The organism is Flavonifractor sp. DFI.6.63 (assembly GCF_024462255.1).
Taxonomy (GTDB): domain Bacteria; phylum Bacillota; class Clostridia; order Oscillospirales; family Oscillospiraceae; genus Lawsonibacter_A; species Lawsonibacter_A hominis.
The window spans coordinates 1-54121 of the sequence record NZ_JANGBE010000024.1 but is presented as its reverse complement, the minus strand read 5'-3'; the positions used below and the strand labels follow the sequence as shown (position 1 = coordinate 54121).

At 63.6% G+C, this 54121-nt stretch carries 41 protein-coding genes, 7 tRNA genes, 2 rRNA genes and 1 other annotated feature; of the genes, 11 read left to right on the top strand and 39 right to left on the bottom strand.

What is annotated here, in order from left to right; all coding sequences use genetic code 11:
* Nucleotides 1–52 precede the first annotated feature (52 nt).
* The 10 genes from NE547_RS12600 to pyrB all read right to left on the bottom strand — a co-directional run bounded on the left by NE547_RS12600 (nt 53) and on the right by pyrB (nt 17977).
* The gene (locus tag NE547_RS12600; protein WP_256176089.1) at nt 53–12253 is read right to left on the bottom strand and encodes an S-layer homology domain-containing protein; all 12201 of its coding nucleotides are present in this window, start codon (nt 12251–12253) and stop codon (nt 53–55) included.
* A gap of 124 nt (nt 12254–12377) precedes the next feature.
* Nucleotides 12378–12824 carry a hypothetical protein gene (locus NE547_RS12595; RefSeq protein WP_186907738.1) on the bottom strand — a complete coding sequence of 149 codons (447 nt, stop codon included), beginning with the start codon at nt 12822–12824 and terminating at the stop codon, nt 12378–12380.
* A complete protein-coding gene (locus NE547_RS12590; RefSeq protein WP_186907739.1) occupies nt 12817–13110 on the bottom strand; it encodes a hypothetical protein in 294 nt (97 codons plus the stop codon). The genes NE547_RS12595 and NE547_RS12590 overlap by 8 nt, the downstream gene beginning before the upstream one ends.
* A gap of 120 nt (nt 13111–13230) precedes the next feature.
* Nucleotides 13231–15687, bottom strand: a complete 2457-nt coding sequence (locus NE547_RS12585) for a LuxR C-terminal-related transcriptional regulator (protein WP_256176088.1) — start codon at nt 15685–15687, stop codon at nt 13231–13233.
* A gap of 607 nt (nt 15688–16294) precedes the next feature.
* A tRNA-Lys gene (locus tag NE547_RS12580) sits at nt 16295–16370 on the bottom strand.
* A 3-nt stretch (nt 16371–16373) separates the two neighbouring features.
* A tRNA-Gln gene (locus NE547_RS12575) sits at nt 16374–16448 on the bottom strand.
* A 64-nt stretch (nt 16449–16512) separates the two neighbouring features.
* Nucleotides 16513–16588: transfer RNA gene (locus NE547_RS12570), tRNA-His, on the bottom strand.
* 86 nt (nt 16589–16674) lie between these two features.
* Nucleotides 16675–16751 (bottom strand) — tRNA-Arg (locus tag NE547_RS12565).
* A 3-nt stretch (nt 16752–16754) separates the two neighbouring features.
* Nucleotides 16755–16828, bottom strand: a tRNA-Gly gene (locus NE547_RS12560).
* A 90-nt stretch (nt 16829–16918) separates the two neighbouring features.
* A complete protein-coding gene (pyrB, locus tag NE547_RS12555; protein WP_256176087.1) occupies nt 16919–17977 on the bottom strand; it encodes an aspartate carbamoyltransferase in 1059 nt (352 codons plus the stop codon).
* A gap of 217 nt (nt 17978–18194) precedes the next feature.
* Here pyrB and NE547_RS12550 point away from each other — a divergent pair, with 217 nt between their 5' ends.
* A complete protein-coding gene (locus NE547_RS12550) occupies nt 18195–18737 on the top strand; it encodes a putative ABC transporter permease (protein WP_256176086.1) in 543 nt (180 codons plus the stop codon).
* A gap of 270 nt (nt 18738–19007) precedes the next feature.
* Here the strand turns inward: NE547_RS12550 and NE547_RS12545 are convergent, their stop codons facing one another.
* Entirely contained in the window at nt 19008–19220 is a 213-nt protein-coding gene (locus tag NE547_RS12545; protein ID WP_186907745.1) for a hypothetical protein, read from the bottom strand.
* A 284-nt stretch (nt 19221–19504) separates the two neighbouring features.
* Between NE547_RS12545 and NE547_RS12540 the strand changes: the two genes are divergently transcribed.
* From NE547_RS12540 to NE547_RS12530, 3 genes are all read left to right on the top strand, one after another.
* Nucleotides 19505–20041 (top strand): gamma carbonic anhydrase family protein, encoded by a 537-nt coding sequence (locus NE547_RS12540; RefSeq protein WP_256176085.1) that lies wholly within the window; start codon nt 19505–19507, stop codon nt 20039–20041.
* Nucleotides 20038–20880, top strand: a complete 843-nt coding sequence (locus tag NE547_RS12535; protein WP_256176084.1) for a hypothetical protein — start codon at nt 20038–20040, stop codon at nt 20878–20880. Before NE547_RS12540 ends, NE547_RS12535 begins: the two co-directional genes overlap by 4 nt.
* A 66-nt stretch (nt 20881–20946) precedes the next feature.
* Nucleotides 20947–21138 (top strand): DUF1540 domain-containing protein, encoded by a 192-nt coding sequence (locus NE547_RS12530; protein WP_186907748.1) that lies wholly within the window; start codon nt 20947–20949, stop codon nt 21136–21138.
* A 70-nt stretch (nt 21139–21208) separates the two neighbouring features.
* On the opposite strand, the gene rnfB is transcribed toward NE547_RS12530, so the two are convergent.
* Genes rnfB through rsxC form a run of 6 tightly spaced genes read right to left on the bottom strand, consistent with a single transcriptional unit; the run spans nt 21209 to nt 26341 of the window.
* Nucleotides 21209–22120: an RnfABCDGE type electron transport complex subunit B gene (rnfB, locus tag NE547_RS12525; RefSeq protein WP_256176083.1), complete on the bottom strand. Its 912-nt coding sequence runs from the start codon at nt 22118–22120 to the stop codon at nt 21209–21211.
* A gap of 15 nt (nt 22121–22135) precedes the next feature.
* The gene (rsxA, locus tag NE547_RS12520) at nt 22136–22726 is read right to left on the bottom strand and encodes an electron transport complex subunit RsxA (protein WP_256176082.1); all 591 of its coding nucleotides are present in this window, start codon (nt 22724–22726) and stop codon (nt 22136–22138) included.
* Nucleotides 22726–23373, bottom strand: a complete 648-nt coding sequence (gene rsxE / locus NE547_RS12515; protein WP_256176081.1) for an electron transport complex subunit RsxE — start codon at nt 23371–23373, stop codon at nt 22726–22728. Before rsxE ends, rsxA begins: the two co-directional genes overlap by 1 nt.
* Nucleotides 23374–23387: 14 nt before the next feature.
* A complete protein-coding gene (locus NE547_RS12510; protein WP_256176080.1) occupies nt 23388–23936 on the bottom strand; it encodes an FMN-binding protein in 549 nt (182 codons plus the stop codon).
* 3 nt (nt 23937–23939) lie between these two features.
* Nucleotides 23940–24998 (bottom strand): RnfABCDGE type electron transport complex subunit D, encoded by a 1059-nt coding sequence (locus NE547_RS12505; protein ID WP_256176079.1) that lies wholly within the window; start codon nt 24996–24998, stop codon nt 23940–23942.
* The gene (rsxC, locus tag NE547_RS12500; RefSeq protein ID WP_186907754.1) at nt 24995–26341 is read right to left on the bottom strand and encodes an electron transport complex subunit RsxC; all 1347 of its coding nucleotides are present in this window, start codon (nt 26339–26341) and stop codon (nt 24995–24997) included. The genes NE547_RS12505 and rsxC overlap by 4 nt, the downstream gene beginning before the upstream one ends.
* Nucleotides 26342–26654: 313 nt before the next feature.
* Nucleotides 26655–26896, top strand: a binding site (T-box leader).
* A gap of 55 nt (nt 26897–26951) precedes the next feature.
* On the opposite strand from rsxC, the gene ilvB reads away from it, so the two are divergent.
* From ilvB to ilvC, 3 genes are all read left to right on the top strand, one after another.
* Nucleotides 26952–28661: a biosynthetic-type acetolactate synthase large subunit gene (gene ilvB, locus NE547_RS12495; RefSeq protein ID WP_256176078.1), complete on the top strand. Its 1710-nt coding sequence runs from the start codon at nt 26952–26954 to the stop codon at nt 28659–28661.
* A 12-nt stretch (nt 28662–28673) separates the two neighbouring features.
* Nucleotides 28674–29234, top strand: coding sequence for an acetolactate synthase small subunit (ilvN, locus tag NE547_RS12490; RefSeq protein WP_186907756.1), 561 nt, complete (start codon nt 28674–28676; stop codon nt 29232–29234).
* An 86-nt stretch (nt 29235–29320) separates the two neighbouring features.
* A complete protein-coding gene (gene ilvC / locus NE547_RS12485) occupies nt 29321–30340 on the top strand; it encodes a ketol-acid reductoisomerase (RefSeq protein WP_186907757.1) in 1020 nt (339 codons plus the stop codon).
* A gap of 132 nt (nt 30341–30472) precedes the next feature.
* On the opposite strand, the gene NE547_RS18425 is transcribed toward ilvC, so the two are convergent.
* Both NE547_RS18425 and NE547_RS12470 read right to left on the bottom strand, forming a co-directional pair.
* Nucleotides 30473–31237 carry a helix-turn-helix domain-containing protein gene (locus NE547_RS18425; protein ID WP_305148517.1) on the bottom strand — a complete coding sequence of 255 codons (765 nt, stop codon included), beginning with the start codon at nt 31235–31237 and terminating at the stop codon, nt 30473–30475.
* Between the two features lie 96 nt (nt 31238–31333).
* The gene (locus tag NE547_RS12470; protein ID WP_186907759.1) at nt 31334–32023 is read right to left on the bottom strand and encodes a FadR/GntR family transcriptional regulator; all 690 of its coding nucleotides are present in this window, start codon (nt 32021–32023) and stop codon (nt 31334–31336) included.
* 105 nt (nt 32024–32128) lie between these two features.
* Here NE547_RS12470 and ilvD point away from each other — a divergent pair, with 105 nt between their 5' ends.
* The gene (gene ilvD / locus NE547_RS12465) at nt 32129–33790 is read left to right on the top strand and encodes a dihydroxy-acid dehydratase (protein WP_186907760.1); all 1662 of its coding nucleotides are present in this window, start codon (nt 32129–32131) and stop codon (nt 33788–33790) included.
* A gap of 322 nt (nt 33791–34112) precedes the next feature.
* On the opposite strand, the gene NE547_RS12460 is transcribed toward ilvD, so the two are convergent.
* From NE547_RS12460 to NE547_RS12425, 8 genes are all read right to left on the bottom strand, one after another.
* Nucleotides 34113–35000 (bottom strand): hypothetical protein, encoded by an 888-nt coding sequence (locus NE547_RS12460; RefSeq protein ID WP_186907761.1) that lies wholly within the window; start codon nt 34998–35000, stop codon nt 34113–34115.
* A gap of 158 nt (nt 35001–35158) precedes the next feature.
* Nucleotides 35159–36034, bottom strand: a complete 876-nt coding sequence (locus NE547_RS12455) for a DUF975 family protein (RefSeq protein ID WP_256176077.1) — start codon at nt 36032–36034, stop codon at nt 35159–35161.
* A 107-nt stretch (nt 36035–36141) separates the two neighbouring features.
* Nucleotides 36142–37947 carry a HAMP domain-containing sensor histidine kinase gene (locus NE547_RS12450; RefSeq protein ID WP_256176076.1) on the bottom strand — a complete coding sequence of 602 codons (1806 nt, stop codon included), beginning with the start codon at nt 37945–37947 and terminating at the stop codon, nt 36142–36144.
* On the bottom strand, nt 37944–38624 hold the full coding sequence (locus tag NE547_RS12445) for a response regulator transcription factor (protein WP_256176075.1): 681 nt from the start codon (nt 38622–38624) through the stop codon (nt 37944–37946). The genes NE547_RS12450 and NE547_RS12445 overlap by 4 nt, the downstream gene beginning before the upstream one ends.
* A gap of 106 nt (nt 38625–38730) precedes the next feature.
* Nucleotides 38731–39798, bottom strand: a complete 1068-nt coding sequence (locus tag NE547_RS12440) for a TPM domain-containing protein (protein ID WP_256176074.1) — start codon at nt 39796–39798, stop codon at nt 38731–38733.
* 9 nt (nt 39799–39807) lie between these two features.
* The gene (locus NE547_RS12435; protein ID WP_256176073.1) at nt 39808–40371 is read right to left on the bottom strand and encodes a hypothetical protein; all 564 of its coding nucleotides are present in this window, start codon (nt 40369–40371) and stop codon (nt 39808–39810) included.
* A 93-nt stretch (nt 40372–40464) separates the two neighbouring features.
* Nucleotides 40465–41667 carry a toxic anion resistance protein gene (locus NE547_RS12430; protein WP_256176072.1) on the bottom strand — a complete coding sequence of 401 codons (1203 nt, stop codon included), beginning with the start codon at nt 41665–41667 and terminating at the stop codon, nt 40465–40467.
* A 44-nt stretch (nt 41668–41711) separates the two neighbouring features.
* Nucleotides 41712–42371, bottom strand: a complete 660-nt coding sequence (locus NE547_RS12425) for a 5-bromo-4-chloroindolyl phosphate hydrolysis family protein (protein WP_256176071.1) — start codon at nt 42369–42371, stop codon at nt 41712–41714.
* A 144-nt stretch (nt 42372–42515) separates the two neighbouring features.
* Here NE547_RS12425 and ilvA point away from each other — a divergent pair, with 144 nt between their 5' ends.
* From ilvA to recR, 3 genes are all read left to right on the top strand, one after another.
* Entirely contained in the window at nt 42516–43736 is a 1221-nt protein-coding gene (ilvA, locus tag NE547_RS12420; protein ID WP_186907769.1) for a threonine ammonia-lyase, read from the top strand.
* Nucleotides 43737–44086: 350 nt separating this feature from the next.
* Nucleotides 44087–44734: a ribulose-phosphate 3-epimerase gene (gene rpe, locus NE547_RS12415; protein ID WP_186907770.1), complete on the top strand. Its 648-nt coding sequence runs from the start codon at nt 44087–44089 to the stop codon at nt 44732–44734.
* Nucleotides 44735–44736: 2 nt separating this feature from the next.
* Nucleotides 44737–45339, top strand: coding sequence for a recombination mediator RecR (gene recR, locus NE547_RS12410; protein WP_186907771.1), 603 nt, complete (start codon nt 44737–44739; stop codon nt 45337–45339).
* A 34-nt stretch (nt 45340–45373) separates the two neighbouring features.
* Here recR and NE547_RS12405 read toward each other — a convergent pair whose 3' ends face one another.
* The 12 genes from NE547_RS12405 to NE547_RS12345 all read right to left on the bottom strand — a co-directional run.
* A complete protein-coding gene (locus NE547_RS12405) occupies nt 45374–46372 on the bottom strand; it encodes an asparaginase (RefSeq protein ID WP_186907772.1) in 999 nt (332 codons plus the stop codon).
* 1 nt (nt 46373) lies between these two features.
* Nucleotides 46374–46970 (bottom strand): NAD(P)H-dependent oxidoreductase, encoded by a 597-nt coding sequence (locus NE547_RS12400; protein ID WP_256176070.1) that lies wholly within the window; start codon nt 46968–46970, stop codon nt 46374–46376.
* Between the two features lie 2 nt (nt 46971–46972).
* Nucleotides 46973–48070: a DUF2812 domain-containing protein gene (locus NE547_RS18420; protein WP_305148516.1), complete on the bottom strand. Its 1098-nt coding sequence runs from the start codon at nt 48068–48070 to the stop codon at nt 46973–46975.
* Nucleotides 48067–49239, bottom strand: a complete 1173-nt coding sequence (locus tag NE547_RS12385; RefSeq protein WP_256176069.1) for a DUF2812 domain-containing protein — start codon at nt 49237–49239, stop codon at nt 48067–48069. Before NE547_RS12385 ends, NE547_RS18420 begins: the two co-directional genes overlap by 4 nt.
* Nucleotides 49236–49556: a PadR family transcriptional regulator gene (locus tag NE547_RS12380; RefSeq protein WP_186907776.1), complete on the bottom strand. Its 321-nt coding sequence runs from the start codon at nt 49554–49556 to the stop codon at nt 49236–49238. The genes NE547_RS12385 and NE547_RS12380 overlap by 4 nt, the downstream gene beginning before the upstream one ends.
* Nucleotides 49557–50036: 480 nt before the next feature.
* Nucleotides 50037–50750, bottom strand: a complete 714-nt coding sequence (locus NE547_RS12375; protein ID WP_256176068.1) for a GNAT family N-acetyltransferase — start codon at nt 50748–50750, stop codon at nt 50037–50039.
* A gap of 80 nt (nt 50751–50830) precedes the next feature.
* Nucleotides 50831–52516 (bottom strand): ammonium transporter, encoded by a 1686-nt coding sequence (locus NE547_RS12370; RefSeq protein WP_186907778.1) that lies wholly within the window; start codon nt 52514–52516, stop codon nt 50831–50833.
* Between the two features lie 301 nt (nt 52517–52817).
* Nucleotides 52818–53498 carry a DNA/RNA nuclease SfsA gene (gene sfsA, locus NE547_RS12365; RefSeq protein WP_256176067.1) on the bottom strand — a complete coding sequence of 227 codons (681 nt, stop codon included), beginning with the start codon at nt 53496–53498 and terminating at the stop codon, nt 52818–52820.
* Nucleotides 53499–53552: 54 nt separating this feature from the next.
* Nucleotides 53553–53668, bottom strand: a 5S ribosomal RNA gene (gene rrf, locus NE547_RS12360).
* 85 nt (nt 53669–53753) lie between these two features.
* Nucleotides 53754–53829: transfer RNA gene (locus NE547_RS12355), tRNA-Lys, on the bottom strand.
* An 18-nt stretch (nt 53830–53847) separates the two neighbouring features.
* Nucleotides 53848–53922: transfer RNA gene (locus NE547_RS12350), tRNA-Glu, on the bottom strand.
* A 91-nt stretch (nt 53923–54013) separates the two neighbouring features.
* Nucleotides 54014–54121: ribosomal RNA gene (locus NE547_RS12345) — 23S ribosomal RNA — on the bottom strand; the annotation flags it as partial.

Genomic DNA, 54121 nt, shown 5'->3' with positions numbered 1-54121 from the left:
GGGGCGCGGTTTCCGATGAAAACCGCGCCCCACAGCGCTTCCTTGTATGGAGTCAGCTTTTCAGCAATGCCCGGATCAGCCGGGTGAAGAGCGCGGCTGCCTCGGCGCGGCCCGCGCTGCCCTTGGGATCGAACGCTCCGCCGACCTTGCCTTGTATCAGGCCGCCGGTCTGACAGGCGGCGACGGCTTCCTCCGCCCAGGGGCTGATGTGCGCGGCGTCGGTAAAGGCCGCCGCGTCGGCCGCCTTGGGCAGTTTCTGTCCCGCGGCATCCAGATAACGGGCCAGGATGGTACACATCTGCTCCCGGGTCACCTGGTCGTCCGGTCCGAAGCGACCGCTTCCGTAGCCGCTTACAATGCCGCTTTCGCTGGCCCACTGCACGTAAGGTCCATACCAGGCGTCAGGGTCCGCGTCGGGGAAGACCCGGTCGGTATAGTCCGCCGGGTCGATCCCGGCCAGACGGCCCAGCACCGTGACGAACATGGCCCTGCTCATGGCTGCGTTGGGGGCAAAGCGTCCGCCGCCCACGCCCCGGAACAACTCGTGCGCCACAGCAAAGGCAATGACCTCACGGCCCCAGTAATCCGGGGGCACGTCATAGAAGATCTCGCTGGCGTCCACCACCCGGTAGGAGCCGGGGAGCGAGGCGATGTAGGCAAACTCACTGTCGGTCAGGCTGCTCCAGATAAGGACCTGCTCCGTACCGTCGGCGCCGGTGACCACGATCACGCAGCCGGTCAGGTCCCGGAAGGAACCGTCATTGCGGACGATCCTCCTGGCAATGTCGTCTCCCTCCTGCAGTGTGCCCGCCGGGATGCGCACGTACAGCCCCTCATCCCGGAGGAGGATGTCATAGTTCTTGTTATCCTCCACCAGCTGCTTTTTCACCGAATCGGACAGCTTGGTTACACCCTCCGGGAAGGTCACGGTAACGGTCTTCTCCGTCTCGTCATAGGTCAGGTCGTCCCGCTTCACCTGTCCGGCGGAGGAGGCGCCGCTTCCGCCGTCGGGGATGTAAGCCTCCACGCTGACAAAGCCGGTGGCCGCGTTCTCCCACAGGGTCGGGTCGGCCTCATACGCCGCGTCGGCCAGCGCGTTCAACCGGTCCCGCTCGCTCTCGTAGGCCGCTGTGGCGGCGGCCAGCGCGTCCTCCGCAGCATTCTTCGCAGCCGCGGCGGATGCGGTGTGTACGCCGGTGAAATAGTCGCTCACCGCCCTGTCATAGGCCGCCTTTTTCGCATTCCTTTCGGCCTCTGCCGCGTTCAGCCATGCCTCCAATGCAGCCAGCACGGCCGTGTCGTTTCCGATCCGTTCTTTGTACGCCGCCTCGGTCTCCGGATTTCCCGCCTCAGTCTGCCAGACCTGCAGGGCGCTGGCAGCTTCGGCTACCGATTCGGCCGCCTTGCTCCGGATCGCTGCTGCGGACTGTCCGGCCTGCGCCGTATCCACCCGGGCCTTGGCGTCCGTCATCGCGTCGTACAGCGTGCCCAGGTCCTGCAGTTCGTTCACCGTCACGCCCGCCATCAGGCGCACACCCAGCTGATAGTCACCCGCAGCCAGTGCGTCCAGGGTAGTCCGGTTCAGCGCGGCGAGGGGCATGCGGATGCTCTGCCAGCCGGTGAGGGCCGCTACATCCGTCAGGTCCTTCTGGCTGCCGGTCTTGGGGATCAGTGCAAACTGGTACAGGCCAGCGCCGTCCCGTCCGCCGGAGGCGGTGACGTAGATCGCGCCGTTGCTCTGGCCGTAGGCGGCCCGTTTGACGGCTGCGGTATAGCGGATATAGGCGTTTCCGATGGTCACATCACTGTGCAGGATGTTGGAAGGGTCGTTCTTGTCCCGCAGATAGAGCACATACGCCCCGGGCTTGAGCCCTGTGAGCCGCTCCGTATCCGCCCTCCACTGGGCCTCCTCCGGCGGCGCGCCGTCCTTGGGGGCCTCTGCGCCGGTCAGAAGGACGAACTCATACGCGCCCTGATAACGGCCGGTCTCGGTCTTGGACCGGTCGGCATCATAGCGCCCGCCGGTGATCCTGGCGGCGTCCAGGGCATATTCGCCGTTGTCTGCCGCCTGGTTCCAGGGCTCCCGGATGATCTGCGCGCCCTCGCTGAGGGTAATGGGTACGGTCTTAGTAACGGTCAGGGACTTGGTGGCCACGTTCCCGGCGCCGTCCTCCGCCTCCAGCACATACTCGCCGGCAAAGGCCGCCTGGAAGGAACCCTTCAGCATGGTCTGATCCCTCCGGATGGTCTGGCTCTGTCCGTTGATGCGGATGTCCGTCAGCGGGGACGCGCTGTTCGCTCCCTTGGAGGACGACCAGCTCAGCTTGAGCGGGTCTGCCTCTTCCGCCTCCAGGGTCACGGTGGGGATATCGGAGTCCATCTGCTCCATCAGCACGAAGCGGGTGGCCCAAGTGCCGTCCCGGGCGGTGACGGTGGCCTGATAGATTCCATTGCGCTCTGTCTGGAAGAGGCTCTCTTGATCCGCAAGGGCCGTCAGCTCCTGCAGCTCCCAGCCGGAAGCGCCTTCCTCTGTCTTCACCTCATGGAACTTCACCCCGGCGGAGGCGATGGGCGTCTCCGCATCGTGGGGCGTGCCGGTCACTTCCAGCGCGGCCTTCTGGAGGTTTTTCACATACTGCCCGGCCGGCAGGCCGCTGTAGGTCTCGCCGCCGTCGGTGCTGATCTTCCACGCGGTGGTGAGCAAGGGCGCGTACGCGTTGGTGTTGCTGGAAACAGGATGTGCAAACCAGTCCACCGCGACGCTGCGGGCGGTGGTATTGCCCGCCTGATCCCGCGCCTGCACCACCAGGGTCTGGTTCTGCGTCACGGCTGCGTCAAACTGCCAGAAGCCCGCGCTGTTCTGTTTCAGCGCCGCCGGAACCGTGCCGTTCAGCGTCAGGGAGCTCAGCCCGGTGTCATCCAGCACATAGCAGGTAAGCGCCACGCTCCCGCTGCCGCTCTGGATGGACGCGGTGTCCGGGAAGCTGCGGCTCCAGTAGATCTGGGGCGCGTTGCCGTCGTCCGCCGGAGTGGGGACTGCGTTGCCGTAATAATACTCCACCAGCTTGTCGAACTGCACCGCCTCCGCGGTACGCTCCGGTACGGTGATGGTGACGGTATGGGTGTAGCCGGTCACATTGTCTCCGAAGGAGATGGATGCATAACCGGCTTTTCCGCCCTCAGCGGCGACGGTCTGTGCCGCAAAGCCGGGGAAAGTGCTCTCCACCTGTACGGTGCCCTTAACGTACAGGTCGATGGCGGAGGCCACGGTGCGGAAGGTAAGCCTGGAGCCGCCCTCGGCATAGGACAGGTCGCCCCGGGAGGGCGCGGTGTTGTCGGCGCCCCACGCGGGAACGTCATGTTTGCTGAAGGACCAGGTCTGTCCGTCCGGACCGGCGTTCTCGTCATAGATGCCGCCGTTCTTGTTGATAAAGGTAAAGAAATTGTTGTCCTTATAGATGTTGATGCCCGTCTCCTGCCCGCTCACGGTGTACGCGATGGCCTGGGTGGTATTGGTCTGGGCATCGTACAGATTGATGACCCCGGCGCCCCGGGAGGAGGGCACGATGACCACGGTCCTGTCCGCGGCATTATAGTAGAGGATCCCGAGGTGGTTCTGCTCTCCGGTCACGCTGGGCGGCGCCTCGGTGGCGGTGATGACCGGCGCGGCGCCCGTGGTGGACAAGGCCGTAACGGGCAGGCGCAGGGTATTGCCCATGGCCAGCGAGAGCTGGTCGGGCGCGGACAGATAGGTGGTATGCTCAAAGCTCTTGGTCTGCACGTTGTTCAGGGTATCGTACTCGTCATGCTCCGCCACGCGCACGCCCTGTGTCCAGGTCTCCAGACGGTCCGCGTCACGGAAGACCTCCACCTTCAGGTTCAGGCTGCCGGTCTGAGCCCCCTGGTAGCAGGAGGGCGGCACCAGCAGCGTTCCGGTGACGGTACGGCCGTAGCCGGAACGGATATCGCCCCCATCCGAAGCGTTGTACAGGTAGAGGATACCGTTCTTTTTCTCCGTGTCGGTGCTGGCGTCGAGAAGCGTGAGCCGCTCTTCCTGAGAGACGCGCAGCTCTGCCGCGGTGATGTCCAGCACGCCGTAGGCGGCCGCGCCGGTAGCGGCGTCGACGCCGTTCTCATACTGGAACTGGACATACACATCCTCCGCCGTCACGCTGCCCCGGTTGCCCACCTGGAAGTCCACCTCCAGGATGGTGTTGCCGTTTTCATCCACACCCTTACGGGTCAGGTTGAAGCGCTCAAAGCCCAGCTCCGGCTTCTCCTCCACCACCAGGGTCCCGGTGGGGTTCCCATCCGCGTCGGTATCCAGCGTGGTGGCCTGGAAGGCGCTTTCGGCATACGTCGCATCCTCGCTGACGGTGAGATAGAATACGCTTCCGGCCTGGAGGTCCCGGTCCAGCTCCACCGTTCCGCTCAGCGTCACGGTCTCGCCGGGCCGGATGTTCTCCGCTACCGTCCAGCTCCCCAGTTCCACCGCCCCGGTGCCGCCCGCGGGCTGGACCATGAGCTTCACCGTGATTTTGTTCGCCTGGCTGCCGCGGATCGCCGCGTCGCCGGTGTTGGTAAAGGAAAGGGTGGGGTATAGCTTGCTGCCCGCGGTGAACTGGTAGAAGGGGAAGCTCAGATGGTCCCCGCCGATCCCCTGCCCGCCGATGCCGTAGCTCAGCGCATAGATGCCCACGCTGGCGTCCGCCCCGCTTTTGGGCATGAGGATGGTCTCGCCGCCGGACTGCCGCTCCTCCAGAGGCAGCATGCTGCCCTGGGCCAGCACCAGCAGGGTATCCTTGCACTCGCCTTCGCTCGTCACCTGTACGCCCACAGCGGCCTGGAGGTTGGCGAAGGTGAACTGGGCGGGATCGTCCTTGGGCGCATACGCGTTCTCATACCCCTCCAGCTTGCCCAGGTAGGCCGCCTGGGTCTCCTCCGCCGTCCAGTTATTGGCGATGCTGTCCTCATAGATCTGCATGCCCCGCATGGCCAGCATGGTGCCCGCGCTCCATGTGCCGGTCTCGGGGTCAAAGCGGCTGAGGTAGACCGCGTTGTTTACCGTGCCCGACACGGGGGATACGTAAACGGCGGCGATGCCGCCCGCGCTGTCCGCCCCGATGGTGACGGCGGTGCGCCCGCTGGAGGCCTGGCTCCTGGTCGTCCCGTCAGCCTGCACGAAGTCCTCCGCCTTGAAGAAGGGGTAGAGGGTGCCGGTTCCGCTGGTCAGGATGCTGTCCAGACTATCCGCCTTGATGATATAAGCGGCCCCGTTCATCTCGAAGAGCAGGAAATCTTCCGGGTCAATTCCGTCCGAAAGCAGGCTCAGCGTCTCGGGGTCCTGCAGCTTGCCGCCGATCTTGCCGTTGAGGAACTGGAGGTTTGCAAAGTAGGGGTTCTCATACGCGCCGGCCAGCGCGCCGTTCCGGTAGAAGCCGTCCTTGCTGTCGGTCTGGTCGTAGTCCACAATGGTGCGCAGCAGCCGGGCTTCGCCCCAGGCCCACGTATCCCCCGTCTTGGTCAGCGCCCGCAGATACAGGCGGCGGATATGGGCCAGGTCGCTGTCCTGCGCGCTGTCCAGGCCGGTGGTATAGGCCGCGTAGTAGGTATTCGCATCCTTTTTCAGCACGTCGATGTTTTCGATGACTTCGCCGCCGGCGCCGTCCGCGTCCTTGGCCAGCGCGGCGCCCACATCCACTCCGTTGATACTGGCATGGAGCTCACTGTACTTGCCGTTGATCTGCCATTGGGCCAGCGCGGTCTGAAGACCGTACGCCACCATGGCCTGCCGCGCCTCCGGATCCGTTACGCCGCTGTACATCCGGTACAGATGCGCCTGATAGCCGGCGGTCTTCTGCGCGATCTCATCCTCCGTGTAGTGATGGGCCCTGGCGTAGAACACCGCGTCCCCAGCGCCGTCCGGCAGGGAAACGCCGGCCCGGTGTTCCGTACCGGTACCGGAAAGGGTCTTATGTCCGGTAAAGCCCTGCTCCGTCTGCGTGGTGTCGAAGGCGGCCGTCCGGATCACGGTATTGGTCTGTGCCGCGGTGAACGCAAGGGCCCGGGCGTCCGTCTGTGCCTGTTGGCTTCCGGCAAAATAGTCATACCAGGCCTTGTATTGGTCGTATTCCGCCTGCTCGCTTTGCCACGCCTCATAAGCAGCCTGTTTGGCCGGGTATTCTGCGCTGGCCTTCGCGTAGTCCTCCCACGCTTTCCGGTTGGCCTCATACGCCGTCAGCGCCGCCTGGTAGGCGCGCTCCGCGGCAGGCAGATCCTCATAGCCCGGCGCAAGATAATGGGCGGGCGTTTCCTCGTCCGGGCAGGCCGTATAGCCCGCGTGCGTTTCAGGATCGTAGGCCGCTGCCGTTACATAATAGCTGGATGGCTGCGGCTGGGCCAGCGTCTGCGCGGGCGGCTGGGGCTGCTCCGGCGCCGGCACGTCGGCGGGGTCGTTTTCAGCGGCGGCCTTGCCGGCAAAGGAGGTGTAATTATACTTGTTCATATCCGCCGGGCAGGCGCTGGCAGGTACCGTTACGCTGCCGCCCGCGGCCCAGTCCGCCGCCTGATAGCTGACCCAGGCGGCGTGGATGGCGCTCCCCTCCGTCCATGCGGAGAAGCCCAGATCGCCCGCTTTGTCATTGTCCAGCTCGATGTAGGGGGTGTCCGACGTCTCATCCAGCGGATTGACCAGGGCATATTTTTCGTTCAAATTCGTTGTAGTTGCCTTGATCTTGGAGAGCACCAGCATCATGTTGTCCATCTCGCCGGCCGTTTCACGGCTGACGGTATAGACCAGATAGTTGGCGCCGTCCACACTGACCACTTTGTAATCATAGCCGGTGATGAGTCCGTCCACCAGCTTGAAGGCGTCGCCGGAGGAGCCGTAGCCGGACAGCTCGAAGGGGGCGTCCTGGTCGCTGGGCTGGTAGGCAAAAAGGGACACGTCCCCCGTATCCGGGGTATAGATCCGCTGGGTATCCGCCGTACTGCCCAGCAGGCCGATGGAGATGGGCGAGGAATAGACGTCTCCATTGCTGTCTTCCACACTGAGGGTACCCATCCGATCGCCAAAGGCGCCCCAGCCGGTAGACCAGCCCTCGCCATCCTCATAGGACACCGCGTAGCGGATCAGATCCATTTCATAGCTGAGCACGGTGAACACCGCCCGCACCGCCAGGCCGATGCCCAGCTCGAAGGATTTCACCTTGGCGGCGTTGTAGTGATAGCCGGTATAGACGCCGTCTTTATAGTCCCGCTCGTATTCGCCGAACAGGAAGGTGGCGCCCACGTTGAACTTGAGGAATATCTCCAGCTTGAAGCACACGATGCCCAGGCCTGCGCCCGCCTCCATCATGAAGGAGGGGGAAAGCTCCAGCCCGTTCCAGTAGGTGTTGTTTTCGGAATAATCCACCTTGGCCACGCGGGTGATGCTGGTCTCCTCGTCCACGGCCCGCAGCGTGACGGTCTTGCTCTCGCTCAGCTTCGCCCCGTCCTGCTTGGCCATGATGATCAGCACGGGAGCGCTGCCGTCGGATTCGATGATGCCTTTGCGGTCTTCATCCCCATAATCCAGGTAGAGCCGTCCGGAGAAGGTGATGTGGAAGGCCTTGATATCGGTCGTAAAGGCTACGGTCTGATCCTTTTCCAGCGTCTCCGCGTAGGTGTACGCGCTCCGATCCTCCGGATCGGCCAGCGTCACCTTGTCGCTCATCTCGTGGACCTCCCGGTCCACGGTCAGGCCGGTGGTCAGCTCGATGCCGCCGCCGAAGGTGAGGAAGATGTACACGATGGGGAAGAAGGACAGGCGGTATTGGAGGGTAAATTCCAGTTCCGCCGACACCGCCACCGTGAACTGGTTGAACTGATACGCGTTGCTCACCGGGTCGTATTTGAACAGAAACGCCAGCGCTACGGAGAAGCCCACGGAAAAGCCCTTGGAGGTAAACTCGGGGTCGGCCTTCTTGCCGTTCTGGTCTGCTACGGGATGAGAGGCCAGCCAGGAGTCGTCCAGTTCGCCCGCCCCGCTGTTGCCTCTGATAAAGTTCCACAGTTTGGCCATGTCCTCCCCGTTGGCCGCGTTGGCCTTGCCCGGCCCGAACCAGTTGCTCTCCTTCTCGGGCGGGTTGCCGGGGGTGGGCGTCGGCGTGGGCGGGTTGCCGGGGTTGGGGCTGGGCGTCGGATTGTTGCCGCCGTCGCCGGTCCCGCCGGTGCCCGCGTCGCCGTTGGAGTTATAGCCGCCCAGCGGGATCCCGATGGAGAAGCCGACCTCATAACCGTCCACGGTGACCGTCACATAGTCGGTTGCGCCGACCTCAAAGGCGGGCAGCTGAGTGCCCACGTCCATCTCGAACATGCCGCCGTCGCCGCCGTCCATCAGGGACATCGTGCCGGCGGTGCTTTTGCTGGCCGTGTCTACGCCCGCATCCGGGGCAACGGTCCCGTTCATGACCTTGAGGTAGTCGGAATTCTCGTACAGGCCGCCGCCATAGCGGTTGGTGCTCTCGGGCTCGGGCGCCGGGGCGCAGGCGGTGTCGGCGTCCAGCACCTGGATGTTCCCGCTGCCGTCCGCCTGATAGACCCGGCCGTTTGCCGCGGCGATCTCATCGGTGGTCTTATTCTGTACCTGTACGCTGAGGGCATACGTGTCGTTATAGACATAGGAGCCCAGGTAGCCGTTGATCTGGGCCAGTGCCTCCGCCTCGTCCGCATAGCTCCAGCCCCGCGCACTGCCGTCCGCCACGGTCCCGGCCAGGGGGATATTGCTGCCCGCCAAGCTGTGGGGGATGGTGATGGGGGAGGGATATGCAAAAGGATAGAGCAGGCTGCCCTTGAACTGGGGCTCCCAGGTAACGGTATCCCCCACGATGCGCAGGGGGTGGAAATCGCCGCCCAGGGGGAGGTCGATGACGCCGGTCCTGCCGGCCTCCCCGCCGTACATGGCGTGGTTATCCGCGGAGCGGGTATAGTCGCCTTCGCTGGGCGCGAAGCTCGCCACGTCCTCCACGGAATAGGCGCGGGTCAGGCCGCTGACGATGTAGCGGTAGCTTTTCTGCTCTTCCGTCATGCGCCCCAGCGCGGCGGAGCCGGTCACGTCGGTGACGAAGCTGGGCAGCACTTGGGCCCGTTCGTCCTCGCCGCCCTCCGGCACCTGGAGGTTCCGGGGCGTCATGGTGTAGAAGGCTTTCAGGAAGTGCTGGGCATACCCCGCGATCGCCCCGTCGCTGTCAAAGCAGGGCTGGGGCGCAAAGATGCTCTCGTCGTAGTCCACCCCATCCTCCAGGAACATTACCAGCTGATCGCTGACGCCGTCCACCGGCGTCAGCACGAAGGTGCCGGTGGCCTCGTTGTACCAGCCGTCGATCCGGCCGTTGCGGTTGGCGTCCAGATACAGCGCCGTGCGGTCGATGGCGGTGGTCATGACGCTGTCCACCTTGGCGTAATCGCCCTGATAGTAGCGGAACGTCAGGTTGGCGGAGGCCAGGTCCGCCTGCCTGAGCCAGATCTTGGCATTGCCGTCATAGACCACGCCGCCGAAGAGGATCTTATCCGTGGCGGGCAGATTGAAGCAGATCCACTGGAGGTTTTCCAGCGTATTGGACTTGAGGAGGGTGGAGTTCTCCGCCGCCTCCCGGGTCAAAAGCGCGTCCCCCGCCTTCACCTCCGTGATCGTGTCAAACCGGTCCGACTGGCGCTCGGATATGGGCGTACAGCCATAGGAAATATGGCTGTCCCGGTAGAAATTTTCAATGGTCTCGCCGATCTTGCTGTTGTCGATGTTTGCCTGGACGTTGCCCTGCTCGTCCAGACTGCGGGGCACGGAGGGAGCCACGTCCACCTGGATGGACTGCTTGCGGGTCATGACCAGGCAGAGGGTATAATCGGCCGCAAAATCCGCGGCGGTCATGCCGTCCCACACCAGAGTCATGGTATAGGCCGTCACCCGGTCGCCCGAGGTGACCGGGGCCGCCTTGACCTGCCGGAGGACCGCGCCCTTCGCATCCATCAGGAACAGCGCGTAGGAGAGGCTGCTGTCCTGCGCCGCAGGGAAATAGGCGGCGGAGTTGGGTACGTTCACCTGGATGGTGGTCCCCACATAGGGCCTGCCGCTGCTGGCGCCGCCGTCTGTGATGGTGATGGTGGGCTTGATGCCCTCATAGGCCCCGGCGGCCTCGCTGAGCACCGTGGCTCCGTTCGCGGAATCGGAATCGTTGGCGGTGTAGATGCGCAGCGAGAAGCGGCCCGTCAGCAGGCGGCGGGTCAGGGTGAGCCCATCGGTAGACGCCCTGCCGTAATCGCCGGCCAGATTCTGGCCGTTGACGCCGTACTGCCCGAACTGGAGGTATTTGGCGTCTCCGCCGTCTGCGTCTGTCGCAAACGCGTAGGACGCGTATTTCCAGGGCGTCCAGTACAGCGTCCCGCCGCCCCAAAGGCTGTTTCCGCCCTCCAGATGGGCGTCGGAACCGGTCTCGTAGCGCTTTCCGGCGGAACCGGCGATCCGGAAATAGGGATTGGAGCAGGTGGGGTTGCCATAGTCCTCATGCATTCTGGCGGTAAAATTCACCCGGCCGCTGAGATTGGTAAACATTTCGTTGAGATAGGCGTTGGTATACATGTTGTGGGGGCCGTGATCCCGGCCGTACATTTTCTTTTCCAGATAGCCCGTGTCGTACGAGCCGCTCCAGCTTCCGCCGCGGAACGAGAGCCGGTCGGCATAATCGTAGGTAAACAGGGAAACGTCCCCCGAGGCGGCGCTGCCGGAGACAATCTCCACGGCGCCCACGCTCTTCTCCTGCTGTTCGCCGGTCAGGTCCGGCCCGGCGGCGGGCGCGGCGATGGTGCCGCTCTCCGATACGCCGCCGCTGACGTCCACCACGCCCGCGTCGTAGAGCACGGTGGCCAGATTCTCCCCGGTGCCGGCGGCCGTATTGTACAGCGACACAACGGCGGTATCCGCCCCCAGGGTATACAGGTCCGCCCGGTCTCCCCCGCCCTTCAGATTGGACAGCTCCAGCTGAAAGTCCGCGGTATCCTCCCGGGATACGATCTTATCGTCGATCAGTTCCACCCGGATGGTCAGCTCGTCCACCCCGGCATAGAACGCCAGCGTACCGCTCCCTTCGACGTAGTCCGTCCCCGCCTTGGCGGTGCCGTCGGCAGTGGCCCAGTCCACGCTCAGCACGTTCTGGGTGCCGCCGGTGCGGCGGACGGTGACCTCGGCAACGCCCGCGGACTTGTCCGCCCGCACCTGGGTGAGCGCAAAGCCGACTTCCGCGGCCTCGGGCGTCTCGTCGTCCACCGCATGGAGGATCAGGGTGCTGGCCGCGTCCAGAATGGCCCCGCCCTCACAGCCGGCCAGGCGGAAGGTGGCAAACTCGTCGGCCTCCGCCTCGTCGTCCTGCTCGATGGTCACGCGGAGCTCCTTGACCCACTCGTCCTCCGCGAAGGTGACCGCGAAGGCATAGCCGCTGTAGGGATCCGCCTCGTCCATGGCCAGAGGCAGGTAGGAAGGTTCGCTCCACAGGGGCACATCCTCCGGCCTTTCTTCCAGGGTCTCCTGCGCCGGACGGACGTATTCCCGCCCCAGCAGAGAGTCGGAGCAGTAAGTCACGCCGCCCAGCGTATAGACGCAGCGGAAATCATACCCGTCCAGATCCGCCTCGGCTACCGTCAGCGCGGCCTCTGTGGCCTTGCCGATGGTCTTCCAGTCTCCGCCGCTGAGGATATACCACTGCCAGCGTTCGGCGCGCCCCTCCGAGAGCGTCAGTACCACGTCCCCGTTTTCGTCCGCCCGGCTCTGACGCACGGACACGGTCCCTTCCGGCTCCAGCGGGTCCGGAGCTTTGCCCACCGGCTGGTACCAGGCCGCGCTCTGGGTCTCCTCCACCCGGATGGTCACGTCTCCGCTGCTCAGCGCGTTGGCGTAGTTGGGCGATTGGTCCTCGTTGGCATAGACCACCGGCTCATATCTTACCAGCACCGTGGCCCGGCCGGTCGTACCGCCCAGGCGGTAGAGGGTGATGGTGCCCTCGCCGCCCTCGGACAGGGTCAATTCGGCCGCGTCCAGGGCAAAGGCGCCGTAGGGATAGACCTCATCCCAGTCGTCCTCCGGCTCCAGCGCGCCGTTGGCCGTCTGGATGACCGGCTTGCTCCCGGCCGGCGTGTAGTAGGCCATCGCCTGGGCGGGCAGCAGGCCCAACAGCAGGCAAGCTGCCAGCACCAGGCTGATGATGCGCTTCCAGTTCACTTTCATGGGTGCAGATACCTCCTCAGTTTAAGCGTCCTCTTCATGTCCAGTTGAAATTTTGGAGCTGAGCCAGCGTCCGGGCGTTTGCAAACGCCCTCCATTCGTGCTTTCCCAGGGGTCGAAACTGCGTCTAATCCACAGACGCCACGTTATAGTAAAGATAAGCGTCCCGATAGGTGTAGCCGTTTTCCCAATAGCGGAATTCCCGCGGCTGCTCCCGGCGCACCTCCAGGCCGCCCGCCGCCACCAGCCGCGTTTTCCCGTCGCTCATCCGGTGCAGGTAGAGCCGGGCGCCGGTTTGGATCAGGCCCTCCCAGACCGTCTGCCCGCTCTCCCGGCGGCAGCGTTCCAAACAGCCGGACAAGACCGGGCCGGAGAGCGCCTCCGGCGGCGCTTCCCATACGGACAGGATCTTCAACCCCGCGTGCCGGGGGTAGAGCTGGGTATACTGTACGTCCCAGAAGGTGACGGTGGGATATACGCCGGCGCGGCTTTTCAGGCGCATGCACAGGATCTCCTCCACGCAAAGGTCTTCCACCAGCGCCTGGATCCGGCCGCTGTAGCGGTATTCACCCATCCGCCTCACTTCCCCCGGTATAGCGGGGCGGCGGGATCATCGCCAGGTCCATGACCTCTGACGCCGTGATCTCCAGCGCCTTGCCGAACCGCAGCTTCTGCCCGTCGGTGGTCACGGACCGGAAGACCTCCGGCTCCGCCAGGGGGCAAAAGCGGATCGTACCCAAGCGCCCCGCCATGTCCAGCTCCAGGATACTGCCGCTGCCCAGCTCCAAGCGCAGCCGGTATCCCTCCAGCGGCATTACCCGCAGGATGGTAGGGATCCTCACTTCCCTGTATTCGGCCATAGGCCGTCCTCCTTTCTCCGTTTCTGCATACAAAAAGGCACTCTACAAGTACCATTGTAGAGTGCCTTTGGGCGGATGTATGTAGTCCGTTTGGCTATTATCGCCGGAAATCAGTCACATTTAAAGTTCCAGCAGCACAAGCTGCGTTTTGGATGAAACCCCCGTTTTCTCATAGATCCGGCTGAGCAGGTTTTTGACCGTGGGGACCGAAATGTACAGCGCGGCGGCGATGGCCTTATGGCTGGTGGTGCCGCTTTTGATCAACTCGTAGATCTCCCGCTCCCGGGGCGTAAGGGCCGGCTTTTCCGCCCGGAGCCGGGCGAGCGAACCGTCCAGCCGTTCCGCCAGCGCTGCGATACGCTCCAGCTCCGCCCGGCGCTCCGGCAGGACCAGGGCGGAAAGCAGATCCCGGATGCCGGCATAGTTCTCCGCAAAGGGCAGGTACACCTGATCCGGCAAGGCCATGTCCAGCGCCTCGTGCAGGGCGGATACGGCCTCGCTCCGCTGGCCCAGGGCGCAAAGCGCCTGGGCCATATAGAGCTTGGCGTAGAGCTGACCGAAGAGGTTGGGGAAGATGGAGGAAAGGGCCTGCATGTGCTGGCAGGCCCCCAGCAACCTGCGCCAATCCCGCCGCAGCAGCAGGCATCGCCCATAGATGATATAGGCGAAGGGCTGTGTCATCACCACCAGGCGCTGCTCCGTGATGTCCCCCTCCCACAGCCAGGGCGCCACGGCCTTGTCATTGCCCAGCAGCGCGTTCAGCCACCCCAGGCACAAATCCTGGGTATAGCGGCACAGGTCCTCGGTATTGAGCCGGGATCGGTCCTGAATGGCTCCCACCGCATCCCGGAATATGGCACGGTCCCCCCGCAGCAGAGCGATCTGGGCCAGCAGGAACCGCGCGCACAGATAAACACTGTTTTGATGGCGGGTTTCCGCGGTAAAAAGCGCCCGGTGGCACAGGATCTCCGCCTCCCCGTCCTCCCCCCGGAGGAACCGGGCCTCGGCGTGCATCACATGCTCCGCGCCAACGCCGTGGCCCCGGGTCAATTCGTAGTAGATGGGCATACATTCATCCATCTGCGCCAGCTCCTCCGCCAGCTTGCCGCTCTCCCGCCAGTACATATAAAAAATGGAGGGAGAGCCGAAGGTCCAGGTGCTTTTCCGGTTGATCAGCGCGGCGGGCCCGTCCAGCAGCTCCAGCGCCCGGCGATGCCGCCGGCTCATGTCGCCGATGCGGTTGTACTCCAAAAAAGAGAGCAGCAGCTCCATTTCCCCCTGGAGCTCATTTTTTCGCTGCTGGGGCAGGTCGCTCTCCCGGATGATCTGGGCGATCTCCCCCTGCATGGCAATCAGCTGCGCGTTCTCATGCAGGAAAAACAGGGTGAAGGCCAGCGGCACCATGGACGCCGGATATTTTGCCTTGAGCGCGTAGGGCGTATGCTCCATCACGTCCAGGATCATGGGCCGGGTGGACTCGTCGATCACGTCCGCCAGCTCGTAGCTGGTCAAAGGCATGGCCAGCAGCCGTTCCCAGTCTCCGGAGTAATAGTAGAAGCGCAGGGTATTGGGCCGGTCTCCCGAGCGGCTGGCCAGATCGCCTCCGGCCAGATAGATGGCCTTCTGCCGCTCCTCCGGCAAAAGCTGGAACTGTTCCCGAAGAAATGCGGCAAAGACGGTGTGCAGATAGAAAGAGTGGGTCTCCTCGTCAAAGTGGACGAAGGCCGACTGACGCTCCAGCAGCGCCTCGGTCAGCGCCCCATCCATCCCGGAGAGCTCCGCGGCCTGTGCAAGGGTAAAGCGCGGAAGAATGGACACGGAGAGAAAGAGCTGCCGCTCCGCTTCCAAAAGCCCGTCCCACACCACCTGATGGATCAGCTGGGTCGCCCCTGCGGTGGAAAAGCTGCCGTTTTTCACGTAGGCCATGACCTGCATGTGCAGGGCCAGCACCCAGCCTCCCGCCGCCTGATGCGCGGCCAGAGTCTGTCCCGGCATCACGTCCAGCCCCGCCTGATGGAAATAGGCCGCCGTATCCTCCGCGCGGAACATAAAATCCTCCGCGTTCATACGGTAGATGCGGTGATTGGAGAGCATGGGGCTCACCGCCAGCTCCCGCGTTACGGCCACGATGTGCAGCTTCTCGCCACCGTGCTTGGACAACAGCCACAAAAACCGCTCCGGCTCCGGCAGTCCGGAGAGTTCGAAGCTGTCCAGCACCAGATAGGTCTCCCGCGGACACTCCAGGTTTTCCAACACCTCCGCCGTATCGGCGGCGGTATCGCTGTTCGGGATGCCGATGGCGGAAAGCTCTTCCGCGCAGCCCTGGTCCACCCGGGCGATCAGCCTGCAGATGCTGTTCCACGAGGCCGCCGCCTGCCGCACCAGAAAGGTATGCCGCAGCACCGGCGTAGTCTGAGACAAGTTCTGCTCCAAAAAATGATTCAGCGCAGTGGTCTTCCCAAACCCTGCCGGCGCGTGGGCAATGGTCAGCGGGTAGTCCTTCAGATAGCTCAGCTTCTCCTGGATCACAGCCGGGAAATAAAGGGCGGCCGGGTTGATCTTTCTTCCTCTTGGCATACGGATCCCTTCCTTCGCAGCAGGCATGTCCAGCCCGCCGCATATAGTATTATTACAGCAGTTTTTTCCGGCCCGGTCAAGCCCCAGTTTGAACCGGCGTCCAAGCAGGGCGACCCGCGGAAGCGGCAGCAACGTCAAGGCCACCCCTCTCAGGGGTGGCCTTGACGTTGCTGGTCACTTCAGGTATCAGAAGCGCCGCGCCCATTCGGAGTAAAGCGGGGAATGGCTGCGGCGAAGTGTACTTCCACCGTCAATAAAGATACCATCGGGGCGCAGGCGGCGCGCTCCCCGAAGCCCAACGCTTTAAGTGCCGGGGCATTGAGGAGCTAACAAGCCGCCCCACAGCGGCGGCGCCTTGGCCGCAGGGCAAAAGCCTTGGCGCAGGGCGAATTCACTTTGCCCGAACCGTTTCACCTGTCAATACCAGGGGCGGAGCCGCCTTCTGGCGGCCGCGCCGGGTGGCGCGGCGCAAGCGTTTTGCCGCAGGCAAAACCTTGGCGCAGGCGGAATCCACTTCCGCCGAGCCTATCAAATACCGAAGGGTGGAGCCGCCTCTGGGCGGCGGGACCCAAAACAAAAGGACATCCGTAAGGATGTCCTTTTGTTTTGGTGACCCGTCGGGGATTCGAACCCCGGACCCACTGCTTAAAAGGCAGTTGCTCTGCCGACTGAGCTAACGAGTCACATGGCTGGGATGGCAGGGCTCGAACCTGCGAATGCGGGAGTCAAAGTCCCGTGCCTTACCACTTGGCTACACCCCAACATAGCAGGTTCCAAAGCAAAGGGCCGGAGCGGACGCTCCGGCCCTTCCGCCTTGAGTTTGTATGGGGTGGATGACGGGACTCGAACCCGCGACACTCGGAACCACAATCCGATGCTCTACCAACTGAACTACATCCACCATGGATTTGCCACGCCAGGAGTTTGGGCGATCAGGAAACATACCAGCGGCATGTTTCCTGGTCAAAACACCGATTTCCTCATTTTTGGCACGCCTGAAGGGACTCGAACCCCTGACCCACTGCTTAGAAGGCAGTTGCTCTATCCACCTGAGCTACAGGCGCATATGGAGCGGGTGATGGGAATCGAACCCACGCGACCAGCTTGGAAGGCTGGGATTCTACCATTGAACTACACCCGCACGGGCGCCGATACTCAGAGAATGTCAGCCAAAGAATAATAGCACATCCGAGCCGGTTTGTCAACGCCCTTTTCCCTGATTTTGAAGGATTTACCGCAGCTGTGCGTCGCAGAAGGCGCAGCAGTCCACACCGCCGTTCTGTTTGACCAGGGGCGGAAGGTAGTGCTCGGTCTGGGTGATGCAGTTGGGGTTGGAACAGACCGGCCCCTTCCCGATCTCCACCGCGCCTGGGTCCATACGCTCCTGATTGGCCAGGTCTGTGAGCAGCGCCATCCGCGCGAACATGCCGTAGCGGGCCTGCTCGAAATAGACCGCCCTGGGATCGTCGTCCACGTCGATGGCGATCTCGTCCACCCGGGGCAGCGGATGCATGACCAGCAGGTTCTGCCGGGCCCGCTCCAGCTTGCGGCGGGTGAGCACATAAATCCCCCTGTTGCGCTCGTATTCCAGCGGGTCCACAAAGCGCTCCCGCTGAATGCGGGTCATATAGAGCACATCCAGCTGGGGAATGACGGTCTCCAATCCGGTGACTTCCACAAACCAGAGGCCACGCTCCTTCATAAACGCGCGGATATACTCGGGCACCGCCAGCTCGCGGGGGGCGATGAGGTAAAACTTCACGCCCTCAAACTTGGCCAGGGCCTTGATGAGGGAGTGCACCGTGCGCCCGTTCTTGAGATCGCCGCACAGCCCCACCGACAGGCCGTCCACGCTCCCCCGAAGGCGGGTGATGGTGGTCAGGTCGGCGGTGGTCTGGGTGGGGTGCATATGCCCGCCGTCCCCGGCGTTGATGACCGGTACGTTGGAGTACAGGGAGGCCGCTTTGGCGGCGCCCTCTTTCGGATTGCGCATGACCACCACGTCGGCATAGCCGGAGACCATCTTGATGGTGTCTTTCAGGGTCTCCCCCTTTGCGGTGGAGGTGGAGCGCGGGTCGGCAAAGCCGAACACCGTGCCGCCCACCCGGAGTATGGCGGCCTGGAAGGAGAAGTTGGTGCGGGTGGAGGGCTCATAAAACAGGCTGGCCATGACCCGCCCCCGGCAGGCGTCCATAAAATCGGCGGGGTGGTCCATAATCGCACTGCACCGCTGGTACAGCGCTTCCCACTCCGCCCGCGTCAGGTCTCCAAAATCGATCAGATGCCGCATTTCGATCCAAGTCCCCTTTTGAATTTTTTCTATCTTATCACATGCCACCCCGGACAGGCAATAGGGGATTTGACGATTTTCCGCCTCTTTCGGCGTCCCGCCTTGGCGCCCCTCCCCAGGACTGCCTTTTTTGCTAAAAAATGCACCGTATGATTTTTTTCGCCCCGTCCATGCTATCTCCAGTGGACCCAACTATCGTATGGACGGAGGCTCCGCCGTGATCCTGTGGTTCTGGTATTTTGTGATCTATAGTTTTCTGGGCTTTCTGACGGAGGTGGCCTTTGCCCGCCTCACCCGCAACCCCAAACGGGACCGGAAATGCCGCTATTTTCTCCCCCTGTGTCCGGTATACGGTCTGGGGGCCATCGCTATCCTGCTGCTGCCGGAGCCGGTACGGCAAAACCCGCTTCTGCTCTTTCCCTGTTCCGCACTGGTCTGCACGGCGGTGGAATATGGGACCGGCCTTTTCTATGAAACGTTTGCCCGGGTGTCTTTCTGGGACTACTCCCATCTGCCGCTGAACCTGGGCGGGCGGGTCTGCCTGCTCTTTGCCCTGTTTTGGGGGTTTTTGGCTCTGGCGCTGCTGCGGGTGGTCCATCCCGTGGTAGAGCGGCTGACCGCTCTGCTGCCCCCTTGGCTCTTCGTTCCGGCGCTGCTGTTCACCCTTCTGGACGGCGTCCTTACTTTTTATGTGCTGCGGCGGGCGCGGGACACGGGGGCGCTGCGCTGGTATCTCCGGGCCAAACGCCATGCGGCATAACCCTTTCCCGCACCGGTAAAGACGGGTCCGTTCGGCATGTCCCGCTTGCGGCGGCTCTGCGCCGCACAACAGCCCCGGAGGGAGTCCTCCGGGGCTGTTGCGCGGCGATCACCCGGCAAAACGCGTTCCTCCCAAAAGCCGCGCAAAGGCCTTGGGGAGGCTTCTTGCAAACCGGCTGCGAAACGTTTTCAAGAAGCGTCATTTCCCAGACCGCAGCGTTAAGAAGGCCCCCGGCCGCCGGTGTTGGGCATAGGCCGGATCGGCCTTTCCTTATGCACGGCGCAGTTCGTTCAGGGTCTCCTGGATGGTCCTTTGCGGTACGTAGGCCTGGGCGAAGGAGATCACCTGCTCCAGCGTCACCGTACGGGCGGCGCCCAGCAGCGGATGCTTCATCACCATGGGAAAGCGCCGCTGGAACACCGCCCGGGCCGCCGGGCTGTCCAGAAGTTCTCCTACCGTGATCTTGTTGTTTTTCAGATCCATATCACTCACCTCCAGGCTATCCTATGCGCACGCCCCTCGGATTTGACTTGCCATGGAGCCGTTCATCCGATATAATAAGAATTAGGGTATCACCGGACAATTCCCCACGCACGTCTTGGCGGCCAATTTGCCCCACAAATGCGTTGCAAAACCTTGCAATACAAAAAGTATTCCTGCGGTTTCGCGCCTTTTTGCGGCACAAATTTTCGCGCCGATCCGCACGCGTTGAATGATGCGGTAATGCCCTAGACTTGTCGTATCCAACCGGAAAGGAACCGTCCGCTATGATCCAGAATTTCCAGGGACACACCCCCGTCCTGCATCCCACCGCCCGGGCGGCGGACAGCGCCGCCCTTGTGGGCAGCGTGACGTTGGAGGACCGGGCCAGCGTCTGGTACAACGCCGTGCTGCGGGGCGACGAATGTACGATCCGCGTCGGCAGGGGCTCCAACATCCAGGACGCCGCGATCCTGCACGGCGACCCCGCTTTCCCGGTTACGGTCGGCCGGGACGTGACCGTAGGCCATGCCGCGATCCTGCACGGCTGCACGGTGGAAGACGGCTGTCTCATCGGCATGGGCGCCATCCTGCTCAACGGCTGCGTCATCGGAGCGGGCAGCCTGGTGGCCGCCGGGGCGCTGGTCACACAGAACACGGTGATTCCATCCGGGAGCCTGGTCATGGGTGCTCCGGCCAAGGCGATCCGGCCGCTGCGCCCCGACGAGGCCGCCAAATTGACCGAATCCGCCCAAACATACCATGCGCTGTCCGCCGGTCAGCTCCCTCTGTGCGGCGGACCCACTGCGGGAGGCGAGCCATGAAAAAGGCCGATCGCAAGTCCGGTCGTTACCGCAAGACCCTGCGGGAACAGGTAAAGGAAAACCCGCGCCTGGCCGCGACCTATGTTATCCTGCGGGTGCTGGTCGTGCTGGTGCTGATCGCCCAGATCTTCAACCGCAACTTTGAGAATGTTTTTCTTTGTATCCTGACGCTGATCTTGTTCACCATCCCCAGTTTTATCGAGCGCACCATCCATATCGACGTGCCCGATACCCTGGAGATCATTATCCTCCTGTTCATCTTCGCCGCTGAAATTCTGGGGGAGATCCAGGCGTATTATGTCCACTTCCCTTATTGGGACACCATGCTCCACACCCTCAACGGCTTCCTGTGCGCCGCCATCGGCTTTTCGCTGCTGGACATCCTCAACCGCAGAGGAAGCCTTGCCTTCCAGCTCTCTCCCCTCTACCTGGCTCTGGTGGCCTTCTGCTTCTCCATGACCATCGGCGTGCTTTGGGAATTTTTCGAGTGTACCATGGACCAGCTCTTCCTGCTGGACATGCAGAAGGACACGGTCGTACACTCCATTGGTTCGGTCATGCTGGATCCCTCCGGGGGCAACACGCCGACCGCTATCCAGAATATCACCGACGTAATCGTGGTCACCGCCGACGGCACGCAGCATTCCCTGGGCCTGGGCGGCTATCTGGACATCGGCCTGCTGGACACGATGAAGGACCTGTTCGTCAACTTTATCGGCGCGGTCGTCTTCTCCATCATCGGCTACTTTTACGTCAAGAACCGCGGCCAGGGTAAATTTGCCCGGCGCTTTATTCCTCAAGTGCTGCCGCCGGAGGAACCATCCACCAAGGAAAAATAAGCAAGGCATATTCCTCCCCTCCAGGTACATACTAAGTCCGTACCCTTAAAAGGAGGAATTGAAATCATGAACAAGAATGCCAATCCCAGTATCAAGTGCTCGGTGTCCAGCTGCGCCTATCACTGCAACGACAAGAATTACTGCTCCCTGAATGAGATCAAGGTGGGCTGCTGTGACCCCAGCGTGACCAACTGTGCCTCTACCGAATGCGCATCCTTCGAGCTTGGGAATAACGGCAGCTGCTGCCAGCATCACTGACCGCTGACGCACGCATCCCCAATGGAAAACGCCCCGGCGCTCCTATGGACCGCCGGGGCGTTTTCCTGTTTTAGTTCTCCTTGGAAGCGGCGGCGGGCGCCGTCTCCGCCTTAGGGACCTGCTCGGTTTTCGCCTCTGCCTTAGGGGCGGCCGGCTTGGGAGCCGCGGGCTTGGGCTCGGGCACCTTGCCGTCCACGGTAATCAGCTTGCGGGGGCACTTCTGGGCGCAGATGCCGCAGCCGATGCACTTGTCATAGTCAATGACCGCCAAATTGTCGATCATGCTGATGGCTTCCTTGGGGCAGGACTTGGCGCACAGCGTGCAGCCGATACAGCCGTTGTCGCAGTTCTTGCGCACATCGGGCCCCTTGTCGTGGGATGAGCAGCGGATCGCCACGTGGCGGCGGGTCTTGTAAGGCACCAGGGCGATGATGTGCTTGGGGCAAACGTCCACGCACTTGCCGCAGGACTTGCACTTGTCCTCGTCCACCTGGGCGACGCCCTCCACCACATGGATGGCGTCAAAGGGACAGGCCTTTTCGCAGGACCCCAGGCCCAAGCAGCCGTAGGCGCAGCCCAATTCGCCGCCGCCGGGCAGCAAAGAGGCGGCCACACAGTCGTGCAGGCCCACATATTCGTACTTCTTGTAGTTCTGTCCGCAGCCGGTGCAGTGGACCTGGGCCAGCTTCTTTACCGAGTCGCCCGCGGCCACGCCCATGATCTCGCCGATCTTGGCGGCCACCGCCGCGCCGCCCGCTGCGCAGGCATTGACGGGGGCCTTGCCGGCCGCCACGGCGGCGGCGTAGCCGCCGCAGCCGGGGAAGCCGCACCCGCCGCAGTTGGCGCCGGGCAGCACTTCCGCGATGGCCTCCTCACGGGGGTCCTTCTCCACGGCGAAGGCCTTGGCTGCAAAGGCCAGGACCAGGCCAAAGATCGCGCCCAGAGCGGCCAGGACAACGATGGCGATAATAACAGTCTGCATATTCTCCCGCCCCCCTTAACCGAAGACCTTCAGGCCGGAGAAGCCCATGAAGGACAGGGCGATCAGGCCTGCGGCCACCAGGGCGATGGGGAAGCCCTCGAAGGCCTTGGGCCACTCGGAGAACTCCATGCGCTCCCGGATGCTGGCGAAGAGCACGATGACCACCAGGAAGCCGATGCCGCCGGTGACGCCGTACACCACGCTGGTGATGAAATCATAGCTGTTCTGGGTATTCTGCAGCACCACGCCCAGCACGGCGCAGTTGGTGGTGATCAGGGGCAGATACACGCCCAGAGCCTCATAGAGGGAGGGCATGGACTTTTGCAGGAACATCTCGATGAACTGCACCAGGGCGGCGATGACCAGGATGAAGGTCACGGTCTGCATAAAGCCCAGGTTGAACTTTTCCAGGATGAACTCGTTGATGGGCCAGCAGATGGCGCTGGCCAAGCCCATGACAAAAATAACGGCCATACCCATGCCGGTGGCGGTCTCCACCTTCTTGGACACGCCCATGAAGGGGCAGATGCCCAGGAACTGCGCTACGATGAAGTTATTGACCAGGATGGCGCCCAGGGCGACTGAGAACAGTTTGGTCAGATCCATTACTTGGCCACCTCCTCATTCTTTTTGTCGTCCTTCTTGGGGCGGCTGAGGAAATACTGCATGGCGGCAATGACACAGGCCAGGGTGAGGAAGCCGCCCACCGGCAGGATCATGCCCAGCGCGGGCATGCCCTCGGGCAGGATGCGGATGCCCTCGCCGCCGTTGAGGATCCCGCCGCCGAAGGTGCCGTTGCCCAAAAATTCGCGGACCACGCACATGATGATCAGAATCACGGTGTAGCCCAGCCCCTGGAAAATGCCGTCCAGCGCGGAGGCGCCCACGCCGTTTTTCGAGGCGAAGGCCTCGGCGCGGCCCAGGATGATGCAGTTGACCACGATCAGGGGGATAAACAGGCCCAGACTGGAGGACAGGGCGGGCAGGAAGGCCTTCAGGGCCAGGTCCACGATGGTAACGAAGCCCGCGATGACCACGATGTAGCAGGCGATGCGGATCTTGCTGGGGATGACCTTGCGCAGCAGCGAGATGACCACGTTGGCGCAGGTCAGGATGACCAGTACGGAAAGGCCCATCCCGATGCCGTTAAAGAGGCTGGTGGTGATGGCCAGAACCGAGCACATGCCCAGCAGCTGGACGGTGACGGGGTTCTGATGGATGAGGCCATCCATCAATTGCTTTTTCACATTCATGTTCACTTACCTCCTCAGCCCATGCTCGCGGCGGCGGCCAGGGCGCTGTTGACGCTCTCAGTCACGCCGCGGGAGGTGATGGTGGCGCCGGTGATGGCGTCGATCTCGCCGCCGTCCTTGGAGACGGCCAGCGTGCCGGACTTGCCGATGAACTGATCCTTAAAGGCCGGCTTGCTGGCGTTGGAGCCCAGGCCGGAGGTCTCGCCGGTGGCCACGATGGACACCCCGGTGCACTTGCCTTCCATGTCCACGCCCACCATCACGGAGAGGGTGCCGCTGAACGAGGTGGCCGGGGTGACCTGTACCACCCAGCCCGCGTCGCCGGCGCGGTACACCGCGTCCACGGTGCCGTCGCCGCCGGTATATTCCACCTCTTCATATCCATCGGCGGGGAGCACCTCGGCCATGGCGGCCTGCTTGGTCTTCTCGTCGTTTGCGTCGATGTAGGGCTTGGTGATCATATTGGTCACACCCAGCAGCAGGGCCACGATCGCACTGATGGCGAAGAGCACCAGGACCAGAGTGGCCATGCCGGGTTCTTTCTTCACAGCAGTTTCACTCATGGCTTAGCCCTCCTTCCCGGCCTTTTTCGCGGCCTTCTGCGCCTCGCGCATTTCCTTGGTGACGCCGTAGCGGTTGGGCTTGCCCACCTTATCCAGCAGCCACACGCAGCAGTTCATGATGAGGATGGCATAGGACACGCCCTCGGGATAGCCGCCGAAATAGCGGATGAACACCGTCAAAAGGCCGCAGCCGACGCCGAAGATGATCTCGCCCTTCTTGGTGACGGGGCTGGTCACGTAATCGGTGGCCATGAAGAACGCGCCCAGCATCAGTCCGCCGGAGCACAGCTGGTAAAGCATCCAGGTCAGCCGGTCGTTTCCGCCCTGGGGGAAGAGGAAGGTGAGCACCGCCACGGTGGCGATAAAGGCCACCGGGATGCGCGCCCGAATGACGCCGCGGACGATCAGGTAGACGCCGCCGATGATGAGCAGCAGAGCGGAGACTTCGCCGATGCAGCCGCCCACATTGCCCACAAAGGCGTCCAGCAGGCTGGCGTCCGGCAGCCGGTGCGCGGCGTTATGCATAAAGTCGGCGCCCAGCGGGGTGGCGCCGGTAAAGGCGTCGATGTAATCCTGGCCCACGCTCATCCCCAGAGGGGCCCAGTTGGCGGTCCCCGCCTTGGCCCAGGTGGTCATGGCCACGGGGTAGCACAGCATCAAAAAGGCGCGCCCGCCCAGCGCGGGGTTCATGAAGTTCTTGCCCAGGCCGCCGAAGAGCTGCTTGACCACCACGATGGCGAAGAAATCGCCGATGATGAGTACCCAGTAGGGCAGGGTCACGGGGCAGACAAAGGCCAGCAGCACGCCGGTGACGGCGGCGGACAGATCCTGGTTGGCCAGGGACTTTTTCATCAGCTTCCGGTAGCCCCACTCGAACAGCTCGCAGGCCGCCACGGAAACGGCTGTGGCGATCAGGGCCCGGGGGCCAAAGAAGAACACCGCCGCGCACAGCGCGGGCACCAGGGCGATCAGTACGTCCCGCATGAGGGACATGGTATTGATGGGGGAGGCCACGTGGGGCGAAGACGCCACCTTGAGCCTCAGCTTTTTCTCCTCGTTCATGCTTTGGCCGCCTCCTTTGCCGCTTTTTCCTTAGCCGCCAGCTGGCGCAGTTCCATCTTGGTCATCCGGAAGGACTGGACCAGGTGGAGCCGGCCGGGGCAGATGTAGTTGCAGGAGCCGCACTCGATGCAGTCCATGACGTTGAGGGCCTCGGCCTCCTTCCACATCCCCTTTCCGGCGTACAGATGCATGTACACGGGGGTCAGGTGCATGGGGCAGACGTTGACGCAGCGGGCGCAGCGCAGGCAGACCTCCTCGGTCTCAATGGGGGCGGCTTCCTTCCGGGTCAGGCAGAGCACCGCGTTGGTGCCCTTGATGATGCCGACCTCCAGCGTATGCTGGGCAATGCCCATCATGGGGCCGCCGGTGAGCACCCGGTCGGGCTCCTCGGCAAAGCCCTTGGCCTCGTCGATCAGATGCTGGAAGGAGGTGCCCAGCGGCACCAGCAGGTTGCAGGGCTCCTTGACGGCGTCGCCGGTGACGGTGACGATGCGGTGGGTGACGGGCTTGCCTTCCACCACGGCGTCGTACACCGCGGCGGCGGTGCCGACGTTGAACACCGCGCAGCCTACATGGGCGGGCAGGCCGCCGGGGGGCACCTCGCGGCCGGTGAGGCGCTGGATGAGCTGCTTCTCAGCGCCCTGGGGATACCGGGTGCGCAGGGACTCCACATGCACGTCGGCGCGGGCCCCCACCAGGGCCTGGAGATGCTCAATGGCGTCGGGCTTATTGGCCTCCACGCCGATGGTGGCGCTCTGCAGCCCGAAGGCCTGCATCAGAATGCGCGCGCCGCCGATGACCCGCTCCCCCTGCTCCAGCATCAGCCGGTGGTCTGCGGTGATGTAGGGTTCGCACTCGGCGCCGTTAAGGATGAGGGTGTCCACCTTGCCGATGCCGGAACTGATCTTCACATGGGTGGGGAACCCGGCGCCGCCCATACCGGTAACGCCCGCTTCCTTGATGATCTCCACGATCTCATCCGCCGTCAGCTTGGAGTAGTCGGGATGGGGCGTCAGGTCGGAGCCGAAGGTATCCTGGAAATCGTTCTCGATGACCACGGACATGACCTTGTTCCCGCCGGGATAAGGCCGGGGCTCTACCGCCGTCACCGTCCCGGACACAGACGCATGGATGGGGGCGCCCAGACCGGCGATCTCGCCGATCTTCTGTCCTACCGTCACGTGGTCGCCCTTGGCCACCACGCTCTTGCAGGGCGCGCCGATGTGCATCGACATGGCGATGACGACCTGCTGGGGCGCGGCACCCAGGGGCGTCACTGCCTTGTGGCGTGTCGCCTCTTTCCGGTCATTGGGGTGCACGCCTCCATAAAAGCTTTGCTTCATAGGTCCACCTCGCAAATCAGGGCCCACACACGGGCCGTATTTTAGAGCCGTTTGACCGGTATTTCAAACAGAGTTATCATAACGCAGCGCACGCAAAATGTCCAGCAAAACCGTTCAGTTTAAGGTATTTTTCCACTATATTATCTACATTTCTCCCGATTTCGTTGTTAGCTCACACTAACTTCCGGCGCTCACAGCAAATTCCTTGCCATTGAGCGCCAGCCTCCTTGTTCAAAACGCAGAACCTTTGAAAACCGGCAGGTTTGGATTGACAAATTTCCGCCGGGGCGATATCATAACAAATAATATTTGGCAAAGAGCCATGATCGGGTCAGTACGGGCGGCGCGCAAGCGCAGAGAGGGAGCGGCTGGTGTAAGCTTCCGTGAGGCCGTCCGGAAGGTCGCCCGGGAGCGGGCCGGCTGAACCTGGCGCCTGTTTGGAACACGGGCCCGGCAGTAAACCGGCACGGGTCCCCTCCGTTATCGGGGCAACGAGTGCGCGGGGATTTCCTGCGAATTTAGGTGGTACCACGGAGTAGCGGCTTCGTCCTATGGGACGAAGCCGCTTTGTGTTTTTCCGAATTCCGGCCAAAGGAGGTCCTGAGCACCTATGAGAATGAAAACCGCCCAGATCCTGATGGAGTGCCTGCTGGAGCAGGGGGTCGATACGGTATTCGGCTACCCCGGCGGTACCATCCTGAATGTGTACGACGAGTTTGAGCTGCACGGTTATAAAAACAAGATCCGCCATATTCTGACCGCCCATGAGCAGGGGGCCTCCCATGCCGCCGACGGCTACGCCCGTTCCACCGGCAAGGTGGGGGTATGCTTCTCCACCTCCGGGCCCGGGGCCACCAATCTGACCACCGGCATCGCCACCGCCTATTACGACTCTTCCCCCGTGGTGTTCATCACCTGCAACGTCAGCGAGAATCTGATCGGCAAGGACTCCTTTCAGGAGGTGGACATCACCGGCATTTCCATGCCCATCACCAAGTGCAACTACCTGGTGCGGGACCCGGAGGCCCTGGCGGACGTGATGCGGGAGGCCTTTGCCATCGCCCGCTCCGGCCGCCCCGGTCCGGTGCTCATCGACATTGCCAAAAATGTCACCGCCGCCGAGGCGGATTACACCCCCCTGCCTCTGGAGCAGCACGCTTCCCAGGGCCGGCTGGGGGCTATGCTCCGCCGGGCCAGCCACGACCTGAAGACGCCGGAACCGGACGCGGGCGATATCCAGACCCTGCTGGACCTGATCGAGACCGCCCGGATGCCTCTGGTGCTGGTGGGCGGCGGCGTCATCCGCTCCAAGGGCGCGGTGCCGGAGTTCCGCAGATTTGTGGAACGGCTGGGCGCCCCGGTGGCCTCCACCATCATGGGCGGCGGCGCGCTGCCGGGCAGCCATCCGCTGTTTACCGGCATGATCGGCATGCACGGCTCCCACGCCTCCAATTACGCCGTGGACCAGTGCGATCTGCTCATCGCCATCGGCTGCCGGTTCTCCGACCGCGTGGCCACCGATCCGGCCACATTTGCCAGGGGGGCCAAGATCGTCCACATCGACATCGACCGGGCGGAGATCGACAAGAATGTACGCACCGATCACCATATTATCGGGGACGCCCGGCGGGTGCTGGAGCTGCTCAATGAGCGCCTGCCCCAGCACGCATACCCCACCTGGAAGGAATGGGTCTTCTCCCATTCGGAAGTCCCCCTCAAGCGGGACGACATTCTTCACCCCCACGAGATCCTGGAGACCGTTCAGGACGTGACGGACGGGGACGCCATCATCGTCACCGACGTGGGCCAGCATCAGATGTGGTGCGCCCAGTACTACCACTTCTCCCGTCCCGGGCAGTTCATCACCTCCGGCGGGTTCGGCACCATGGGCTTCGGCCTGGGCGCCGCTATGGGCGCCGCCGTGGGCAACCCCGGCAAGGTAGTGGTCCACTGCACCGGCGACGGCTGCTTCCGCATGAACTGCCACGAGCTGTGCACCGAAGAGCACTACGGCATCCCGGTGATCACCGTTATCTTCAATAACCGCACCTTGGGCATGGTCCGCCAGTGGCAGAACCTCATTTACAAAAAGCGTTTCTCCCAGACCGATCTGGATCGGGGCCCCGATTTCATCAAGCTGGCCGAGGCCTACGGTATTCCCGGGGAACGCGCCGCCGACCAGGCCCAGTTTGAGGCTGCCTTCCGCCGGGCGGTCGCCTGCGGAACCTCTTATGTGATCGAGTGCGCCATCGACAAGGACGCCATGGTCCACCCCATGGTCTCCGCCGGCACGCCGGTCACCGACTTTATTCTGGATTAAGGGGGCGACGATATGAACGACGCCAACGCAGTCAAGCGCCACACCCTCTCCGTACTGGTGGAGAACGCCGCAGGCGTGCTCTCTCAGGTCTCCCGGCTCTTCTCCCGGAAGGGCTACAACATCGAATCCCTGGCCGTGGGCACCACCGACGATCCGGCGATCTCCCGCATCACCATTGAAGTGCTGGCCGACAACGCCATGATCGAGCAGATCATGAATCAGCTGCGCAAGCAGTTTCCCGTCTACTCCGTGCAGGAGCTGCTGCCGGAGCGGTCCATCCGCCGGGAACTGGTCATGTTCAAGGTCCGGGCCGAGACCCCGGACATTCGCAATGAGATCATTCAGATCGCCAACATCTTCCGCGCCTCCATCATCGATGTATCCCTCAAGTCCCTCACGCTGGCCCTCATCGGCGACGAGACCAAGGCCGAGGCCATGCAGCGCCTGCTGGAGGCCTTCGGTATCCTCGAACTGGTGCGCACCGGCATGGTGGCGCTGGAGCGGGGCGCCTATACGATCAGCGACGAGAACAAGGAGCAGGCGGAATTTAATTTGGGAAAGAATTTCCTGTAAGATTGTATCACAGTTATCATTCTTTTTCCCTTCTCCGTGTTATTATGAACCACAAGTATCCTATTTCTATTAAGGAGTGTATCATCATGGCAAAGATGTACTATGAAAAGGACTGTGAGCTCAGCTATCTCAACGGCAAAAAGATCGCCATCATCGGCTATGGCTCCCAGGGTCACGCCCATGCCCTCAACCTGAAGGATTCCGGCTGCGACGTGTGCGTGGGTCTGCGGGAGGGCTCCAAGCGCTGGAGCGAAGCGGAGAAGGCCGGCCTGGCGGTCAAGACCGTTCCCGAGGCCGCCAAATGGGGCGACATCGTTATGATCCTCATCAACGACGAGGTCCAGGCGGACGTCTACAGGAAGGACATCGCTCCCTACATGACCGAAGGCAAGGCGTTGGCGTTTGCGCACGGTTTTAATATCCGCTATCAGCAGATCGTCCCGCCCGCCGGTGTGGACGTGTTCATGGCGGCCCCCAAGGGCCCCGGCCACACCGTTCGTTCCCAGTATGTGGCGGGCAAGGGCGTGCCCTGCCTGGTGGCGGTGGAGCAGAACGCCACCGGCAACGCCTATAAGATCGCCCTGGCTTACATTGCCGGCATCGGCGGCGCCCGCGCCGGCGTGATGGAGACCACCTTCCACGACGAGACGGAGACCGACCTGTTCGGCGAGCAGGCCGTGCTGTGCGGCGGCGTGGTGGACCTGATGAAGTGCGGCTTCGAGACCCTGGTGGAGGCCGGTTACGAGCCGGAGAACGCCTACTTTGAGTGCATCCACGAGATGAAGCTCATCATCGACCTGATCAACAAGGGCGGCGTGGCGGCCATGAACTACTCCATTTCCGACACCGCCGAGTACGGCGAGTACGTCTCCGGTCCCCGGGTTCTGCCCTATGAGGAGACCAAGAAGAACATGAAGGCGGTCCTCGCGGACATTCAGGACGGCACGTTCGCCGGCAAGTGGATCGCCGAGAACAAGAATGGCCGCACCTTCTTCAATTCCAAGCGCGCCAACCTGGCCAAGCATCCGATGGAGATCGTGGGCGCCGAGCTGCGCAAGAACATGATCTGGGGCGGCGACAAGGATCTGGACAGCGCCTCCAACTAAACCACGCTGCATAAAGCGGCCGCCCCATCCGGGACGGCCGCTTTCCTGCGTAATGGCCTGTGTCGATCCCCCACGGATTTCCTTTGCTCTGCAGCATTTCCCGCCACCCCTGTGCCAAACGCCGCCTGCCGCCTATTCGTATTTCTTTCCGGCAAAATAGGCGGGCAGGCAAAAGCCCAGGCAGGCAAAGAGGGTGAGCGGCAGCTCCGCGATGAGCGCGTGCCCCGGCCAAAGCGTATGGACCGCCCACCACAGGGGCGGGAAAGCCACCTCCGTTCCCAGCAGCCACACCCGCATGGCGTTGAGCACATGGGGCCAGTTGCTGTTGTTGAAATGGACCCCCGGCAGGTTCATACGAAAGACCCCGTCCCCATAAAAGCTGATCTTGTTCTCATCATAATACCGGGGCAGGCTCTCCCGCGCCAAAAAGCACAGCCATGCTCCGAAGAGCACGCACAGCATGACTACCAGCAGCACCGTGCTCCCCATCTCTTCCCAGGAGAAGCCCATGGCCAGCAGCAGCGCCACCTCCCCCGCCGCCGCCAGGGCGCACAGCACCCAGGCCAGCCGCCACCCCTTCCGCCGCCGGGCACGAACGCGCTGTTCTCCGGCGGAGAGCCGCACGGCGGAGCTTACCAGCCGCTCCACCTCCCCGGCCTCCAGCGTCTCCCGCTCCTGGGTGCGCTGTCCCCGCAGAAGTTCGGTCACCGTCACGCCCAAAAGCTCGCTCAGCGGGGCGAGCAGCGCCACATCCGGCATGCTCAGGCCCCGCTCCCATTTGCTTACCGCCTTATCAGAAACAAACAGGCGCTGCGCCAGCTCTTTCTGCGTCATTCCGCCCTCCCGCCGCAGCCCGGCCACAAAGGCGCCGAATCGTGCCTTGTCAATCTCGTACATTCCGTACCCTCCTTTGGGCCCATTTTAGGCGGCGGCGCCCGCTCCTGTCAACCGACCAGCGGTAGAATCCAGCGCCCCCAGGGGCCTGCGGCGGTTTTACGGCTGCGTTTCCTCCCCCAGCCCCATCACGTCGATGGAGTGATGCATGTGGATGGCCATGGCGTGCTCCGCCCCCGCCGCGTCCCGTTTCTGCAAAAACTCCAGCAGCAGCGCATGATCCCGCAGGGTGTCCTCCGCCAGCTGCGCCCCGTGTCCGCCGGAGACGATGGCGGCGGACACGGCCTGGTCGATCATGGGCAGCAGGCGCACCATGAACTCGTTGTGGGCGGCCCGGACGATGGCCGCGTGAAAGGCCCGGTCGGCCTGGGTACGGTCCTCGCCCAAGCGGATGCAGCGCTCCACATCCGCGCCCCGCCGCAGGATCTCCGCCAGTTCCCCCTCTGTGGCCCGGCGGCAGGCCAGCCGGGCGGCCCTGGGCTCAAAAATAGAGCGCAGCTCAAACAGGTCCCGCAGCTGCCCCCTGGCATAGTCCACTCCGGAAAAACCGAAATCGTCGATCTCACCCACCCGCTGGGACACATAGGTCCCTTTGCCCCGGCGCACCTCCAGCACCCCCCGGGTACACAGGGTACGGATGGCCTCCCGCAGCGTGGCGCGGCTCACGCCCAGCCCGGCGGCGAGCTCCACTTCGTTGGGCAGCTTCTCCCCGGGCTTTCTGCGCCCCTCCACCACGATATGATTATACAGACTCTCAGCGGTCTGCTGCGTCCGGTTCTTCTTTTCCATGCACTTACCTCCAGGTCAGTTCTTGACAGTGCTGCTTCTATCCTATAGTATAAAGTCAGACAATGCAAGTGTCATCATACATCTTTTTACATAAGGAGGTCTCCCATGCGCAGCGACAATGTAAAGAAGGGCGTCCCCGCCGCCCCCAACCGCTCCCTGTTCTATGCCCTGGGCTACACCAAGGAGGAACTGGAGCGTCCCCTCATCGGCGTGGTCTGTTCCTACAATGAGATCGTCCCCGGCCATATGAACCTGGACAAGATCGCCGAGGCCGTGAAGGCCGGCGTCCGCGCCGCGGGCGGCACCCCCGTCGAGTTCCCCGCCATCGCCGTGTGCGACGGCATTGCCATGGGACATGTGGGCATGAAATATTCCCTGGTCACCCGGGACCTCATTGCCGACTCCACCGAGGCCATGGCCATGGCCCATCAGTTCGACGGTCTGGTCATGATCCCCAACTGCGACAAGAACGTGCCCGGCCTGCTGATGGCCGCCGCCCGGGTCAACATCCCCACCATCTTCTGTTCCGGCGGCCCCATGCTGGCCGGTCACCTGACCGACGGCCGGCGCACCTGCCTGAGCCATATGTTCGAGGCGGTGGGCTCCTACTACGCCGGCAAGCTGGATGAGGCCGGTGTGGAGGAGTATGAGCGCAATGCCTGCCCCACCTGCGGCTCCTGCTCCGGCATGTATACCGCCAATTCCATGAATTGTCTGACCGAGGCCATCGGCATGGCCCTCAAGGGCAACGGCACCATCCCTGCCGTCTACTCCGCCCGCCTGCGTCTGGCCAAGCATACCGGCATGCAGATCATGGAACTGGTCAAGCGGGACATCAAGCCCCGCGACATCATGACCGAGGCCGCTTTCCACAACGCCGACACGGTGGACATGGCCTTGGGCTGCTCCACCAACACCATGCTCCACCTGCCCGCCATCGCCCATGAATGCGGCATCGAACTCTCGCTGGACATGTCCAACGAGATCTCCTCCCGCACGCCCAACCTGTGCCATCTGGCCCCCGCCGGCGAGACCTACATGGAGGACCTGGACCGGGCGGGCGGCGTCCACGCCGTCATGGCGGAGCTGAAGCAAAAGGGCCTTCTGGACACCGGCGTGCTGACCGTTACGGGCAAAACGCTGGAGGAAAACCTGGAGGGCGTGGTCAACCGGGACCCGGAGCTGATCCGGCCCATCGACCGCCCCTACTCCGCCGACGGCGGCATCGCCGTGCTCAAGGGCAACCTGGCTCCCGAGGGCTGCGTGGTCAAGCGCTCCGCCGTCGCCCCGGAGATGATGTCCCACACCGGCCCGGCCCGCGTGTTCGACAGCGAGGACGACGCCATCCAGGCCATCTACGACGGCAAGATCGTCCCGGGCGACGTGGTCATCATCCGCTATGAGGGCCCCAAGGGCGGCCCCGGCATGCGCGAGATGCTCAACCCCACCTCCGCCATCGTGGGTATGGGCCTTGGCTCCTCTGTCGCCCTCATCACCGACGGCCGCTTCTCCGGCGCCACCCGCGGCGCGGCCATCGGCCATGTCTCCCCCGAAGCCGCCCTGGGCGGCCCCATCGCCTTTGTGGAGGAGGGGGATCTGGTCTGCATCGACATTCCCTCCTGTAAGATCGAGGTCCGGGTGGACGAGGCCGTTCTGGCCGCGCGCAAGGCCGCCTGGACCTGCCCCGAGCCCCGGATCAAGACCGGCTATCTGGCCCGCTACGCCAAACAGGTCTCCTCCGCCGCCCGCGGCGCGGTGCTGGAATAAGCGGCCCGCGCGTGCATGTTCGCGGGCTGAGCCGTGTTTTTTCTGAGACGCATGTCCTCAAAAAAATACGGATCTCCATTCCCTTCGCCGCTGCGGCGGCGAACCTCCTGCGCAGGGCGTTCTCCTTTGCAGGAACCCTTTGTTTTCCTGCATCGGCTCAAGGTTTTCCGACAGGCCGGGGGCGTCTTGCAAAACCGGATTCCCAAACATCAATCCCAAACAAAAGTTGCATAGGATCGCCATTGCGATCCTATGCAACTTTTTTAAGGGGCATATTGCCGGCTCGGGCCTGAAAGCTGCATGGTTGCAGCCATCCCCATTTTTACGATTGCTCTTTGCGCTCCATGCGGCGGCGCAGGCGCTGGAGCGCCTGATGGTGCTGGATGGAGCGCATCTTTGGGAACGCCCGCATCAGGCGGCGCTGGCCGAAGGCATGCCCATCCAGCGCATGCTCCAGCTTCTCCCCCAGCTCCGCCAGCTCCTGCTGCCGCTGCCGCCTGCGCCGTAAGCGCTCCTGGCTTCGTTCTTCCTTCCGTTCCGCCGCATCGACCCGCAGCTGCTTGGTCTGCTCGTCCAGCTCCTCTTTCCAGGCCGTCCCCTTCTCCGCCGCCTCCAGCACCTTGTCCGCCAGATTTTCGCCCAGCTCGTCGGACAGCTCCCGGATCCGCCCGGCCAATGCGTCGATCTGCTTCAGCTGGCGGTTGAGCCTGGCGATGGAGCTGCCTGTGGCCGCCAGATCCACCGCTATGACCGCTCCGAAGCAGGCCAGCAGGACCACGCCCAGCGTATGGGGCAGCAGGCGCACCAGCAGCATCACCGTCGGATGGAGCAGATCCACCACAAACAGCCCGATCAGCCCCCAGGCGATGGAAAAACGCAGGCAGATATAGCCGCCCAGATTGAAGGGCTCGTCGGAGTAATCCCACCAGCGCTGATGGAAGAGCTTCTCCAGCACAAATCCGGCCGCCAGCTCCAACAGGGAGGTCAGCAGCACCGACCCCAGAAAGAGCAGCAGCAGGTTCTGCTTGAGCGGCTCCAGGCAGAGGAAAATAATGGCCGCGCCGAAGCCGTAAATGGGACACACCGGCCCGTTGAGGAATCCCCGGTTGACGAATTTCCCCGTCACCAGAGCCGCATAGCTCACCTCGGTACACCAGCCCAGCAGCGCATAAACAAAGAAAATCCATAAAAGCTCATATCCGCTGTACATGCGTTCTCCTCCCTCCCCGGGAAACCCGGCGTCTTCCCGTCAAGCCACAAAAAAGGCCCACCACAGCAGGGTGGGCCTTTTTCGATCCCGATCCGCGCTCCCCCGCGCTTTCAAGCCTTCTTCCGCGCGGAGCCGCGGTAAGCGCCAGCTGCCGGAGCTTAAAAGGGCTGCCCCGGGTCATTCGTGGGGCCGCCGTAGTTGGGTCCGTACCCGCCGGATTGCGGCCCGCCCTCCGCCGTCTGAGGGCCAAACGCGCCGTGGACCACGTAATCGTAGAAATTGGCTTCAGCGGCCCCCATATAGGGGTTGAGCCACAACCCCAAAATGCCTAATGTAAAGGGCGTCAGCAGAATCCACCCAAGGAAGGACAGATCCAGCACGAACAAAGAGCCCTTCCAGCCGCGCATGGCCTGCTTGCTGCGGGAAATCGCCTCCAGGCTCCCCATATCCGGGTCGTCCAGCAGCAAATAATAGGCCAGGCGGTAACGGTAACTCACCGCGATGCCGAAGCCAACGCCCGCGATGCAAAGCACCACCGCCAAGGCGATGAGCACGCCGCTGTCCAGCACCGCGGCCAGGATCATGACGGCCAGATAGGGGATCATGGCCAGCAGGGTCCATAATCCGGTAAACACGCTGATCAGGATGGCGCAGATCAGCACACGGCCGATCCGTGCGAAACCGTCCATCAGGTTGCGGTAGCCCGGCTGCTCACCGCGGGCCAGGCGCAGGCTGTAAGAGGTGTACCCGAAGCCCATGACGCAGGTATACAGAGAGATCAGGAGCTCCAGCACTGCGTAAAGGGCAACCCGGCCCGGGAGGAACACATAGTGAAAAATCGTCTCCGGGTCATAGATGCCGTCCAGCAGATACATGTAGGCGATCTGAAAGGGGTTGTTCACAAAGTACATGATGGCGCTGGCCAGCACACTGGTCAGCAGCACATAGACCAGCGTCACCAGCATGGGGTGAGGATAGGCGCCCCGCATGGCGTTTCTGGCTTGAAATTTGGCTTCCGGTCGGTTGAATCCCATTCCAAGATCCCTCGCAATCTCTGTTTGAACGCTCCTGCCAGGACCGCGCAGCGGCCTGCGGCGCCGGTCAATCGGCACAAGAGCCGCTATGCGGGTATTGTACCATACTACCGCTCCGATTGCAAGGCGGGCAGCCGCACCTGGAACCGGACGCCGCCGGGGATATTCTCCGCCGTACAGCTTCCCCCATGGGCCAACACGGCGGCGCGGACGATGGCCAGCCCCAGCCCGGCCCCGCCGCGGGCCCGGCTGCGGGAACGGTCTCCCTTGAAAAAGGGCTCCCACAGGCGGGGCAGGTCCTGTTCCGGGACCGGCTCCCCGTCGTTCTCCACCGTAAGCACCGCCTGCCCCCGGACCCGTTCGGTCTGCACCCGTACCGCGCCCCCGGCGGGACAATGGCGCAGGGCGTTGGAGGTCAGGTTGGAGAGGACCCGTTCCAGCCGGGCCCGGTCGCCGGACACCAATGCCGGATGCAGGTCGGGCTCCAGGCGCACACCTTTGGCTCGTGCGCCTGGAGCCAGCCGGGACAGGGTCTCTTCCGCCAGCTCCGCCAGTTCCACCGGCAGGACCTCCAAACCCCCCGCACCCGCCTCCAGCCGGGACAGGTCCAGCATCTCCCCCACCAGCGCGCCCATTCGGTCGCTCTCATCCAGGATAATATCCAGATACTGCGCCCGCTTTTCCGGGGCGATGTCCTCCCGCAGGGCCTCCGCATGGGAGCGGAGCACGGCCAACGGGGTCTTCAGCTCATGGGCGGCCGCCCGGGCGAAGTCCCGCTCGCGGGTCAGCTGCGCCTCCCGTCTGGCCTGGTCGGAATGGAACGCCGCCGCCAGGGCGTTCAGCTCCCGGATGGGGCCGTTTTCCGGACAGGACGCTCCTTCGGCCACCCGGGCGCACAGCTGCTCCACCGGCTCGGTCACCTGCCTGGACAGGCGCGCGGACAAAACCAGCAGGACGATCAGTGTCAACAGACCCGTGCTGAGGTACAGCCCCGCCTCCTGCTTCAGCGCGGCGGGCAGCACGTCGCACTGAACGGCCAGATACTGCAGCACCGTGTTGCCGCCCATTGTGCTCCCCAGGGCAAACCCCCCGTCCTTCCAAACGGAGCGCTCCGCCCCGGCGATCTCCCGGTCCAGGATGGCCTGGGCCTCCCGGAAGGAGGCCAGCCGCCGTTCCATATTGACGGGGCCGTCCTTCCCATTGCTGCTCCAGGACGGCAGCAGCACGCTGCGCACCTGCAGGTAGGCGAAGTCCCAGGTTTCGCCCGCCCCCTCCAGGGCGGTCTCCACCATGGTGTCCGCCGTGCCGTCGGGATGGATGATCTCAATCTTCTGCACGGCGATGGCGTGGCCCGGCCGTTCCAGCCCGGTGATCCGGGCAAAGGAGCCGTCCCCGCTCCAGGCGCCCTCCCGGTCGTCCGGCGGGTAGATGCCGTACTCCCACCCCGACCGGTGGGCCAGGATCCAGCGGGCCAGCTCCAGCTGGCCCCGGTCGTCCAGCCCCTCGTCCAGGGAGATGTACCACCGCTGGCCGATGTCCACGCCCTCCCGGTGGCCCCAGCCCCAGGCCAGCTGGCTGCGGACATATCCCGCCTCCGTCCGGGCCGTCAGGGCCATCCCTCCGTCCATTTCGCTGACCTGCCCCAGCGAGAGGGAGCTGAGGTTGTTCCGCAGGATGTTCGCCGCCTCGTCCCCCAGTCCGTTGGCGAGGTTGTTCTCATAGAATTCGCAGTGCTCCTCCAGACTCGTCTGGGCGGAACGGGCCGCGGCTTTGGCGCTGCTCTCCAGCTCCCGGCAGGTATTGTGCGTCAGCAGGGCCATGGTGCCCAGCCAAAGCAGGGCAAACGTCCCGCCCAGGGGCCGCAGCAGCTTCCAGCGCAGCCTCCGGGGCCCCGCGCTCCAAAAACGCCTCATCCCTCGCACGCCTCCTCCAGCTGATACCCCGCCTTGAACACGGTTTTGATCTGCTTTCCGGCGCTCCCCAGGGCCGCGCGCAGGCTCTTGATGCGCACGTCCACCGCCCGCTCGTCTCCGTCAAAGTCGAGGCCCCAAACCTTATCCAGCAGCTGGGCACGGCTGAGGACTCTTCCCGAATTGTGCAGCAGGCACAGGAGCAATTCATATTCCCGCGGGGATAATTTGATCGTTTGATCACCGACTGTACAGACGCGGCGGCCCGGATCCACGGAAATGGCTCCGCAGCGCAGCCGTCCGTCCGCGCTTTGACCGCGGCTCCGGCGGATCAGCGCCTCCGTTTTGGCCAGCAGCACCGCCAGAGAAAAGGGCTTGGTCACATAGTCGTCCGCGCCCAGGGCATAGCCCCGGAGCACGTCCTCCTCCCCGCCCAGCGCGGTGAGGAACAGGATGGGTACTCCGCTGCCACACCGCACCGCCCGGCAGACGGCAAAGCCGTCCAGCTCCGGCATCAGCACATCCAGCAGCAGCGCGTCGTAATCATGGTCCCGCAGCAGGTCCAGGCACTCGGCGCCGTTTCGGGCCAGGTCGCACGCCCAGCCATGGGCGGCGAGATAGTCCCGCACGATATCCCGCATCCGTGCCTCGTCCTCCGCCAGAAGTACTTGATAACCCATGCGCTCCGCTCCTTTCCCGGATATCTTACCTCAATCTTATGTCGGTTCTGTGTCGTACCGCCGCACGAAAAATTCCCCGGAGCCGGGCTCCGGGGAATTTTTGTCGTTATCTGCGGCCTGCGCCGCCGCCGCGGGAGGCGCCGCCCCCGAAGCCGCCCCGGGAGCCGCCCCCGAAGCCGCCCCCGAAGCCGCCGCCGAACCCGCCGCGCCCGCCGAAGGACCCGCCGGAGAATCCGCCGCCAAAGGAGGAGCCGCCCGGCCTGCGGCCTGCGCCGCCGCCGCGGGAGCCGCCGCCCCCGAAGCCGCCCGAAAACGTGCCGCCCCGGGGCGGGCGGGGTCCTCCGCCGAAGCCGCCCGGCCGGCCGGGACCGCCAAACCCGCCGGGGCCGCGGGGCGGCCGGGGCGGGCGCGGGCGGTGCGGGCGCCCAAAGAGAAAGGGCCGGTAGATGTAGGGCGGGGGCGGCATGCCCGGCATCAGATAACGTCTGCGGTAACGCCGGTAGCGCATGCCGTCACACACACAGACCACAACGATCAGCAGCACCACCACAACGACGGCCAGCAGCGCCCCGATGGAGCCCACGACGGTGGTCACCGCGCCTGGGCCGGCCGGTTCCGGATAATAATCGAATTCGTTCCCCGCACCGCCGCTCTCCTGGCCCTGACCGGCGCTCAGGCCGCCGTAATAACTGTCGTACCAGTCGTAGAACGCGTCAAAGACCTTCCGTACCCCGGCATCATAGTCCCCCGCGGCAAAGTCGCTCTCCAGGTAGTTCCAGAGATAATCGTCCAGTTTGGACGCGGTGAGGGCATTCTGGATGCCGCTGCCCTGCAGGGCATAGTAGTTTTCCTCCCCGATGGCCAGCAGAAGGAGCAGCCCGTTGTCGGCGTCCGCGTCCCCGATGCCCCAGTCGTTGAAGATCTCATAGGCGTAATCGTCGATCTCCATGCCGTCCAGGAAGTCCACCGTGACCACCACGATCGCTCCGCCGGTGGCCGCGGTCAGCGTCTCGTTCTGGGTCATGATGTAATCCTCCGTGGCATCGCTCAGCACGCCGGCATAATCCCCCACGTAGGTGTTTTCGGGCGCCTGCACCAATGCCAGCGCCGGGGCCGTCAGCAGCGCCATGCACAGCAGGGCGCAGAGCAGCGCGGATAAGTTCGTTTTTCTCATCGCTCTCTCCTAATCATTCACATCAGCCACCAAAGCCAGTTCCTTGACCGCTCCCAGATTTCGCAGCAGCACCGCGGGAAAGCGCCCCAGCACCTTGCGGTTGAAGCGGTCGGCCGCTTTACTGTATTCATCCCGGCTCATGCGGTCGGCTGCCCCGGACAGCTCCGCCTCAAACCCGTACAGGTACTGGGCGTCCTTTTCCGACACGCCCGCCGCCCGCAGCTGCGCGATGACCTGGGCGCATACCGCACCCAGGTTCACGTCGGCTTCCGGAAAGGCGCCCTTGTCCGGGTCGGCGTTGCCCTGCGCCCAGGCGATGGCCCCTTCCAGGTCGGAAATTCCGTCGGTCTCCGGGTACCGCCGGGCCACCGTCAGCAGATTTTGCGCCGTGCCGATACGGTCCTGCAGGTCGGAGGCCACCGAACCGCCGTCCCCCTGCCCGCCCTGGGCGAAGAGCTCCAGCACCTGGGCGCGCTGGGCGTTCACGGAACGCAGGCATCCCAGGGGGGCGGACAATACGATGACCGCCGCCAGCACCACCATGGCCCCGGTATAGGATTTCAGAAACTTCATAGGCTCACCTTGCTTTGCAGAATTCCGCCCGCGTCTCCGCGCCAAAGGCCCGGGCGCTGCCCAAACGGCGCCGTGACCGCTTTTTTGACCCGTCTACCCCCGAAGCTCCAGCAGCTTCTGCTTCAGCTCGCCCTCGATACGGCCCAATTCGACCTCGGCCTCCCGGCGCTTTTGGGCGCCGTCCTGCTGGATCTTCATGACCTCGTCCAGCGTGGAGATGAGCTGCTGGTTGGTGTGCTGAAGGGTCTGGATATCCACCACGCTGCGCTCGGCCTCCTTGGCGGTCTCGATGGTGCCCATCTTGAGCATGTCGGCGTTCTTCTGCAGCAGCTCGTTGGTCATGTTGGTCACCGCGCTCTGGGCGGCGGTGGCCTGGCGGGAGTGCTCCAGGCCCAGGGAGAGCACCATTTGGCTCTTCCACAGGGGGATGGTATTCACCAGGGAGGACTGGATCTTTTCCAGCATGAGACTGTCGTTGTTCTGGATCAGGCGGGTCTGAGGCCCCATCTGGATGGAGATCATGCGGGTCAGCTCCAGATCATGGATCTTCTTCTCAAAGCGGGAGCACATGTTCGCCAGGTCGTTGTAGGCCTGGGCATCCTCCTGGGCGCCGGTCTCGGCGGCCTTTCTGCGCAGCTGCTCCAACTCGTTCTCCCGCACCTGGGCAAGGCGCTTCTTACCCGCCAGGATATACATGGTCAATTCCTTATAATACTTGGTGTTCAGGTCATACATCTGGTCCAGCATGGCAATGTCCTTCATCAGGGTCACCTGATGGTTCTCCAGCACCTGGACGATCTTGTCCACATTGGCCTCCGCCTTGGTGTAGGCCACTTTCATGGCCTCCAGCTCGTTGCGTTTCTTTTTGAAGAAGCCGAAGACGCCCTTCTCCTCCTCCTTGCCGAAGCCCTTGAGCTCCACCACCAGGGAAGACAGCGCCTGGCCCACCTCACCCAGATCCTTGGTGCGCACGGAATTGAGCGTATTTTCCGAAAAGCCCGCGATATTCTTCTGGGCCGCCGCGCCGTACTGGAGCACCACGCTGGAATCGGTGATGTCGATCTTCTGCGCAAAGTCGTTGACCATTTTGCGCTCGGCCTCAGTGAGCTGGCTCTCGTCCAGCTGCACCGCCTTGGCGTCCCGCGCCTTCTGGGCGGCCGCCTCGTCCACCGCCACAGTGGGGTCCAGGGTCAGGCCGGGGGTCTCCGGCGCCTTGGGGGCCTCGGCGGCGGCAGCGGCGGTATTCAAATCGGGGGAAAGGGTCAGTTCAGGGGTAAAATCGGTATGATCCGTCATGGTCTTCATCCTCCATTGTTGTCATCAAGTCGTTGTTTCACCGTTCAGCGGCCCAGCTGCGTCCCGCCCAGGCCCTCCTGGGAGAGCATCTGCTCCATCACGGTAATATCGGTGGAAATATCCAGCGCCTCGTCGGCGAACAGGGCGTCCAGCTGCTTGTCGTAGGCCAGCACCACCGTGTCCAGCATCGCTTCGATCTTACCCATGGTGCCGTCGATGTTGGCCCCCGCCACCCCCGCGTCGTCCATGCGGTCATACGCGTTGAGCAGCTTGAGGGTGGTGGGCAGGTAATAATTGAGGAAGCGCCGGATCTGGGGCAGCTTTTTGGGGTTTTCCGCCACATGGGCGAAGATCTTCTGGGTCACCCGCTCCATATGGTCGATCTGCCGGGAGATCTTTGCATCCTCAATGCTGTCGTTGAGCCGGCGCATCTCGGAGACGGCCCTGTCCCGCTCGGCCATGAGGGCGTCCATCTCCGGGTTTCCGGTCGTCACCGGCTCGCTGGGCGCCTCCGGCTCCGGGTCGGGCAGCACCAGCACCCGGTCGCGGAACAGGCGCCGCGCCGCCCAAAACACCGCGATGGAGAGCCCCGCCAAAAGGAGGAAGTGCCACAGGGCATACATCGGGCCCAGAAGCGCCCACACGATCCACAACGCCGCCGTCAGGTACAGCGGGACGGGGGATTTTTTCACGATCTTCGCCATCGGCACAGCCTCCATCCACGGGGCAGCGCCCCAGTTGGTTTTATTGTACCCCCTGCCCGGCGGGAGTGTCAAGAACACGTTGACTTTGCCGGGAAAACTCATTAGAATATTACTACTTATAGATTGGAAGGAAGTCTGCCCGCTATGCTCACTCTGAAAGAGTTCAAGGAAGCCCGCGCCGTGCTGTCCGGGGTCATTCTGAACACCTCCCTGGTCTACAGCAAGGCCTTCTCCAGGGCCACCGGGAACCAGGTATACATCAAGCCGGAAAACATGCAGGTCACCGGGGCCTATAAGATTCGGGGCGCCTACTACAAGATCAGCACCTTGTCCGAGGAAGAGAAGGCCCGCGGGCTGGTGACCGCCTCGGCGGGCAACCACGCCCAGGGCGTGGCCTACGCCGCCCAGGCCGCCGGAGTGGAGGCCACCATCGTCATGCCCACCACCACGCCGCTGGTCAAGGTCAACAACACCAAGGATTACGGGGCCAAGGTCATCCTGCAGGGGGAAACCTTCGACGACGCCGCGGCCCTGGCCGCCCAGCTTTCCCAGGAACAGGGCCTGACCTACGTACACCCCTTCAACGACCCCGCCGTCGCCACCGGCCAGGGCACGATCTCTTACGAGATCTTCCAGGACCTGCCCGACGTGGACGTGATCCTGGTGCCCATCGGCGGGGGCGGACTGGCCACCGGCGTGTCCACTCTGGCCAAGCTGCTCAACCCCAACGTGACCGTCATCGGCGTGGAGCCCACCGGCGCGGCCTCCATGAAAGCCAGTCTGGAGGCCGGACATGTGCTCACCCTGCCCCGGATCGAAACCATCGCCGACGGCGTGGCGGTCAAAACCCCCGGCGACCAGATTTTCCCCTATATCCAAAAAAATATCGACGATGTGATCACCATCGACGACGACGAGCTGGTGGACGCTTTTCTGGATATGATGGAAAAGCACAAGATGATCGTGGAAAACGCCGGATTGCTGCCCATCGCCGCCCTGAACCACCTGGACTGCAAGGGCAAGAACGTGGTGCCGGTCCTCTCCGGCGGCAACATGGACGTGATCACCGTGGCCAGCTTGGTGCAGCACGGGCTCATCAACCGCGGGCGGGTGTTCACCTTCTCGGTGCAGCTGCCCGACCGCCCCGGCGAGCTGCTGCGGGTGGCCTCCATCGTGGCCCGGGAAAACGGCAATATCATCAAGCTGGAGCACAACCAGTTCGTCAATATCAACCGCCAGAGCGGCGTGGAGCTGCGGGTGACGCTGGAGGCCTTCGGCCACACCCACAAGCGGGCGATCCTGGACGCCCTGTGCAAAGAGGGTTACCAGGCCCGGGAATGCCACACCAACGATTTCTACCATTAGTCCAGGGGGGACGGCCCGTCCCAACCGGCTGCAGACCGCCCGCGCGCAGCGGGGCGCAGCCTTCTCAGGAAAGCGGCTTCCGCCTGGGGCATCGTCTCAGTCCAGGGGGGACACGGTCCCCCCTGGACATCTATATGATGCGGCGCGCTGTTCCGGGGCCCATGCCGCCGGGCCGGGTCTTGTGGGAGCCGGCGCGCAGGCGCCTGGGGAGGACCGGCAGCCGTCCCGGGGCGTCATCCGCTTGCCGTATCCTATGTCGCACCCCGCATCCCGGTGCCCCGCCCTTCTTCCGGCGGTATGGCCCATTTTAGCAGAACTTTCTGAAAAACCGACCAAGGAGTGGTGAAAAAATGATTAAAATCTCTCCCTCCATCCTCTCCGCTGATTTTGTGAATCTGGAGCGGGATATCGCCCGGGTGTCCAGCGCCGACATGCTCCACGTGGACGTGATGGACGGCTGCTTCGTACCCAACCTCACCATCGGCGTGCCGGTGGTGCAGTCCATCCGCAAATGCACCGACCTGTTTCTGGACGTGCACCTGATGATCGACAAGCCGGTGCGCTATGTGGAGGCTTTCGCCCAGGCCGGGGCCGACCTGCTCTCGGTCCATCTGGAGGCCGACCACCCCACCCGCATTCGGGAGGCCCTGCGCCAGATGGACCGGTGCGGGGTGAAGAAAGCGGTGGCCCTGCGGCCCATCACGAAGGCCGAAGCGGTCCTCCCCTATCTGGAGGAATTGGACCTGGTGCTGGTGATGACGGTGGAACCCGGCTTCGGCGGACAGGCCTTTTTGGAGGAACAGCTGGAAACCGTCTCCCAGGTACGCGCGCTCATCGACCGCTATCACCCCGCCTGCCGCCTGGAGGTGGACGGCGGGGTCAACGCCAAAACCGCCCCCCGTGTGGTGGCCGCCGGGGCGGATACTCTGGTGGCCGGCTCCGCGGTCTACGGCGCGGCGGACCCGGCCGCCGCCATCGCCGCCTTGCGGGGGGAATAAGCATGGAATACTTTCCTCCTGCTCTGGAGCGTCTGGTGGAGCAGTTTGCCCGCCTGCCCGGCATTGGCCGGAAGAGCGCCCAGCGGCTGGCCCTTTTCGTGCTCTCCCTGCCCGATGAGGACGCCGCCGGCTTTGCCGACGCCATCCGGCAGGCCAAGTCCGCCATCCACTGCTGTCCGGTGTGTCAGAACTTTGCCGAAGGCGACGGGCCCTGTCCCATCTGCGCCAGCGCCAAGCGGGATCAAAGCACCATCTGTGTGGTGGCCGATCCCAAGGACGTGATCGCCATGGAACGCTCCCGGGAGTATTCCGGCGCCTATCACGTGCTCCACGGGGTCATCTCCCCCATGAACCATGTGGGCCCGGACGACCTGCGCGTCAAGGAGCTGCTCGCGCGGGTCGGCGCCGGGGACGTGCGGGAGGTCATTATGGCCACCAACCCGGATACGGAGGGGGAGGCTACCGCCATGTACCTCTCCCGGCTGCTCAAGCCCTTCCAGGTGAAGGTGACCCGTCTGGCCTACGGTATCCCCGTGGGCAGTCACCTGGAGTATGCCGACGACGCTACCCTTATGCGCGCCCTGGAGGGCCGCCGCGAAATGTAAAGAAAGCCCCCGGCCGCAGGGCCGGGGGCTTTTGCTACAGCGTGACCTCGCCCGCCAGGCTGCGGTCAAAGCAATCCCGGATCTCCGCCGCCTCCGCCGTCTGCCCCAGGGCCCACATGAGCTTGGTCACCGCCGCCTCGGTGGTCATGTCCCGGCCGGGGATGACCCCCTGGGCCAGGGCCCGCTGACCCACCTCGTAGAGGGAAAAATCACTGGGCTCATAAAGGCACTGGCTGCACACCACCACCGTGATGCCTGCCAGCGCCGCCGCGTGGAGCTTGGCGATCAGATCCCGGCGCACAAAATGCAGCCCGCCCGCGCCGAACGCCTCGATCACGATGCCGCGGTAATGCATCTGCAGCAGCATATCGAAGATCTCCGGGTCCAGGCCTGGGGTTAGCTTGATCAGGAAGACCTTGTCGCAGAGCCTGTCCCGCAGCGCACACGACCCTGCGGGGACGGGAAGGGCCTGGCGATGGATCCGCAAACCCTTCCCATCCACCGTCGCCGCCAGCGGGGCGTTGACGCTCTCAAAGGCGTCGAAGTCGGTCGTTCGGGTCTTCACCGCCCGGCAGCCCAGGATCACCTTCCGGTCAAAGGCCAGGAATACCCCCGCCGTGCCCGAGGCCGCCATGGCCAGCGCCGTGCGCAGGTTGTCCAGCCCATCGGTAAGGGGGTGGGTCATGGGCAGCTGGGCGCCGGTGAGCACCACGGGCACCCCGATCCCCTGCAGCATAAAGGAGAGCACAGAAGCCGTGTAGGCCATTGTGTCCGTACCATGCGTAATCACAATGCCATCATATTGCGTTCTGTTTTCATAGACATGCCGTGCAATGGTCTGCCACTCCTCCGGCTGGATGTTGGAGGAATCCAGATGCAGGATGTCCCGAACGGTGATTGCGTAGTGCTCCAGCACCCCCTGGGGGAGCAGCCCCGCCAGGGCCGTGCCGTTCAGGCCGGGAGAGAGCCCCCGGTCCGTGGGCAGGGAGGCGATGGTGCCGCCGGTAGTCAGCAGCAGGATACGCTTCTTCATCTCAAAACACCTCCGCCAGGGCGTCCGCCCTGCGCTCCGCCGCGGCCAGGAGGGCCGCCCGGTCCTGACGCACGTCGTCCAGTCCCTCGGCGTCCAGGCACTGGAACTCCGGGATGCCGTACATGACGCACAGGGCCTTCATGGTGGGGGTGGCCATCTCCAGGGGCGTGCCGGCATAACGACCGCCCCGGGTGGTGATCAGCAGCAGCTTGGAGGCCCGGCACAGGCCCTTCATCGCCCCCCGCTCGTCATAGCCGAAGGTGATATCGGCGACCGAGATCCGTTCCAGGTAAATCTTCAGGATGGCCGGAAAGGACAGGTCCCAGAACGGGGCGGCGACCACGATCCGATCCGCCGCGGCAAACTGCCGGGCGGGTTCGAACATGGGCTGGTCCAACCGTCCGGCGTTCCACAGCGCATCCCGCTCGTCCAAGATCTCCGGGTACTGAGGCTGTAATCTTTCATCGCACAAATTACGTTCCGTAATCGCATTGTCCGGGTGTTTGGCCTGATACGCCTCCAAAAAGCGCCGGGCCAGCTTTCGGGTGCGGGACCGCTCCCCCCGCACACAGGCATTGATAAACAGCAGATTTTCCATTGTTAAGCTCCCTCCGAAGCAAAGGCTTCCCGTAATTGCGCCAGAACATTCTCATCGGTGAAATCCGTCCCCGCGGCCTCGGCCCGCACCACCCGGCGGCCCGAACGGAAAATGAGCCCGGCGCGGCCGCCTGCGTCGTAGCGCCACGCCGCGTCAAAGCCCAGGTCGGCGCTCTGCGGCGTCACAGGGGCATGGAAGTGGAGATCCAGCTTGCGCTCATCCGCTTCGTCCGCCACCAGGTCGGCGCAGATGGCCTCCGCCAGCCAAGCATACCGGCAGTCGTAGTCGTCCAGGTAGAGCCAGTCCTCTTCTCCAAAGCGCCGGTACTCCGTGTGACGCACGAAGCCGGACCCCGACTCATAGCGCATCAGCCCGCCTAATTCGCCGCTGCGCGTCTCTTCGCCGGCGCCCAGCAGCGCCGTCAACAGCAGAAGCGCCAGCAGCAGGGCCTGCACCACGCCCCAGCAGCCCCGCAGCCGGGCCCGCCGGCGCGAAGGCACCGGGAAGGGCCACCCCGCCTCCGCCGCCCGCCGGCACTGCCTGCGGTAGCGCAGCACGTGTCCGCCCCGGAGCACCCCCATCAGCACCCAAAGGCACCAGATCCCCATCAGCATCATGGCGCTGCCGCTCAGCAGCATCTCCCACGGGTGAAAGCCCTTCCATACAAAGTTTACCAGGAAATAGGCGCCCCAGAAAAGGGCCAGATAGAGCAGGTTGAAGCCCCGCTCCCACAGGGCCTTTTTCCATACGCTCTCCCACTCCAGGCCCCCGTCGGTCTGAATGGGAGCGGGGACGCGTTCCCCCGCCGCCCGGAAGTACCACAGGCCGCCCGCCTCCTCCAGCAGCTCCCAGCCGGCCTCGCCGCACAGCTGCATGAAGTCCGCCCGGCGCTCTTCCTCCTTCCGCCGGATGCTGTTCCAGCGCACCGGCTCCACCCAGCAGCGGCGGGGGGCGGCGGAGCGGCGGAACCGGGCGAAAAAGAGCCCCAGCTCCTCCAGTTCCCAGCCCTCCGACGCCCGTTCCTCCAGCTCCTCCTGGGCGGCCTTCGCGTCCTCCTGCGCATAGTGGAACCAGCGCAGACAGGCATCTTTTTCCTTCATGCGGCCTTCCCCTCCAATTGCAGTCTTGTCCACAGCTTCTCCAGCGTGTCGGCCTCGGTCAGTTCGGCAGGCGCTTCCAGGACCGCCACCGTGATCCCCTGCCGCAGCAGAAGGCAGGAGCCGTCCGGGCCGTCTCCCGTCCACGCTTGGTCAAACCCCAGCGCCGCCTCCGTCAGCTCCAGGGCCCCGTGCCGTTCCAGCAGACGGCGGGGGCGGCCCTCCCGTTCCTCCCGGTACAGCGCCCCCGCCAGCAGGCGTGCGATGCGTACGCTGCGGCAGCGGTACACCTCGCACCTCACCTGACCGGTCAGGGCTCCGTCCTTCCGCAGCACTTCGCAGGTCCGCCGCCAGGACACCAGCAAAGAGGCGCCCTCCTGAACCGAAAGGCTGCTGGTCCGGCCGTCCCGGATCTTCAGGTCCTCGGCCAGTACCACCGGCTCCCGGCGAAGCTCCTCCCGGTCCGCACGCTCCACCGGAAGGGAATTTCCGCCGATCCAGGCCAGAGCGCTCCCGAAGCAGGTGAGCCATACCAGGAGCATGAGCGCGTAATCCAGCAGGACGCGGGCGCGGACCGGCCGCTGAGGGCGGACGGGCAGGCCGTCCCCCTTCGCCACAGACCGGCGGCAGCGGATGTAAACGCGGATATGGGACAGCGCGGCGGCGGCCAGCAGGCCCACGTCCACCGCCGCAAAAGCCAGGCCGCACAGCATCCGGTCGGAGGTCAGCAGGACGCTCCAGCGCATGCCGCCCGTCCCCCAGAGCACGCAGCCCAGCAGGGCGAGCAGGCTCAGGATGAGCAGGGCGGACGCCGTCCACCTCCGCCTTACCCGGCGGAACAGGCCGTCCGGTTCCAGGGCCGTATCACTCGGAAACGGCAGGGGAAACACCCCCGGCGGGGATACAAAGAGGTCCATGCCCCGCACCCCGGCCACCCAATCCCAGCCCGTGCCGGCACAGAGCCGGCAGGAATCCGCTTCTTCGCCCTGAACGTGTCCCTGCGGCGCCACACAGCAGAGGATCACACTCGTTTCGTCCCGCTCAAACCGGGCCAGCAGGCCGAAATACAGCTTCTTCAGCCGCCAGCCCTGCGCGGCCTTCCGGTCCAGCCATTGCTGGGCCGCCGTATAGTCCAGGGCATCGTAGGCAAACAGGCCCCATGCTCCGCTCACGGCGCTTCCTCCTTCATCACCCGTTCCATATCCGATGCCTGGCGGCAGATGCGCTCGTACTCCGCAAAAAGAGCCCGCTCGCCCTCCGGCGTCAGGCGGTAATACTTCCGCTTTTCTTCCGTGCGCGTCCGGCGGATCAGTCCGTCTCCTTCAAAACGCTCCAGCAGGGCGTACAGGGTCCCCGCGCCCACGCTGACCCGCCCTCCGGTCAGCCCCGAAATGTCCTGCATCACCCCGTAACCATGGCGCTCCGCGCGCAGAGAGAGCAGGACATAATACATCTGCTCGGTCAGCGTCTCCAGCTTCTTGCGCGCCATCTCCCGCCCTCCTTATATCGAATATCGACATAGTGATTGTAAAACGAAACGCGCCTGCTGTCAACGCTCTTGACGGAACTTTTTTCGAACATACGCCGCGCGGCACGAATGATCAATTGCCATCCGCTTCCCGAAATTCCAGGGCGGAGGCGGCGCGCGGGCCGCGCATGGCCGCAAGGCTGCAGGAAAAAGCCGGCGTCCTGTTCCAGAAACAAGCGGCGCTGCTTCCGCCGCGCCGCTTGAGGCTGTCGCAAAAGGCTCCGGGGCCTTCGGAGACAAACGGATGCGGGACGGACCGGGTTCTATTTCTTGCGAAAAAGGCGCTCTGCCCGTCCTGAGAAGGGGCCTTTCCGGCGCGCCCCCCCAGGGGCCCCGCTTTTGCCCCTGCGGGTAAACCCTGCCCGGCGCCCCTGCGGATGGTGTGGGCGACAAGCGGACGGCGGCGCGCCCCAAAGGCCGCGCCGCTTTGTCCGTGCACGCTTATTCGATGCGCAGATCGCTCTCCGACACTACCTGGAACCATCGGGAGAGAACGCTCTCCCGCCCGAATCCCAGAGAGCGATACAGGGCGCAGGCGTTCCGGTTGGAGGTCGCCACGCGGAGCCAGCATTCCGTATGGCCCTGCCGCGCCAGCATCCCCATCAGCTCCAGCAGGAGCTCACGTCCCAGTCCCCGGCCCTGGAAGTCCCTGCGCAGGGCCACCCCCTCGATCTCCGGCTGCTCTTCCGCAAAGCCAAGCTCATAGACCCCGACCGGCACCTCATCCAGCAGGACGAACCCGGCGCTGCACGCTTCGCCGAGCACACGTTCCAGGTCGTTCCCATCATAGGTGGCGGAATTCGGCACATTGAAAAAGCCCTCGTTATAGAGCGCCAGCCAGGTCCCGCCCTTTTCCCGTACCAGCGGCTCCAGGCGCAACCGCCCCGGCCGCGGCGGTTCCTCCGTCAGCGTCCGGCTCATACGGAGCATATCGTGCTCATAGATCAGCTGGTAACCCCGCTTCTCCCCCGCCTCCAGAGGCGCTTCCGGATCCGTGGACGCGGCATAGAGCAGGCTGGCCCCCTGACTCAGCGCCTGAGCGGCTCCCCGTCGCAGCGCGGCGTCCAGGCCCTCCGGCGGGCAGCGGCGAACGATGATATAGGCCTTCCCCTTTGCGGGAATTTCTTTGGTGATGATCTCCAGCTCCGGCTGCATGGCGTCGCCCTCCTGCTCCTGTTTTTCCCACTATAGCACAGTACCCCGGGCGTTTGCAAGCCCGGGGTACTGTGCTTCGTTTATTCCTCACCCTGCAGGGCGTCGTATCCCTCTTCACCGGTGCGGACCTTGATCACATTCTCCACATCGTAAACAAAGATCTTTCCGTCGCCGATCCTTCCGGTATACAGCGCCTGCCTGGCGGCGTTCACCACCTGCTCCACCGGCACCTTGGAGACGACGATCTCCACCTGTACCTTGGGCAGCAGGTTGATCGCCAGCGGGACCCCGCGGTAATATTCGGTCTTCCCCTTTTGTATCCCGCAGCCCAGGACCTGGCTGACCGTCATGCCGGTGACGCCGATCCCGTTCAGGGCGGTCTTGAGCTCCTCAAACTTGGCCTGGTTGCAGAGGATGGTCACGTTGGAAAGCTTGCGGCCGCCGGCCGCGCCCCTGGTAATGGTATGCACCGGCACCGCCTCCGCCATAGCGGCCTCTTGCGCCGCCGCAGCCGGGGCGGGCGCAGGCTCGGGGAAGGCGTTGGCGGCGGGGAGCGCGGTGATACTGGTGTTGGGAGAGAAGTCTGCATAAGCGGAGGGCAGGCCGTGCTCGGTAGCATCCAGCCCGGCGACCTCTTCCTCAGGCGTGACCCTCAGTCCGTTGGTATGCTTGATGACCTGAAACACGATCGTCATGACCACGCCGGTATAGGCCGCGACCGCCACGACCCCCAGGCACTGTACGCCGAGCTGGCGCAGGCCGCCCCCGTAGAGCAGGCCGCCTTCGGTGGCCAGCAGGCCGGTCAGGAGCGTACCGGCCATACCGCAGCTGCCATGGACCGCCACAGCGCCCACGGGGTCATCGATGTGGAGCTTCATATCCAGCAATTCCACCACGACTACCACCAGCACGCCGGTGACCACGCCCACCACGAGGGAGCCCACGGCATCCAGATCAGCGCAGCCGGCGGTGATGCCCACCAGCCCCGCCAAAGGCGCGTTCAGGCACATACCCACGTCCGGCTTCCCGTTTTTGATCCAGGTAAAGAGCATGCACACCACGGTAGCCACCGCCGGGGCGATGGTGGTGTTGCCCAGGATCTGCGCCAGCTGGGCGGGATCGGAGGCTGCGGCGCCGTTGAAGCCATACCAGCAGAACCAGAGGATAAACGTCCCCAGCGCCGCGATCGGGATATTATGTCCAAGAATCGCACGGGAGTTGCCGTCCTTTCCGTACTTGCCGATCCGGGGTCCCAGCAGAATCGCACCGATCAGGCCGGAGATGCCGCCCACCATATGGATCACGCAGGAACCGGCAAAATCGATGAAGCCCAGCTGGGCCAGCCAGCCCTGCCCGTTCCAGACCCAGCCCGCCTCAATGGGATAGACCACGGCGGAGATCACAGCGGAGTAAATGCAGTAGCTGGAGAATTTGGTGCGCTCCGCCATGGCGCCGGATACGATGGTTGCGGCAGTGGCGCAGAACACAAGCTGGAAGAAAAAGTTCGACCAATCAAATGTGTAAAAGCCGGTAAACAGCTGATATTCCGGCAGCCCGATGAGACCGAAAAAGTAGCTTTCGCTGTTCATGATACCGTAGCCCAGCAGCATGAACACGACCGTTCCGATACAAAAGTCCATCAGGTTTTTCATAATGATATTGCCGGCATTCTTGGCGCGCGTGAGTCCGGATTCCACCATAGCAAAGCCTGCCTGCATAAAGAAGACCAAAATCGCGCCAACCAGATACCAGATCGACATGTCCATAAAACGTTCCTCCTCAACAAGAAAGACGCCCGCCCTGCCGGATCAACAGGGCGCGCGTCTTTGCGCAGATGTTCTCTTTTCCCTTCCGGGCGTCTGGAGACGAGGGCCACTTCCGCCTCCAAAAAGCAGAGCGGCGCTGCGGAGGACCCTTCCTCCGCAGCGCCTTTGCTTACTGGGGAAGTCTATCAGATTTCATGCCCGTTGTCAACGCTCCTCTTGCATCTTCAGCTTAACCGCAGAATTTTAAGCTATTTTTTACAGCTTTTATGCATTTTCTATCCAAAGGTCATTCATTTTTAGTTCAAAGGAGAACCGGAACCGCCCCGGCAACTGTCAGCGTATCCGGCATCACCCGGCATTCCCGGGCCAGCACCCCCACCCCGGCCGCGGCCGCCCGGCGCAGCGCTTCGCCAAATGCAGGATGCGTTGCATCGTTGGGCGCAAAGTCCTTCATGCCCGTCATCTGGATCACAAAGCACACATAGGCCTCGTAGCCCTCCGCCATACAGGCTGTCAGCTCCTCCAGGTGCTTGACGCCCCGCTCTGTAGGCGCATCGGGGAAGCGCGCATGGCCCTCCTGCTCCAGGGTGACGCCCTTTACTTCTATAAAGCCGCGCCGTGTCCCGGCCTCAAAATAAAAATCAAAGCGCGAGGCCCCCCACCGGGTCTCCGGCCGCAGCAGGGTCAGCCCGGGCGTGAAGCCGCCCTGCTCCGCCCACTCCCGGAAGACCTGGTTGGGAGCCTGGGCGTCCATATTGACGAGCAGGCGTCCTTTCTCCACTGCGATCAGATCATAGCGCGTTTTCCGAGCCGGGCTGCCGCACTCCTGGAGGTAAACCGCAGCCCCAGGCACCAACAGTTCCCGGCAGCGGCCCGTATTCTTCACATGGCAGACGACCGGTGCCCCATCCAACGCGACATGGGCGATAAAGCGGTTGGGCCGATCCAGAAAAACGCCCGGCAAAATTCCTTCATAGTGCATATGGTTTCCTCCCCATGCAGCAAAAAACGGACTTCCAAAGAAGTCCGTTTTTTGTGTCGGCATTACCTATTTTTCCAGCCCGTCTCCAGGCGAGTATCTTCGGCGCAGGCGAGCTTAACTTCCGTGTTCGGGATGGGAACGGGTGGACCCTCGCCGCAATCAATACCGACTGCATTTATTTCAACCGGAAATCCGGTTAAAATCCATTCAATTTTTAGGGTTCCCTATGGAGCGCCGCAAGCGCTCCATAGGGAATGGTGCGCCTTCAGGGATTCGAACCCGGGACCCACTGATTAAGAGTCAGTTGCTCTACCAACTGAGCTAAAGGCGCATACGCACGTAGAAATGATGGTGACCCGTGCGGGAATCGAACCCACGTTTGCGGCGTGAGAGGCCGCCGTCTTAGCCGCTTGACCAACGGGCCTTATGTGCGCGTCGCATAGGTGCCAGCACCCTCAAAACCGAACAATGTAGAATGGAAGCGGAGAGACAAGCCACCTGCATATCATCATGTTAAGGTCAAGCCCTCGGCTTATTAGTACCGGTCAGCTGCACGCCTTACAGCGCTTCCACCTCCGGCCTATCAACGACATAGTCTACGTCGAGCCTTACTCCATATAGGA

Bases quoted from the DNA above. Each gene is read 5' to 3' on its own strand.
- NE547_RS12600 (WP_256176089.1), bottom strand. From the start codon at position 12,253: ATGAAAGTGAACTGGAAGCGCATCATCAGCCTGGTGCTGGCAGCTTGC.
- NE547_RS12595 (WP_186907738.1), bottom strand. From the start codon at position 12,824: ATGGGTGAATACCGCTACAGCGGCCGGATCCAGGCGCTGGTGGAAGAC.
- NE547_RS12590 (WP_186907739.1), bottom strand. From the start codon at position 13,110: ATGGCCGAATACAGGGAAGTGAGGATCCCTACCATCCTGCGGGTAATG.
- NE547_RS12585 (WP_256176088.1), bottom strand. From the start codon at position 15,687: ATGCCAAGAGGAAGAAAGATCAACCCGGCCGCCCTTTATTTCCCGGCT.
- pyrB (WP_256176087.1), bottom strand. From the start codon at position 17,977: ATGCGGCATCTGATCGATTTTGGAGACCTGACGCGGGCGGAGTGGGAA.
- NE547_RS12545 (WP_186907745.1), bottom strand. From the start codon at position 19,220: ATGGATCTGAAAAACAACAAGATCACGGTAGGAGAACTTCTGGACAGC.
- NE547_RS12540 (WP_256176085.1), top strand. From the start codon at position 19,505: ATGATCCAGAATTTCCAGGGACACACCCCCGTCCTGCATCCCACCGCC.
- NE547_RS12535 (WP_256176084.1), top strand. From the start codon at position 20,038: ATGAAAAAGGCCGATCGCAAGTCCGGTCGTTACCGCAAGACCCTGCGG.
- NE547_RS12530 (WP_186907748.1), top strand. From the start codon at position 20,947: ATGAACAAGAATGCCAATCCCAGTATCAAGTGCTCGGTGTCCAGCTGC.
- rnfB (WP_256176083.1), bottom strand. From the start codon at position 22,120: ATGCAGACTGTTATTATCGCCATCGTTGTCCTGGCCGCTCTGGGCGCG.
- rsxA (WP_256176082.1), bottom strand. From the start codon at position 22,726: ATGGATCTGACCAAACTGTTCTCAGTCGCCCTGGGCGCCATCCTGGTC.
- rsxE (WP_256176081.1), bottom strand. From the start codon at position 23,373: ATGAATGTGAAAAAGCAATTGATGGATGGCCTCATCCATCAGAACCCC.
- NE547_RS12510 (WP_256176080.1), bottom strand. From the start codon at position 23,936: ATGAGTGAAACTGCTGTGAAGAAAGAACCCGGCATGGCCACTCTGGTC.
- NE547_RS12505 (WP_256176079.1), bottom strand. From the start codon at position 24,998: ATGAACGAGGAGAAAAAGCTGAGGCTCAAGGTGGCGTCTTCGCCCCAC.
- rsxC (WP_186907754.1), bottom strand. From the start codon at position 26,341: ATGAAGCAAAGCTTTTATGGAGGCGTGCACCCCAATGACCGGAAAGAG.
- ilvB (WP_256176078.1), top strand. From the start codon at position 26,952: ATGAGAATGAAAACCGCCCAGATCCTGATGGAGTGCCTGCTGGAGCAG.
- ilvN (WP_186907756.1), top strand. From the start codon at position 28,674: ATGAACGACGCCAACGCAGTCAAGCGCCACACCCTCTCCGTACTGGTG.
- ilvC (WP_186907757.1), top strand. From the start codon at position 29,321: ATGGCAAAGATGTACTATGAAAAGGACTGTGAGCTCAGCTATCTCAAC.
- NE547_RS18425 (WP_305148517.1), bottom strand. From the start codon at position 31,237: ATGTACGAGATTGACAAGGCACGATTCGGCGCCTTTGTGGCCGGGCTG.
- NE547_RS12470 (WP_186907759.1), bottom strand. From the start codon at position 32,023: ATGGAAAAGAAGAACCGGACGCAGCAGACCGCTGAGAGTCTGTATAAT.
- ilvD (WP_186907760.1), top strand. From the start codon at position 32,129: ATGCGCAGCGACAATGTAAAGAAGGGCGTCCCCGCCGCCCCCAACCGC.
- NE547_RS12460 (WP_186907761.1), bottom strand. From the start codon at position 35,000: ATGTACAGCGGATATGAGCTTTTATGGATTTTCTTTGTTTATGCGCTG.
- NE547_RS12455 (WP_256176077.1), bottom strand. From the start codon at position 36,034: ATGGGATTCAACCGACCGGAAGCCAAATTTCAAGCCAGAAACGCCATG.
- NE547_RS12450 (WP_256176076.1), bottom strand. From the start codon at position 37,947: ATGAGGCGTTTTTGGAGCGCGGGGCCCCGGAGGCTGCGCTGGAAGCTG.
- NE547_RS12445 (WP_256176075.1), bottom strand. From the start codon at position 38,624: ATGGGTTATCAAGTACTTCTGGCGGAGGACGAGGCACGGATGCGGGAT.
- NE547_RS12440 (WP_256176074.1), bottom strand. From the start codon at position 39,798: ATGAGAAAAACGAACTTATCCGCGCTGCTCTGCGCCCTGCTGTGCATG.
- NE547_RS12435 (WP_256176073.1), bottom strand. From the start codon at position 40,371: ATGAAGTTTCTGAAATCCTATACCGGGGCCATGGTGGTGCTGGCGGCG.
- NE547_RS12430 (WP_256176072.1), bottom strand. From the start codon at position 41,667: ATGACGGATCATACCGATTTTACCCCTGAACTGACCCTTTCCCCCGAT.
- NE547_RS12425 (WP_256176071.1), bottom strand. From the start codon at position 42,371: ATGGCGAAGATCGTGAAAAAATCCCCCGTCCCGCTGTACCTGACGGCG.
- ilvA (WP_186907769.1), top strand. From the start codon at position 42,516: ATGCTCACTCTGAAAGAGTTCAAGGAAGCCCGCGCCGTGCTGTCCGGG.
- rpe (WP_186907770.1), top strand. From the start codon at position 44,087: ATGATTAAAATCTCTCCCTCCATCCTCTCCGCTGATTTTGTGAATCTG.
- recR (WP_186907771.1), top strand. From the start codon at position 44,737: ATGGAATACTTTCCTCCTGCTCTGGAGCGTCTGGTGGAGCAGTTTGCC.
- NE547_RS12405 (WP_186907772.1), bottom strand. From the start codon at position 46,372: ATGAAGAAGCGTATCCTGCTGCTGACTACCGGCGGCACCATCGCCTCC.
- NE547_RS12400 (WP_256176070.1), bottom strand. From the start codon at position 46,970: ATGGAAAATCTGCTGTTTATCAATGCCTGTGTGCGGGGGGAGCGGTCC.
- NE547_RS18420 (WP_305148516.1), bottom strand. From the start codon at position 48,070: ATGAAGGAAAAAGATGCCTGTCTGCGCTGGTTCCACTATGCGCAGGAG.
- NE547_RS12380 (WP_186907776.1), bottom strand. From the start codon at position 49,556: ATGGCGCGCAAGAAGCTGGAGACGCTGACCGAGCAGATGTATTATGTC.
- NE547_RS12375 (WP_256176068.1), bottom strand. From the start codon at position 50,750: ATGCAGCCGGAGCTGGAGATCATCACCAAAGAAATTCCCGCAAAGGGG.
- NE547_RS12370 (WP_186907778.1), bottom strand. From the start codon at position 52,516: ATGGACATGTCGATCTGGTATCTGGTTGGCGCGATTTTGGTCTTCTTT.
- sfsA (WP_256176067.1), bottom strand. From the start codon at position 53,498: ATGCACTATGAAGGAATTTTGCCGGGCGTTTTTCTGGATCGGCCCAAC.